Source organism: Pseudomonas sp. SM4 (assembly GCF_051913165.1).
GTDB lineage: Bacteria > Pseudomonadota > Gammaproteobacteria > Pseudomonadales > Pseudomonadaceae > Aquipseudomonas.
Window position 1 is genome coordinate 600,479 of the sequence record NZ_JBODOE010000001.1, and the last position, 55,335, is coordinate 655,813.

Genomic DNA, 55,335 nt, shown 5'->3' on the forward strand with positions numbered 1-55,335 from the left:
GTTATGAGCCCGACGAGCTACCAGACTGCTCCATCCCGCGTCTGTGTGTCGGCATTCTACAGAGGAACGCCGGGGTGTCAACCCGCAATCTGGATAAAATCTGTTGAGGTTCAATCGGTTAGCGTTGTTTCTCGGGTGTTTTTCAGGCTGCAGAGCAGGCGGGGCAAGGCTTTCAGCTCTATTGAAGGTCGTTTGTCGATTGAGAAAATAAATTCAAAGCGTTTTTCCTACACGTGGAAAAGAACATTCATACCACTGGTGCTATATACAGGTGTCAGTGAGATACTGCCGATCCGGCTCGCCACGTTTCCTTTTCTGACATGACTCAGCGAAAAATCATCCACATCGACTGCGATTGTTTTTACGCCGCCATCGAGATGCGCGATGACCCGCGTCTGGCCGGCAAGCCGTTGGCGGTGGGTGGTTCGGCCGATCGGCGAGGGGTGATCGCCACCTGCAACTATGAAGCGCGGGCATACGGCGTGCGTTCGGCGATGGCGTCGGGGCATGCCTTGAAGCTGTGCCCGGACCTGACCATCGTCAAACCGCGCATGGACGCCTATCGCGAGGCGTCAAAAGAAATCCATACCATCTTCAGCGACTACACCGACCTGATCGAGCCGCTGTCGCTGGATGAGGCCTATCTGGATGTGTCGGACAGCGCGCATTTCGGCGGCAGTGCCACGCGGATTGCCCAAGACATCCGTCGGCGAGTCTCCAATCAATTGCACATCACCGTGTCTGCGGGTGTGGCGCCAAACAAGTTTCTGGCCAAAATCGCTAGCGACTGGAAAAAGCCCAATGGCTTGTTCGTGATTACCCCGGATCAGGTCGAAGACTTTGTCAGCGGCTTGCCGGTGAGCAAGTTGCACGGTGTCGGCAAAGTCACGGCTGACAAACTGGGCAAGCACGGCATCGTCGACTGTTCGCAGCTGCGCGAGTGGGAGAAATTGGCGCTGGTGCGTGAATTCGGCAGCTTCGGTGAGCGCTTGTGGAGTCTGGCGCGTGGGATTGATGATCGCTTGGTGCACAACGACAGTCGGCGTCAGTCGATCAGCGTGGAAAACACCTACGACGTCGATCTGCCGGACTTGCGCAGTTGCCTGGATAAGTTGCCGGAGTTGCTGGAAACCCTGAAAACCCGCATGGCGCGGATCGACAGCAGTTATCGGCCGGGCAAGCCGTTCGTCAAAGTGAAGTTTCATGACTTTACCCAGACGACGCTGGAGCAGGCCGGGGCAGGGCGGGATCTGGGCAGTTATCAGTTGATGCTGACGCAGGCGTTCAATCGCGGGGGGAAACCGGTGCGGTTGTTGGGGGTTGGGGTGCGGCTGGAGGATTTGCGCGGTGGATTTGAGCAGATGGAGTTGTTTGAACGGTAGATTTGCGGCGTATGGCAGATAGTCATCGCGGGCAAGCCCGCTCCCACAGTGTTCGATGGTGAAACACATATTGTGTGAACACCCATAAACCTTGTGGGAGCGGGCTTGCCCGCGATGCCTTTAGCTTTTAGTTCGGTCCCGGATCCGCAACCAGACGCCCGGCATCCTTGGTCAAAGACTTGAGAAACTCAGCTTGTAACTCAGGATCGTTACGCGTCAGTTCAATCAGGCTTTGTTCCAGTTCGCTGGCTTCTTCTTCCAGACCCAGTTCCGAAAGACGTTTGACCCGGTGTACCCACTGGCTCACTTCGTCGTCTTCCAGATCGTCATAAATCAGCCCGTGCGCTTCGAGCAACTTGCCACGCAGGTGGCTGCTGATCGCCAGGGATGAGTCGGAATGCACGTCATCCTTAGCGTCCTCGACACTGATCTGCAGTTTGCCGACGTAATTGAGGTCATGCTCAGCGAATGGGCTGTCGAGCAGGTTCACACGCAGCACGCCGTTGCGGTCGGTGGTCATGTCGAAGGTCTGTTTGCCAGCCTTGACCTGCACCGGCCGCTCGCTCCACGGCAGGCTCGAATACTCCGTGCGCTTGTCGCGCTGGACTTCATCGATACCGGCCAGGTTCTGTTGCGCACGACCGTTGGACTGCACGTTCATGAACGGGTTGAGCCCGGCAAAACCGTAACTCAGCCAATCCTTGGTCACGCTGTCCGGCAGGTTGCCGAGTGCAAACACGTTGACCACGTTGGCGCCGACGCCACCGACTACCGCCACCACGCCCAGCGGAATCTCGTAGACCTCGCGCCAAGGCTGGTAAGGCGTGTAGCGATCGTAGCGACGCGTCACTTCGAACTCGGTGACTTCAAAAGTCTTCTGTTCGTTGATCTTCACGCGTCGCTGCGGCAGCTCAAGCTCCTTAGGCTCACCGACATCAATCTGCAGGCTGTGGTCGAGCAATTTACGCTCGACCCGCTCTTCGTGCTCGCTGCGCTGTGACATGTGATTGGCACAGCCGCTGACCAGCAGGGCGCCGCACAGGGCGGTGCCACCGAGGCCTAAGGTGTTTCGCTTGAACATGACGTCTCTATCTGGTTTCAGCGGCGGATACGGGCCTGCAGGAAGGACAGTACGTCGGCGACCGGCAATGCTTGCGCTTCGCCCTCGGTACGACTCTTGTATTCCAGGTTGCCTTCGGCGAGGCCGCGGTCGCTGACCACGATCCGGTGAGGAATGCCGATCAGTTCCATGTCCGCGAACTTGATGCCCGGGCTGGTTTTCTTGTCGCGATCATCCAGCAGCACTTCAAAGCCGGCCGCCGTCAGTTCGGCGTACAGCTTGTCGGTGGCTTCGCGCACCTGCTCGGTTTCATAACGCAGCGGTACCAGCGCGATCTGGAACGGCGCCAAGGTGTCGCTCCAGATGATGCCGTTGGAGTCGTTGTTCTGCTCGATGGCTGCAGCCACCACGCGGGAAACGCCGATGCCGTAGCAACCCATTTCCAGGGTCACTGGCTTGCCGTTCTCGCCCAGCACTTCGCACTTCATCGCCTTGCTGTACTTGTTGCCCAGCTGGAAGATGTGCCCGACTTCGATGCCGCGTTTGATTTCCAGCGTGCCTTTGCCGTCCGGGCTTGGGTCGCCGGCGACGACGTTACGCAGGTCAGCCACGGTCGGAACCGGCAGATCACGCTCCCAGTTCACGCCGAAGTAGTGCTTGTCGTCGATGTTCGCGCCGATACCGAAGTCGCTCATCAGCTCGACCGAACGATCGATGATGATTGGCAGTGGCAGGTTCAGCGGGCCGAGCGAACCGGCACCGGCGCCGATGGCGTCACGCAGTTCGGCGTCGGTGGCCATGACCAGCGGGTTGGCAACGCCTGGTTGCTGGGCAGCCTTGATTTCGTTGAGTTCGTGGTCGCCACGAATCACCAGCGCGATCAGCTTGCCTTCTTCTTCGGCGCGCACGATCAGGGTCTTGATGGTCTTTTCAATCGGCAGATTGAATTTTTCCACCAGGGCTGCGATGGTTTTGGTGTCTGGCGTATCGACCAGACGCAGCTCTTCAGTCGCAGCGGCGCGCGAGGTTTCGCGTGGCACGGCTTCGGCTTTTTCGATGTTCGCCGCGTAGTCGGAGCCGTTGCTGAAGACGATGTCGTCTTCACCGGACTCGGCCAGTACGTGGAATTCGTGGGAACCAGCGCCACCGATCGAACCGTTGTCGGCTTCAACCGGACGGAATTTCAGGCCCAGACGCGTGAACACGTTGCAGTAGGCTTCATGCATGCGGTCGTAGGTAGCTTGCAGCGACGCCTGATCCGCGTGGAAGGAGTACGCGTCCTTCATGATGAATTCGCGGCCGCGCATCAAACCGAAGCGTGGACGGATCTCGTCACGGAATTTGGTCTGGATCTGGTACAGGTTGATTGGCAGCTGTTTATAGCTGCTCAACTCGTTGCGCATCAGATCGGTGATCACTTCTTCGTGGGTCGGGCCCGCGCAAAAGTCACGACCGTGGCGGTCTTTGATGCGCAGCAATTCAGGGCCGTATTCTTCCCAGCGCCCCGATTCCTGCCACAGCTCGGCCGGTTGGGTGCTCGGCATCAACACTTCCAGAGAACCGGCAGCGTTCATTTCTTCACGAACGATGGCTTCAACCTTGCGCATCACCCGCAGGCCCATGGGCAGCCAGGTGTACAGGCCGGAGGCGAGCTTGCGGATCATGCCGGCGCGCAGCATCAGCTGATGGCTGATGACGACCGCATCGGAAGGCGTTTCTTTCTGTGTGGCGAGCAAAAATTGACTGGTGCGCATGGTTGGCCGTTGTCGGTTGCTATGACTGGAAATGACGGAGCAGTGTACCGGCGAGTTTTGCTGACGTACAGAAGTGTGGCCGGCGGTGGGGTCCAACGGCGGGATTCCTCCCGCCATTGGCGAAATGTCTTACGACTCTTCCGCGACCGGCGTTGGTACAGGCTCGGGCTTCGGTGTCGGGCCTTCGCGGCGGCTCTCTTGAAACCAGTGCAAGGCGATCAGCACCAGTGTCGGCACGCCCAATAGCGCGGTGATAAGGAAGAAGCTGTGGTAGCCGAATTTCTCGACCAGAACGCCGGAATAGCCGCCCATCAGGCGCGGCAGCAGGAGCATGATCGAGCTGAGCAGGGCGTATTGCGTAGCCGAGAACTTCAGGTTGGTCAGGCTCGACAAATAGGCCACGAACGCCGACGTCGCGAGGCCCGAGCTGAAGTTGTCGAGGGAGATAGTGACCACCAGCATCTGCAGGTCCGGGCCCATGTCGGCGAGCATTACGAACAGCAGGTTGGTGGCTGCCGAAGCGACACCACCGATAAACAGAATCGGCAGAATGCCGAAACGCACGATCAGCAGGCCGCCCATGCCGGCGCCGACGAGGGTCATGATCAGGCCAAAGATCTTGCTGACACTGGCGATCTGATCCTTGGTGAAACCCTGGTCGATGTAGAACACGTTGGCCATGACGCCCATCACCGTGTCCGACATCCGGTACGTGGCGATCAGGCCGAGCAGCAACAGTGCCTGCCAGCGATAACGCAGGATGAAGTCGTTGACGGGAGTCAACACCGGCGCCAGGCCACGGCGGCCCATGGTCGACAGGCACAGGCCAGTCAGCAGCGTATAAAGAATGGCGCGCAGGAAAGCACGGTCTTCCAGCAGCAGATCAAGCGGACTCATATTGCCGAACAACACACCGGCGAAATCAGTGTTGTAGAGTTGCGTGAACATCGCCGGCACGGACACCAGCAGGATGATCAGCACAAACACCGACATCAATTGATGCATGAAGGTGTAGCGCCCGGCCTGCAATTGCGTGCGCAGTGGCACTGGCGGCTCGCGCATGAACAGCGTGGTCAGCAGCGCCGGTATCATCAGTGCGCCGAACAGCGCATAAGTGCCGGCCCAGGCCGAGTGTTTATAGTTGAAGCCCGTGGAGCCAAAGCCTTCAGCGAAGAACAAGGCGCCGGCAGTCGCCAGCAAGGCTGCCACGCGATAGCCCGACATATAACTGGCGGCGAGGGCCGCCTGGCGGTTGTCTTCGGCGATTTCCAGGCGATAGGCATCCACCGCGATGTCTTGAGTGGCGGAGGCGAATGCGACGACAACGGCGATGGCGATCAACCACGACAGATGTTTCTGTGGGTCGCAGAAACCCATGCCGATCAGCCCGAGAATCACCAGCACTTGTGAGAGCACCAGCCACGAGCGGCGACGGCCAAGCTTGCCCAGCAACGGCAGGCGCCATTGGTCGAGCAGGGGTGACCAGACCCATTTGAACGCATAAGCCAGGCCGATCAGGCTGGCATAGCCGATCGTTTCACGGGCTACGCCGGCTTCACGCAGCCAGACAGAGAGCGTTGAAAACACCAGCATGTACGGCAGGCCGGCAGCGAAACCGAGCAACAACAGCACGAGCGTCGAAGGACTGGCATAAGCAGCTAGCGCGGCGCGCCAGGTTTTACGGGGCATGGGCTGAAGTCTGCCTCAAGATTGCGAAAACAAAGCGCGCACTCTAACCGCTGTGCTCTACCGGACGCCAGCCATGGCGCTGAATATCCACACGATTATTCCGGACGGTGATGCCTTCCGTGCGTAATCGCGCCCGTTGTTCATCACCCGACGGGCTGCCCACTGGCAGGCTGATCCGACCGCCGGCGGCCAGTACGCGGTGCCAGGGCAGTTTGGTATCGCCGGGCAACTGACTCAGCGTGCGGCCGACCCAGCGAGCGGCGCGCCCCAATCCGGCGAGTTCGGCCAGCTGACCATAGCTGACGACTTTGCCCTCGGGCACTTGTGCGAGGGTCGAGTAGAGCGCCGTGCGTCGGATTTGCGCATCGTTTTCAACGCTGTCGAGCGGGTCTTTCACGTGCGCGGTTCCTGAGCATGAACAGTTTGATGGCTTTCAGAGTAATCCGTGATCGGGTAGTTGAGAAATGAACTCATCGGAAATAGTCCGGTCAGTCCTTGTCAGGGTCTTATTCCTACGGATAATGCCGACCTTTTTTCGCAAACTTGAGCCTTCGATTCGCTTATGTTGTCCAGATCCCTGCTGTGCCTTGCTGTTTTCAGTGCGTCCACGCCCCTGCTTGCCGACACCGTCTGGTTGAAGAACGGTGACAAGCTGAGCGGCACCATTACTGTGTTCGACGGCGGCAAGCTGTTGATTCAGACCAAATACGCCGGGGCGGTCACGATTGACTGGAAAGAGGTGAAGACGCTCGACAGCGATCAGCACTTGCTGGTCAAGCAGGATGCCTACACCGGTGAGGTGTCGAAGTCGCTGACAGCGGCGGAAGATGGCAAGGTCACCCTGGCCAATGGTGAGGCGCCGAAGACCGTCGAACTGGCAAGCATTCAGCAGATTCTCAAACCGAAACCGGTGGTCGAGGATCTGGTCTGGAAGGGCAATGTCGATCTGGCGCTGGACTATCAGCGGGCCGAGAAGGACACCGATGATTACGATGTCGGTTTCAAGACCACGGCGCGGCACGGTCGCTGGCGGCATATCGCCGAGGGTGAGTACAACCGCGAAGTGCAGGATGATGTAACGACCACCGACAACTGGCGCGCTGAATATTCCCTGGACCGCTTCCTCACGGATCAATGGTTCTGGCAGGGCCGTCTGAACTACAAGCGTGATCACATCGAAGAACTGGCTCGCCAGCGTGTGGTCGGTACCGGTCCGGGCTACCAGTTCTGGGACGATGAGCTGGGCGCGTTCTCTCTGGGCTCTCTGCTTAACCGCACGGATTACGAATATCGCGATGGCAGCAAGGATAACTTCTATTCCGTCGCCATGAAGTGGGACTACAACCGCTACCTGATCGGCAAGAAGGTCGAGTTCTTCACCAATGGTGAAGTCGGCAAGCCGCTTTCGGGCGTGGCTGATTACGCGCTGGATGCCGAGATGGGCTTGCGCTACAAGGTCACGGAGTGGGCTTCGCTCAATCTCAAGGCTGAGCGTGACATCATCAGTGGCACCAATGATGCTGACTTGAGCAAGACCCGCTACACCGCAGGGTTTGGCGTGGCCTGGTAAGGCATAAAGCAAAAGATCGCAGCCTTTGGCAGCTCCTGCATTTAACCCTGTAGGAGCTGCCGAAGGCTGCGATCTTTTTTTGGCTGCGCAAAACAGACGCCCACAAAAAAGCCCCGCTTTTAAGGGCGGGGCTCTTTTCTAAAGAAGCTACAAGTTAGATAACTTGTACTTCCTCAGCTTGCATGCCTTTCTGACCGCGGGTAGCGATGAAAGAAACCTGTTGGCCTTCTTTCAGGCTTTTGAAGCCGTCGGATTGGATAGCTTTGAAGTGAACGAACAGGTCGTCACCGGATTGTGGAGTGATGAAGCCGAAGCCTTTTTCATCGTTGAACCACTTAACGGTACCGGTTTGGCGATTAGACATGGTGTAACTCCTTGAACAAAGATAACTGCGACTCAGGAAGAACCCTGGCCGAGACTGAGTGCAAAGAGCAGGAAAAATTCTTGTAGATGGTTGGATCGAAATTCAACATATCGTGTAGAGATTCTCAGTGACACAAGCAGCACAGTGGCGCCACCTTAACCCTTTTTCCGGAACGTGCCAATGCTTCTTGCGAAGGTTTCTTCGATTTAGGGATCGGCGGTGTGACGGTTCGTCGCCAGACCGCGTAAATCATGGGGGATCGCCGAGAATTGCAGTGCGCACTTTGAACGAGGCGGCGCGCCCGGTAAGATGCCGGACAGAATTTTTCCACCTCGCTATTCAGGACACCCCGCCATGAGCATCAAATCGGACAAGTGGATTCGCCGCATGGCGCAGGAACAGGGCATGATCGAGCCGTTCGTCGAGCGCCAGGTGCGCGGCAGCGACGACAGCCGGGTGATCTCCTACGGTGTGTCGAGCTACGGCTACGACGTGCGTTGCACCAATCACTTCAAGGTGTTCACCAACATCAACTCGTCGATCGTCGACCCGAAAAACTTCGACCCGGGCAGCTTCGTCGACGTCCACAGCGATGTCTGCATCATTCCGCCGAACTCCTTCGCCCTGGCCAGCACCGTCGAATACTTCCGCATTCCGCGCAATGTATTGACCATCTGCCTGGGTAAAAGCACCTACGCGCGTTGCGGCATCATCGTCAACGTGACCCCGCTTGAGCCTGAGTGGGAAGGTCACGTGACCCTTGAGTTCTCCAACACCACCAATCTGCCGGCAAAAATCTACGCCAACGAAGGCGTGGCGCAGATGCTCTTCCTCGAATCCGATGAAGAATGTGAAGTTTCCTACAAGGATCGCGGCGGCAAGTACCAGGGCCAGCGTGGCGTGACTCTGCCGCGTACCTGATTGGGTCCATCCGGCGGATGTCGGGAATTCTTTGGCGGGCAGACACTCTATGGGGTGTACTGCCCGTTTTTGCTTGAGGCAAAACGGGCCTTCGCCGAGGAGTGCTTTATGAAGATCGATCCGCATATCAGTGCCGAGCTGGCAAGGCTTGAGCCCAATCAGATTGGCGTTTTGGCCTGGTCCTTGTTGGCACAACCAGCCTTGAGCATGGCCGGTGGAATTCCCGGTCAGCCTGACCCCGACACCCCCAACGAACAGCCAACCGAGCCGGGTGAACCAACCCTGCCGGACGAACCGCCACCGGCCCCGGTCGCTTGATCACCGCGTAGCTTGTACTTTTGTAGGAGCAAAGCTTGATCGCGAAAATGTCCGCTCATCCACCACGGATGAGTCAGATAGATCGCTTCGCGAGCAAGCTTTGCTCCTACAAGGGCCAAATTGCGTCGTCGCCGATGACGAAGATCCTGCAATTGCTGTCTTTTTCTACCGGATAACCGCCGGTAAACGCGCCGAACGCCGGCAGCAGACTGATGCGTTCGCCTAACCTGAAACACGCCAGCCGCAGACTCTGCCGGCCTTTGCCGTGCAGCCGATAGACCGGATGTACGTGACCGGCCAGTACATGCCGTTCAGCATGCGGATCCGGTTCATGTTGCAGCGCAAACGGCCCTAGCAGCATCGGCTCGGGCACCACGCGGATATTCAACGACGCCGGGGGATCGCCGGCGCGTTTGTCATGATTGCCGCGAATCAGTGTCATCGGCAGATCAACGTTGCGTGAGCGCCACTGCGCCAAGGCGCTCAAGGTGCCCGAGGCATGCGAACCGGGGCCGTGAAGGAAGTCGCCGAGAAATATCAATTGCCGACAGGGCAGCTTCGCCAGCAGTTGATCAATCACCGCGATATTGCTCGCCGTCGTCCCTCGTGGAACCGGTTGGCCGAGGCTGCGATATGCCGCGGCCTTGCCGAAATGCACATCGGCGATCAGCAGCGCCTGTTGCGCCGGCCAGTACAGGGCTTTTTCCGGCAACAGCCAGAGCTCTTCTCCCGCCAGGCGCACAGGGTAGGGCGCGCTCATCGCAAGCCACCCTTGTCAGCGCTTTTCTCCAGATCACCGACCATGCGCCTGATCCGGTCAGCGAGCTTTTCCGAGCTCATGCTTTCGCGCATACGTTCCACCAACAGCGGAAACCCCAACGGCGTAGGACGCTTGATCATATGCACGTCCAGTTTCATCGCGTTGATCCGTTCCAATGTCTGTTCCAGGCGACGAATATCCAGTTCCTCACGCAGGACTTCTTCCCCGGCCTGCGCCAGCAACAGGTTATCGGCGTCATATTGTTTGAACACTTGAAAAAACAATCCGCTGGAAGCCTGCACCTGTCGGGTGCTTTTCGGTGCGCCGGGATAGCCGGCGAACACCAGCCCGGCAATTCGCGCGATTTCGCGAAAGCGTCGCAGGGCCAGTTCGCCGGCGTTCAGGCTGGCCAGAACGTCCACCAATAAATCATCAGCATTGAACAGCTCGGCATTCAAATGCTCGGCCCAGTCGATTGGCGTGGCGCTGAGCAATTCCACACCGTAATCGTTCACCGCGATGGAAAACGTCACGGGCTGGCGCTGACTGACGCGCCACGCCAGCAGGCTCGCCAGCCCCAAATGCACCTGACGTCCGGCAAAGGGATAGAGGAAAAAATGCCAGCCTTCGCGGGACTTCAGAACCTCGGCCAACAGGTTTTCGATCGTCGGCAAACCCGACCAGCGCACCTGTGTTTCCAGCAATGGGCGCAAGGCCTGCATTTCCGGGCCAGCAAACTCACCTTGCGCGGCGGCACTGAAACGCCTGACCACGGCTTCGGCCAATTCGTTGGAAAGTGGCATTCGCCCACCATTCCAGCGCGGTACGGCGGCTTTTTTCGCGGTGCTGCGTTTGACGTAAGCTGTCATGTTTTCGACGCGCACCAACTCCAGCAAACGCCCTGCGAACAGAAATCCATCACCAGGTTTGAGCCGGGCAATAAAGCCTTCCTCAACACTGCCCAACTGCTTGCCGCCGCCACCCTTGCTCCAGAATTTCAGGTTGATGCTGGCGTCGCTGACGATGGTGCCGACACTCATGCGGTGGCGCCGTGCCAGGCGCGCATCCGGCACACGCCAGACACCATGCTCGTCCGGCTCGACCCGGCGATAATCCGGATAGGCTGTCAGAGACATCCCGCCATGGCGTACGAAAGCCAGCGCCCAGGCCCAATCCTCAGGCGTCAGGTCGCGATAAGCCCAGGCACCGCGGACTTCTTCGTACAACTCATCAGGCAGAAAACCGCCACCGAGAGCCATGCTGACCAGATGCTGCACCAGCACATCCAGCGGTTTGTGCGGTGACCGGCGCGGTTCGATGCGCCGTTGCTCGACGGCGTCGCGGGCGGCGGCGGCTTCGATCAGTTCAAGACTGTGCGTCGGCACCAGCGTCACCCGCGAAGTGCGCCCCGGTGCGTGCCCTGAGCGCCCGGCGCGCTGCATCAGGCGTGCGACACCTTTGGCCGAGCCGATTTGCAGCACCCGTTCGACCGGTAGAAAGTCCACACCCAGATCCAGACTTGACGTGCAGACCACGGCTTTCAAAAGACCCTCCTTCAAGGCTTTTTCGACCCAGTCGCGGGTGTCACGGGACAGTGAACTGTGATGCAGTGCGATGAGCCCGGCCCAATCTGGCCGGGCCTCCAGCAAGGCCTGATACCAGATTTCCGACTGCGCCCGGGTATTGGTGAACACCAGTGTGCTGGCGCAGGCATCTAGCTCGGCAACCACCTGCGGCAGCATTTTCAGACCGATGTGCCCGGCCCAGGGAAAACGTTCGGTGGACGGTGGGACAAGAGTGTCGACCTGCAAGGCCTTTTCGCTTTGACCCTGCACGCTGATGCCGCCGCCCTGTGGGATGAGCACCTGCTCGGCGTGGGATTGGTTACCGAGGGTTGCAGAAACGCCCCAGACGATCAGATCGGATTGCCAGTGACGCAGGCGGGCGAGGGCCAATTGCAGTTGCACACCACGTTTGTTGCCGAGCAGTTCGTGCCATTCATCAACGACGATCATGCGTAGCGACGAGAGCGCGATTTGCGCGTCGGCGCGGGCCAGCAGCAAAGTCAGGCTTTCCGGCGTAGTGATCAGCGTGGTCGGTAGGCGCCGGCTCTGGCGGGCGCGTTCGCTGCTGCTGGTGTCGCCGGTGCGCAGGCCGATGCTCCACGGAATCTGCAGATCGTTGACCGGCGTTTGCAAGGCCCGCGCGGTGTCGGCGGCGAGGGCGCGCATGGGCGTGATCCACAGCACGGTCAGCGGTTCGGCCGGTGATTTGCGTTTGCGCGAGGTTTCGACAATGGCAGCGGGCTTGGCGAAGCGATTGAGCGCAGCGAACCACACTGCATAGGTTTTACCGGCGCCGGTGCTGGCATGCAGCAGCCCGGATTCGCCACGTTTGACGGCCGCCCATACCTGTTTCTGAAAGGCGAACGGCTTCCAGTCGCGGGCGCTGAACCAGGTTTTTGCGTGGTCGGTAGATTTCGCCATGCCGGCTGCGCGCGCTCTGGAGGTGTTCTTCCAGTGACCACGCCAGTTAGCGAAAGGTTTAATCAGGATGCCAGTGTAGGAGCTGCCGAAGGCTGCGATCTTTTGATTTTGGTCTTTATAAAACAAGATCAAAAGATCGCAGCCTGCGGCAGCTCCTACATGAGCGAGAAGTTACTTCAGGTTACCGCTGAGGAATTGCTTGAGGCGCTCGCTTTTCGGGTTGCCGAGCACGTCTTCGGGGGAGCCTTCTTCTTCCACCAGGCCTTGGTGCAGGAACAGCACCTGGCTGGAAACCTTGCGGGCGAAGCTCATCTCGTGGGTCACCATGATCATGGTTCGGCCTTCTTCAGCCAGACCTTGAATCACTTTCAACACTTCCCCGACCAACTCCGGATCGAGCGCTGAAGTCGGTTCGTCAAACAGCATGACTTCCGGTTCCATGGCCAACGCCCGGGCAATCGCCACGCGCTGTTGCTGACCGCCCGACAAAAACGCCGGGTACTGATCCGCCACCCGCGCCGGCAAACCGACCTTGTCCAGATAACGCCGGGCGCGGTCGTCGGCTTCCTGTTTGCTGCAACCCAGCACCCGGCGCGGGGCCATGGTGATGTTTTCCAGCACGGTCATGTGGCTCCACAGGTTGAAGTGCTGGAAGACCATCGCCAGGCGTGTGCGCAGGCGTTGCAGTTCATCAGCGTCGGCGACGTGCATGCCGTGGCGGTCGGTGATCATGCGGATCTTCTGGCCATCGAGGCTCATCGCGCCGTCGTTGGGTTGTTCGAGAAAGTTGATGCAGCGCAAAAAGGTGCTTTTGCCCGAGCCGCTGGCGCCGATCAGGCTGATCACGTCGCCGGTTTTGGCCTTGAGCGAAACGCCTTTGAGCACCTGATGATCGCCATAGCTTTTGTGCAGGCCTTCAACGGTCAGTTTGTACATGGGACAGACATCCTCAAGGCGAAAGTAGGTAACCGCTGCGATAGGCTTCAGCGCCCGCGACGTGGGCGATGACCATGCCGGCAGTGGCCATGCGCCGCAGCGAGCGGGCGTATAGCAGGCCGGCGGCGGTGCAATGAATGGGGGTGATCCGATCGTTGATCGGGTCGATGATTTCAGCAATCTGTTGCCCGGCTTCCAGGTGCTGGCCGGCCACCGCCGTGTACACCAGCAGCCCGCCGACCGGCGTGATCACCGGCTCCACACCCGCCAGTGGCGTGGCGGGATACGGCAGCGGCGGCTGCGGTTTGGTTTCACCAACGATCGCATCGGACTGAATCAAGTAGTCGATCAACGCCTGGCAGTCGCGGCTGGCCAGCGGATGGGTGACGTCACCCTGACCGCGCAACTCGACGGTCACGGAAAAACTGCCCAGCGGAATCTCGAAGTGTTCGCCGAAACGTTCCTTCAGTTGCCACCACAACAGGGTGAAGCACTCGTCGAACGACTGGCCGCCGGAATCGGTGGCCAACAGGCTTGCCTGGGATTCGATGTAGCGCGCCAGCGGTTCGACCTGCGGCCACGCTTCGGGGGTGGTGTAGAGGTGAACCACCGATTCGAAGTCGCAATGCAAGTCGAGCACCATGTCCGCATCGCAAGCCAGCCGTTGCAGGGTCAGGCGCTGCGATTGCAGTTGCGTGGTGGCGGTCTGGCGGGCGAGGGCGTCGCGCAGATGGCTGCGGATCAGTTCGAGGTTGTGCTGCGGATCGTCGTTCAGCTTGCCCTCGATGGCGTTGCCGATCTCTTCACTGAGGTCGACAAACCAGCGGTTGAAGTTCTGCCCGCTCTCCAGTTCGTAGCGGCCCAGCGGCACGTCCATCAGCACTTGTTCGAGGCCGACCGGGTTGGCCACTGGCACCAGCACGATCTGGCTGCGCAGGCGGCCGGCGGCTTCCAGCTCGGCCAGACGTTGCTTGAGGTGCCAGGCGACGAGCATGCCCGGCAGTTCGTCGGCATGCAGCGAGGACTGAATGTAAACCTTGCCCTTGGCCTGCTCCGGGCCGAAGTGGAAGCTGTGGATCTGTCGTGCGGTCCCCGGCAGCGGGGCCAGCAAGTCGTGGATCAGGTGGCGCATTGGCATCTCTTTTTTCTGGGGCCGGTCCTAGTGAGTCGGGCCGAGGAAGGCCAGCCATCGGCGTTCGGCAAGGCGGAACAGGCCGACCAGCGCAAAGGTAATGGTCAGGTAGATCAGCGCGGCGATGCCGAACGACTGAAAGGTCAGAAAGGTCGCCGAGTTGGCGTCCCGCGCGACTTTCAGGATGTCGGGGATGGTCGCGGTGAAAGCCACCGTGGTCGAGTGCAGCATAAGGATCACTTCGTTGCTGTAGTAAGGCAACGAACGGCGCAGGGCTGACGGCATGATCACGTAGGCATACAGCTTCCAGCCGGTCAGCCCGTAAGCCTTGGCCGCTTCGACTTCGCCGTGGTTCATGCTGCGGATCGCCCCGGCGAAAATCTCCGTGGTGTAGGCGCAGGTGTTGAGGGCGAAAGCGAGGATCGTGCAGTTCATCGCATCGCGAAAGAAACTGTCGAGCAAAGGCTGCGCACGCACGGCCGCCAGGCTGTAGATCCCGGTGTAGCAAATCAGCAACTGGATATACAGCGGCGTGCCGCGGAACAGGTAGGTGTAGAACTGCACCGGCCAGCGAATGTAGAAGTGCGGCGAGACGCGGGCGATCGACAGCGGAATCGACACAAGGAAACCAATAACGATTGAGGCCGTGAGCAGCCACATCGTCATCGCCAGCCCGGTGATGTTCTGGCCGTCGGTATAGAGGAAGGCGCGCCAGTATTCCTGCAGAAGTTCGATCATCGTACGGCCTCCCGGGAACCGGCGGCATAACGGCGTTCGAGCCAGCGCAGGATGAAGTTCGACGCACTGGTGATCAGCAGGTAAATCAACGCGGCAAGGACCAGAAAGTAAAACAGTTGATAGGTGCTTTTACCGGCGTCCTGCGCGGCTTTGACCAGATCGGCAAGGCCGATGATCGACACCAGCGCGGTGGCCTTGAGCATCACCATCCAGTTGTTACCGATACCCGGCAGGGCGAAGCGCATCATTTGCGGGAACACCACGTAGCGAAAGCGCTGGCCGCGTTTTAGGCCGTATGCGGTGGCAGCTTCAACCTGACCGCGCGGCACCGCGAGAATCGCGCCACGGAAAGTCTCGGTGAAATACGCGCCATAAATGAAGCCCAGGGTCAGCACCCCGGCGCTGAACGGGTTGATCTCGATGTATTCCCATTCCATGTAGTCGGTCAGCGATGTCAGCCAGGTTTGCAGGCTGTAGAAAATCAGCAGCATCAGCACCAGATCCGGCACCCCGCGAATCAGCGTGGTGTAGAGCTGAGCAGGCAGGCGCACCAGTTTGATCTTTGACAGTTTGGCACTGGCGCCGAGCAGGCCGAGCAACACGGCCACCAGCAGCGACAACGCCGATAATTTGATGGTCATCCAGGTGCCTTCCAGCAGCAAAGGACCAAAGCCCTTGAGGCTGAAGGCGGAGAGCCCCAGATTTTGCAGGAGGGTTTCGAACATAAATCAGCAACCTGAGCGGATGGAAAAGGCGCCCATCGAGGATGGGCGCCGGGGCATTATTTGCCGCTGTACAGATTCAGATCGCCAAAGTGTTTCTTTTGAATCTCGGCGTATTTGCCGTCATCGTGTAACGCTTTGATACCTTTATCTAAAAGCGCCTTCAGCTCAGTGTTACCTTTCTTAATACCGACAGCGGTCTTGGCCGGCAGCAATTCGTTGTCGACTGGCTTGCTGACGTCATAGTCGGCGCCCTGTGGCGACTTCAAGAAGCCCAGTTCGGCTTGCAGCATGTCCTGGATACCGGCGTCGAGACGGCCGGACGTCAGGTCGGAATACACCTGATCCTGGTTCTGATAGGCCTGGGTTTTCACGCCGGCCTTGTCCAGCACGGCTTTGGCGTAGGCTTCTTGAATGGTGCCTTGCTCGTAGCCAACGGTTTTACCCTTCAGCGACGCAACGTCTGCGGTGATACCCGAACCTTTTTTCGACACATAAGCGGTCGGGCCGGAGAACAGTTCGCTGGAGAAGTCGATGACTTTCTCGCGGGCCGGAGTCACGGTCATCGACGAGATCACACCGTCGAATTTGTTGGCTTTGAGGCCCGGAATCATGCCGTCGAAGTCACTTTCGACCCACTTGCACTTGACCTTCAGTTCGGCGCAAATCGCGTTGCCCAGGTCGATGTCGAAGCCTACCAGGCTGCCGTCGGCCGCTTTCGACTCAAACGGTGCATACGAAGGGTCAACGCCAAAGCGCAGCTCTTTGTATTCCTTGGCCAGCGCGGAGCCAGCGGCCATGCACAACGCCAGTGCAGAAAGGGTCAGCAATGCTTTTTTCATTATTCAATCCCTAAGAACCAATATGAGCGCTTGTGGCGCAGAATTATTGTTACTGGAACGCGTACGACCTATAGAAAGTAGCAATTTCCGAACCATAGTCCCGAACAAGTGTTTTAAAAGGTTGGGCGGGGGGCGGCGAGGGGGATGGAATGCCCGGAAATGGGCATTGCGATTTCGTTGCACCCTTTCGGATCAAACCCCAGGTTTTGCGGAATGTGATTTCCCTGTGGTGCAGTGATTCATCTGTGGTGCAGGGATTTATCTGTGGCGAGGGGATTTAGCGAAACGTCGCACCGCCCCGTTGGGCAGCGAAGCGGCCCCCTGCAATTTCACTGGAAGACCGCAGACTCAGGTTTTGCGACTGCTTCGCAGCCGAACGGGGATAAATCCCCTCGCCACAGGGTTTTGCGTTGTCACCGGGCAATGGATCAGGCCAGCAGGTCTTGCAGGGTGGCGAGGCTGTCCGCTTCATCCACAGTTTTATCCTGGCGCCAGCGCAACATCCGCGGGAACCGCACGGCAATTCCGCTCTTGTGCCGCCGCGACAGGGCGATGCCTTCGAAGCCCAGTTCAAACACCAAACTCGGTTTCACGCTACTCACCGGCCCAAATTTCTCCACCGTGGTCTTGCGCACAATGCTGTCGACCTGACGCATCTCCGCATCCGTCAGTCCCGAATACGCCTTGGCGAACGGCACCAGCGCCCGCTGACTCGACTCTGGCGGCCCATCCCACACGGCAAAGGTGTAATCGCTGTACAAACTGGCGCGCCGACCATGCCCGCGTTGCGCGTAAATCAACACCGCATCGACGCTGAACGGATCAACCTTCCACTTCCACCAGACGCCCATGTCCTTGGTACGGCCAACGCCGTACAGCGAATCGCGCGCTTTGAGCATCATCCCTTCGACGCCCAAACGCCGGGAGGCCTCGCGCTGGCGGTCAAGGTCGAACCAGTCGTTGCCGGTCAGCACGGGCGAGGGCAGTAACACCGGACTGTTACAGCGCGCGATGACCTCTTCCAATTGTGCTCGGCGTTTGGCCTGTGGCTGATTGCGCCAGTCCTCGCCCTGCCATTCCAGCAAATCGTAGGCGAGCACCACCACCGGCACCTCTTCGAGGATTTTCTTGTCGAGGGTTTTGCGGCCGATGCGCTGTTGCAGCAGGGCGAACGGCTGCACCGCTGGCGGCTCTGTCGATTGCGGATCGAAGGCATCTTCGGTGGTCGGGTGAGTGCTTTTCCACACAACGATTTCGCCGTCGATCACCGTGCCATCCGGCAAGCCGTGCACCAGCACATCCAGTTCGGGAAAACGCTCGGTGACCAGTTCCTCGCCGCGTGACCATACCCACAATTTGCCGTCGCGCTTGACCACTTGCGCGCGGATGCCATCCCATTTCCATTCAATCTGCCAATGACTGGCCGGCCCGATTAGCGCTTCAAACTCTTCAACCGGTTGCGACAACGCGTGGGCGAGGAAAAACGGGTAGGGCTGACCGCCGCGCTGGGCATGTTCATCAGCGGATTCAGGGGCGATCAGTTTCAGGTAGCTGGCGGCATTCGGGCGGTTCGACAGATCGGTGTAACCCACCAGCCGTTGTGCCACGCGTTTGCTGTCCAGGCCGGCCATCGACGCCAGCGCGCGGGTGACGAGCAATTTCGACACGCCGACACGAAAGCTGCCGGTGATCAGTTTGATGCACAGCATCAGGCTCGACCGATCCAGTTGTGTCCACAGATCAGGCAACTGGCGCGAGAGGAACTCCGGGGTTTCACCGCGCAATGGCAGCAGTTTGTCTTCAATCCATTCGGCGAGGCCGGCGTCGGAGCTGTGCAGGTTTTCCGGAAGCACCAGCGAAATGGTTTCCGCCAGATCGCCGACGGACTGATAACTCTCTTCGAACAGCCAAGGTTCGAGGCCGGACATGTCCACGGCAATCTCGCGCAGAATGCGCACCGGCACCAATTGCCGAGGCCGTCCACCGGACAAAAAGTACACCGCCCACGCCGCGTCCTGCGGCGCTGCCTGGGCGAAGTAAGCCTGCATCGCTGCCAGTTTGGCGTTGCTTGAAGTGGTGGCGTCGAGCTCGGCGTACAACTCGGCGAAGGCTTTCATGTGGGAGTCTCGGCGACGGTGGGTTCGGCGGCGATGTTGTCTTCCTCGTCATCGCCGTATTCAGTGTTGAAGCCTTGGGCATCGAGGCCTTGCTCGCGCAGATGGCGCACCAGCACGCCGATCGAGCCGTGCGTGACCATCACCCGTTCGGCGCCGGTCTGGTTGATCGCCCATAACAGGCCGGGCCAGTCGGCGTGATCGGAGAGCACGAAACCGCGATCGACGCCGCGCCGCCGGCGGGTGCCGCGCAAACGCATCCAGCCACTGGCGAAGGCATCGCTGAAGTCGCCAAAGCGGCGCATCCAGCTACTGCCGCCGGCCGAGGGTGGGGCGATGACCAAAGCCTGACGCATGAGCGGATCATTTTTGCTGACGTCACCGGCGTAAATCGTCGGCGGCAGATACACGCCTGCTTCGCGGTACACCCGGTTCAGCGGCTCGACCGCACCATGGCTGAGAATCGGCCCGAGGCTTTCGTCTATGCCGTGGAGAATCCGCTGGGCCTTGCCGAACGAATAGCAGAACAGCACGCTGGCCTTGCCGGCGGCGATGTTGGCTGCCCACCACTGATTGATCTCGGCGAAGATTTGCGCCTGCGGCTGCCAGCGATAGATCGGCAGGCCGAAGGTCGATTCAGTGATGAAGGTGTGGCAGCGCACCGGTTCGAATGGCGCACAGGTGCCATCCGGCTCGACCTTGTAATCACCGGACGCGACCCAGACTTCGCCGCCGTATTCGAGACGCACCTGTGCGGAGCCGAGCACGTGGCCGGCGGGGTGAAAACTCAGGGTGACGCCATGGTGGGTGAGGCGTTGGCCGTAAGCGAGGGTTTGCAGATTGATGTCCTGGCCCAGACGCGCGCGCAAAATCCCTTCGCTGGCGCTGCTGGAAAGGTAATGCTGATTGCCCGTGCGGGCATGATCGCCGTGGGCATGGGTGATCACCGAGCGCTCGACGGGGCGCCAGGGGTCGATGTAGAAATCACCCGCAGGGCAATAAAGACCTTCGGGACGCGCGATAACAAGGTCCATGTCGTTACCAGAATGGGGGGCTTGTTAGCTATGAGGCTGGCGCTGGGCTGGAAGTTCTATCGACTTTTTCGCGGGGGTAAAAAGCAAAAGATCGCAGCCTTCGGCAGCTCCTACATTGATCGGTGTAGGAGCTGCCGCAGGCTGCGATCTTTTGATCTTGCCGTTACTTGCCCGGGGTAAGAGTCAAACGAGTTTTGCCATACACCCGGTCAAAGTTCTGCGGCTGCATCGGCAAACCGATGTATTGCCCCTTCAGCCACGCATCAATCCCGTTCAGGTAATTCGGGCTGACCGGATTCCCCGATTGCCCTGTACCGTTCTGGCCCATCAGCGGTTCAGTCTGACCGAAGTCGACGATGAAACGCATCGAAGGTGCGCGGTTGGTGGTGAAATCCTGGCCCCAGGCAAACGCTGCGGTGTTCAACGTAGTGTGATCGCCACCCGCCGCCAGTGGGCCACGCACGTTCTGGCCATTGCTGTTTTTCCAGGTATAGCTGTGCAATTTGCCCCACTGCCAAGCCTTGTGATCGCCGCCCAGTTGACTGTCGCCCGCGCTGATCGCGGCGGCCATGCTGCGGGCGAGAATCAGCGCTTTGTCTTCTTTCTGCGGCGTGCGAATGTCGTCCCAGAACGGGCTGTCTTCGCGCCCCAGCAGGTGATCGGCCTGTGCCGCGTAGGACAAATCACCGTTGGCGATAAACGCTTTCCACGCCGGGCTCGATTCCGGACCCAGTTCGTCGAGGAAGATCTGCTTCATGCTTTCCTGCAGGAACAGCTCATAAATCGCCGCGTCCGCCGAGGTCGGGCTGAGCTTGCCGTCGAACGCCATCAACCGCGTGAAAGCCTCGCGCGCCTTGCTGCGATCCGCTTCCGGCAGGGCATCTATCGCCTGTTTCAGCGGTTGCTTCATGCCCGGAGCTTCGAAGACTTTCTTCAGCTTGGCAGCAAACGTGGTGGTCTGGTCGTACTGCATGGCGATCACGCTGCGGCTGTCATGCTTGCCGCTGCCGGCCAGTTCAGCCAGGCGTTCGCCACGCTCCGGTGCGGCCCAGGAATTGGACAGCTGCATGCCGTAACCGTGAGGAATCACGCGCTGGTTGGCGGTGCCGAGCCAGCCTTGCGCCGGGTCCTGATCGTAGGGGTGCAGCATCGGGTCGGCGTAACCGTCCCAGTCGTAGCGACCTTCCCAGCCCGGCGAGGGCAGCAAGCCTTCGCCTTCACGGCGATTGGGGTAGCGGCCGGTGACTTGCCAGCCAATGTTGCTCGCGTCGGCGAACACCAGATTCAGCGCGATGGCGCGGATTTCACGGCTGGCGTCCGATGCACGTTCAACGGTTTGAGCGCGGGTCAGATCAAAAAAGGCGTCCAGCGACTTGTCGTCGGTGAAGCTCGGCGTCTGCAACGCTACGCCGAAACCATTGCCTTGCGCGGCAGCCTGGGCGCTGTTGAGCAGCGCACCGTGGCGGGTTTCGTACACCGCTTCGCGAACCGGTCGCTGGCCTTTGACGAAGTAGGTTTCGTTGCGCACGCCCAGCGGCTGCCATTTGCCGTTGACCTCATAGGCCAGGCTGCTGCCCTGACGACGGATTTTTTCCAGAAACAGGTCCTGGTTGTCGCCGAGCACGCTGGTCATGCTCCACGCCACTTTGCCGTTGAAACCACCCAGTACCAGCGGCAAACCGGCAACGGTCACACCCGCCGCCTGATATTTCGGTGCGCGGATCTGCACGAAGCTCCACAGCGAAGGCGCAGCCAGCGGCCCGTGGGCATCGCTGGCCAGAATGCTCTTGCCGCTGCGGCTGCGTTGCGGGGCGATCGCCCAGTTGTTCGAAGACGTCGTGCCCAACAGGTTCAGCGCCGACAGTTGCTGGCTGGCGCTGCTCAACTCGGTCAGGCCGGGAATCTGCCCGTTGAGCTTGAGGCCTTGCAGCTTGTCGGCTTCGGCCAGCGGCAGGTTTTCATCGGGAGCGGACGGCGTCAGCCAGGCGAGTTTGTCGGTGGTCACGGTTTGCGCGAGCACTAGCGCGGAAATTTCTTCCGGCAGGTTGGCCGACTGGCTGAAATTCAGCAGGGCGAAAATCAGCGCCGAGTCTTCGGGTTTCCAGTATTCGGGCTTGTAGCCGCTGGAGGCGAGGTCACCCGGCAGTTTGTCGGCGTAGCGGAACAGGTAGGCATTGACGCCCCGCGCATAGACTTCGAAGAAGCGCTTGAGGCGTGGCGATGAGGCTTTATACAGCTCGGCGGCGCTTTTCTTCAGGTTGACCGCGCGCATGTAGCGGTCAGCATCGAGCATCGACGCGCCGGACATTTCCGCCAGACGGCCCTGAGCCAGCAGGCGCAAGGTAACCATCTGGTTGATGCGATCGCTGGCGTGGACGTAGCCGAGGCTGAACAGCGCGTCGTGGAAGGTATTACTTTCGATCAACGGCATGCCCATGGCATTGCGTCGCACCGACACGTTCTGCGCCAGGCCCTTGAGCGGTTGCACGCCGGAGGTCGGCGGGAGGGTGTCCTGAGCGTTCCAGGTCTGGCAACCGGACAGGCCCAAAACACCGGCCACTGCTGCGGCAACGCCGAACCGGGGAAGAAAATGTGTGAGGGCTGGCGAGGCCATGGCAAAGCTCCTGCGGGGGGTAGCGTCAGTAAAGGCGCTACGTTAGTGAGCAGGAGGATGCCGCGCAAGCGGGGGCGGGGGTTATTTCAGGATTTGTCTGATAAACCGTTCACCTGAGGACAACACAACACCTGTGGCGAGGGGATATATCCCCGTTGGGCTGCGAAGCGGCCCTGATTCCTGCAACCAGGATGAGTCTGGCACACCGTGATTGCAGTTTTTGGGGCTGCTGCGCAGCCCAACGGGGATAAATCCCCTCGCCACAAAGGTCTTCCCTGACATCAATCAGGATTTCGGCGGATTGATTTTCTGCACCAGCGCATACGCCTTCACCGTCGCCGGGCGATCCTTGATGTGGTTGAACCAGCGCTGCACATGCGGGAAGTCTTCCAGATTCTGGCTCTGCCATTTGTGCGAGACGATCCACGGGTAAATCGCCATGTCGGCAATGCTGTATTCACTGCCCGCCACAAATTCGTTTTCGGCCAGTTGCTTGTTCAATACGCCGTATAAACGTGCGGTCTCGTCGATGTAGCGCTTGATCGCGTAAGGGATTTTCTCCGGGGCGAACTGGCTGAAGTGATGATTTTGCCCGGCCATCGGCCCCAATCCGCCCATCTGCCAGAACAGCCACTGCAACGCCGTTTGCCGACCGCGCAGATCCTTGGGCAGAAACTTCCCGGTCTTCTCCGCCAGATACAAAAGAATCGCCCCGGATTCGAACAACGACAACGGCTCACCGCCATCGGCCGGTTCATGGTCGACGATGGCCGGGATGCGGTTGTTCGGGGCGATCTTCAGAAAGTGCGGCTGGAACTGCTCACCCTGGCTGATGTTGATCGGGTGCACGTTGTACGGCAGGCCGGCCTCTTCGAGGAACAGCGAGATCTTGTGGCCGTTGGGGGTGGTCCAGTAATACAGGTCGATCATGGAAAGCTCCAAATCAGAAAATGGCTTACGTGCGGACAGCAAACGCCAGCGTCAGGTGATCCCGTGTGCGTTCGATAGCTTGCCTGTTATCAGGAGGTGATGCTGAACTGCGCAGAATTCAATGACCCCGCGTGAGAAAAATCGCCATGGAGCTTCAGGCCAATGCAGCACTGATCATCATCGACCAGCAAAAAGGCATCCTGCAGCCGCGTCTGGGGCGACGCAATAATCCTCTGGCTGAGGAACGGATTCTTGATCTGCTGGGGTTTTGGCGGCGAAGTTCAAGGCCGGTGATTCATGTGCAGCACCTGTCGCGCGAGCCTGATTCGGTGTTTTGGCCCGGGCAGGAAGGCGTTGAGTTTCAGCGGCGGTTTTTGCCGCAGGACGGCGAATGGCTGATTCAGAAACAGGTGCCGGATGCGTTTTGTGCCAGCGGCTTGGAGGTGCAGTTGCGTGAGGCGGAGGTCGGGCAACTGATCATCGTGGGTGTGGCGACCCATAACTCGGTTGAGTCAACGGCACGTACCGCAGGCAATTTGGGGTTCGATACGTTTGTGGCTGAGGATGCGTGTTTTACCTTCGACAAGGCCGATTATTTCGGCACGCTGCGCACGGCTGAAGAGGTGCACGCGATGTCGCTGGGGAATTTGCACGGGGAGTATGCGACGGTGGTCAGTACTGCCCTGATTTTGGCAGCCGACTGATAAACCTGTGGGAGCTGGCTTGTCGGAACGCCGCATCGCAGCGATGGCGGAGTAACAGGCGACATCAATGTTGAATGTGCCGGCCTCATCGCTGGCAAGCCAGCTCCCACAGGGCCTGCAGATGTCCACAAAAAATGTGTTCAGTGCAGATCAACGGTGGCAGCGAGCCTGCTCGCGAAGGCGTCAGGTCAGGCGAAGAAGGTCTTCGCCTTGAGCATCAAGCGCCGTGGCACTTTTTGAATTTCTTGCCGTTGCCGCATGGGCAAGGGTCGTTGCGGCCGACGTCTTTCAGGGCGTTGCGCACCGGTTCCTGGTGGGCGTGGCCGCAGTTCGGGCCGTGGACGTGGCCGTGGTCATGATCGTGATGATGGTCATGATCATGATCGTGGTTGCAGTCAGGGCCATGGACATGAGGTTGCTGGGTCATCGGTGTTGCTCCGGAATAAAATCGGCGGGGATTATCACGCCATTGCGCTCGAGGTGCACGTAGTGAGCGATGAATAAACCGGTTTCCATTTCACCCTGCAAGCGATAGGGAATCTGCTGGGTCGGACTTTTCAGCATTTTCACCACGTCTTTTACCTTCGGCCACAGGTTGGTGCGGATCGGTACTTTGAAATAGGCACTGCGCTTGGGTCCCACCGTGAACCAGTGTTCATGCTCGCCCTCGGCCAGCAGCATGTCGGCCAGATGAATGCGGTATTCGAGGCCGCGCACGGTCAGGTCGCTGTCGTTGGGGTTGTCGATGCGAAAGTGCAGGATGAATTTTTGTTCGAGCAGTTTGGCGCGCACCACTTCGACTTTCACCAGATGCACGGCGGGGTCGACGCTGTCGTCGCTGAACCACGAGGCACAGCCGCCGAGGTTCAGGATCAGCATCAGAATGAAGCATTGGCAGGTGCGCCGACGACCGAGCATGGTTTGACTCCCTTTGGTGCCAGTCTAGACGCTAAAAGATCGCAGCCTTCGGCAGCTCCTACAGGGTACGCAATCTCATGCAGGAGCTGCCGCAGGCTGCGATCTTTTAATCTTAAGCTCCGAAGTACCCCGCGCAGCACTTCTTGAACTTCTGCCCACTCGCGCACGGGCAGCTGTCATTGCGCCCCAGCTTCATCTGCACCGTCGGGTCGATGAAGTACCAGCGTCCGGTGTTCTGCACAAACGAGGAACGCTCGCGATGGCTGTGTTCGCCCTGACTGTCATGCCAGCGTGCGGTGAAGGTGACAAAGGCGTGTTCCGGCTGGCCGCCGAAGACTTCCGAATGCTCCACCTCAAGGCCCAGCCAGGTGCTCTGCGCGCTCCAGTTGCTGATCGACTGGCGATCCAGGCCCGCTTGCTGGGCGGGCAGGGTGGTCGCCACCAGATAGTCGATCAGGCCCAGCACGTAGGCGCTGTAGCGCGAACGCATCAGCGCCTCGGCGCACGGGGCCGGGAGGCCTGCGTGATAATGGCCGCAGCAGGCCTCCAGCAGATTGCCGCTGCCGCACGGGCAAATGGCTGTACTCATTGCATTACCACCAGTATTTGCCGAAGTTTTCCGGATTGGCCCAGAACCGTGAGTTGAGCCAGTCGGGGACTTGTTTGTATTCAAGCAGATCGTAGGTGAACAGCGTCAACACTTGATCGTCGCGCTGGAAGCGCTCGCTGGCTTGCAGGGCCAGTGAATAAAAGTCGGTTTCCTGCCAGCCACAGGCTGCCAGATCCGCCAGCACGGCGATGCGGCTGGCGTTCAAATTGCGAATCCCGCCCAACAGGTTCAGGCCATCGCGCTTGGGCAGATGTTCCAGGCAATCGACCACCAGCGCCAGGTCGAAACGCTGGGCGGCTACCTCTGCAGGCAACGCACCCGGCGCAGCATGGGCGACGACGGTGTCCGGATGTGCCTCTTTAAAAGCACTCAACGCCGGAAACTCGCTGGCGCCGATCAACAGCAAGCGTGCCGGGGCATAACGATCCAGTAAAGCAGCCAACGCCTGCTGTGGCGTGCGCGAAGAAATGGCGACGTTCATCGAAGCTCCTCAATCAGATCGCCAAGACTAGCGCGCTCCATCACCGGAGCCTAGCGCCCTGTCTCGCGGGTTTTCGGCAAAAGCGCCAAAGTCCTGTGAACACGGTCGCAAACAGCAGTGGCCTATTGCTGGCGGAGATTAAAACTCCGGTCTTTACTCCCTGAATCGGTTCTAAGCCGATCCCTCAGGAGAAAACTAGATGAGCATAGTTCGGACAGCATTACCCTTGGTTCTGCTAACCAGTGTGTTGACTGGTTGTGCAGGTTTGCAGAAAACCGACTGGCCGACCTGTGCGGCGGTCGGCGGTGTCGTCGGTGCCGGTCTCGGCGCGACGGAAAGCTCGGCGTGGGCGGGTTACGGCGCGCTGATCGTCGGTGGTACTGCGGCAGCCTATTGCTGGGTGCACGGTGATGGCGACGAAGACGGCGATGGTGTGCCGGACAGTCGCGACAAGTGCCCGGGCACGCCGAAAGGTGTGCAAGTCGATGCTGACGGCTGCCCTCCACCTGCCCCTGCGCCAGTGGTTGAAGAAGCTGTAGTGGTCAAGGAAGAAACCATCGTCATTCGTGATGTGCACTTCCAGTTCGACAAAGCCACGCTGACCGGTCCTGACAAACAAGTGCTCGACAAGGTCGCCACGCGCCTGAAACAGGAGTCCTCCACCGCACAACTGACCGTGACCGGTCACACCGACAGTGTCGGCAGCGATGCCTACAACAAGAAACTGTCGGATCGTCGTGCGCACTCGGTGGTTGAGTACCTGATCCAGCAGGGCGTACCGCGTGCCAGCTTCGTGTCGGTGTCCGGTCTGGGTGAAAGCCAGCCTGTGGCCGATAACAAATCGGCTGATGGTCGCGCGCAAAACCGTCGTACCGAAATCAAAATCGTCCGCTAGACCTCTCGCATCCGCGGCTTGTGCAGTCGCGGATGCGGGTCTTTACTCCTGTGTAACCGGTATGGGCCGGTGACACAGGAGCTTTCACAATGAGTGTTTTCTCAAGGTCCGTCTTGCCGGTACTACTGCTAGGCAGCTTGCTCACCGGTTGCGCCACCCACAGCGATGGCACTGCCCCCCTCAATCAACGTACGTGGCCGATCTGCAGCCTTATCGGCGGGCTGGTCGGTGGCGGTCTCGGCGCCATTGAAAGTGGCGGCTGGGCCGGTGGCGGCGCAGCGCTGGGGATTCTGACCGGCGGACTGATCTGTTATGCCCAGGACGGCGATGAGGATGACGACGGCGTATTCGACCGCCGCGACCGTTGCCCGGACACTCCGCAAAATACCCCGGTCGATCACCGCGGTTGCCCGCTGCCGCAATATCCAGTCACCGAAAAAGTACCAGAACCAGCGCCGCAGACTGAGGTGATTACCCTCAGCGATGCCGGCAACGTGCTGTTCGATTTCGACAAGTCCGACCTGACTCCGGCGGCGAAAGCCCAGCTCGATACGCTGATGGACAAGCTGCGCAATGCTGACGTGGTGAGCATCAAGGTCATCGGGCATACCGACAGCAAAGGCTCGGATGCGTATAACCAGGCCTTGTCGGAACGGCGCGCGAGCAGTGTTGCGGCGTATCTGCTGAGCCAGGGCCTGGCACCGAACAAACTCACCAGTGAAGGTCGCGGGGAAAGCGAACCGGTGGCCGACAACGCTACCGACGAGGGACGCGCGCAAAACCGTCGCGTGGAGTTGCACATCAATCGTTAGGACGCGTCTGAAGGGCGCAGGCTAGAGCTGCCGGGCGACGATCATCGTCGTTCCGGCAGCCATTTGGCGGTGCAACGAAGTTTTTTCATTTTCCCCTCTGGCTTATCCCCCGCAGAAGCCGTTACTGTGCGCCCAAAGAATAATTCGCAACACGGGGGAGCGTATGAAACTGTTCTGGGGGCTGGGGCGTTTGTTGACCCTGCTGTTCTGCTGCGTGGTGCTGGCCAATCAACTGGTGCCGTTCGTACATCCGCTGCACCTGCTGGTCAATCTGGCCGGTGGTCTGCTGTTGCTGATTCATGTACTCGAAGTGCTGCTGTGCAATCGCAGCCTCAAAGGCCGTCCGCACCCTTGGCGTGACCGTGGCCGCATTCTGTTGTTCGGCGTATTCCACCTGCAAACCATCCCGGCCCCGGCCGCTCCGGAGGCTTCTTCCCATGCGTAAACTTTGCCTGCTCGCTGCATTCATCAGTCCTTTGGCCTGCGCCCAGGTGGTCAGTGTCGAAACCAATTCGCTGATGCGTTTGCCCAACACCGCCAGCACCTTGCAGCTTGAAAAACTGGAAGTCGCCGATTACGGCACGCTGTTGATTCCTGCCAACGTGACCGAGTTAAGCGTCGGTGAACTGCGCCTTGGTCATGAAGCGCGCATTGCGATCGTTCCGGGTGAACAGGCGCTGGACCTGAAGGTCGCGCGCGCCGAACTGAGCGAAGGCAGCAAAATTACCGCGCGCGGCGCACCGGGCACCTATGAAAAAGCCGCCCGTGCCGGGCGTAATCTGAATCTGCAATTCAAGTCATTGAACGCGCCGCAGCTGTCGGTTGATGCCCGTGGCGGCACCGGTGCACCGGGTTTTGTCGGTCTGGATGGCGGCAATGGTGAAGATCCGGGCTGCACCTATGGCTCGGCTGGTCATGGTTTTGATGGCAGTAACGGCAGCGACGGTCAGCCCGGTGCCCCGGGTGCGCTAGTGCGGCTGGAAGTGCCACGCGAGTTTCCGGCCGATTTGATCAAGGTCAACGTGGCTGGCGGTGCCGGTGGCCCGGCGGGTGTTGGCGGTAAGGCAGGGAAGGGCGGCAAGTCCAAGGGCTGCCTGGTGTATCGCGCCGATGGCGGCAAGAATGGCAAGGCCGGGGCGGATGGTCAGCCTGGGCCAGTGGGGGCGGCGGGTGCGGTGACCGTGCAGCGTTTGTAAGCGCTTTTACTGATTGTTCCCACGCTCTGCGTGGGAACACAGCCCGTGACGCTCCGCGTTACTGGACGCGGAGCGTCCCTTGCGGCGTTCCCACGCAGAGCGTGGGAACGATCATCTTCAGAACATTGGTCTTGCGGCGGCAATCGCCACCAGCACCAACCCCACAATCAAATTAATCCCCACCACCCGGCGAATCCGCCCCAGCACCGCCGCACCCGCCGGCCAGTCCTTCGCGTCCACCGCCGTGCGCAACTCCGGCAGCATCAGCCCCTGAATCCGGATAAACAGCGCCGTCATCACCACGTACAACCCGATCATCACCTGCACATATTTCGGCGCGGTCTCAAACCCGACCTGCTGCAAATGCAACATGCCCACGCCGCTGATCGGCAACAGGATCACCGCGACCCATACCCAGCGGAAAAAACCTTGAAACACTTCCACCCACAACGTCAGGCGGGCAGGGCCGTCGAGAGCCTTCACGGCCGCGGGGCGCAAGACCATCCAGGCGAAAAACATGCCGCCGACCCACACCAGGGCGGACAGGACATGCAGGGGGTAGACGAGGCTAAAAAGTGTCATTGGGTTACTCCGTTCTGCGCGGGATCGATTCGCGGGGTATGATAGCCGCCGAACCGAACCACTGAAAATTTATCCAGCGTTTTTGCGCCCGACACTCAATGATCAGCACTGAACTCAAAACCACGATCCAGGGCGCCTACTCGCGTTTTCTAGAGGCCAAGAGCCTCAAGCCGCGTTACGGCCAGCGCCTGATGATCGCTGAAATCGCCAAAGTCCTCGGGGATATCGACACCGACGACGAAGGCCGGCGCAGTGGCGACCCCGCAATTGTTGCGGTGGAAGCCGGCACCGGTACCGGCAAGACCGTGGCCTACAGCATGGCGGCGATCCCCACGGCCAAAGCCGCCGGCAAGCGTCTGGTCATCGCCACGGCGACCGTCGCGCTGCAAGAGCAGATCGTCTATAAGGATTTGCCCGACCTGATGCGCAACAGCGGGCTGAATTTCACATTTGCTCTGGCCAAGGGCCGTGGCCGCTACATGTGCCTGTCCAAGCTCGACATGCTCTTGCAGGAAGGTCACGCGCAAACCGCCACCGCCCAGCTGTTCGAAGAAGAAGGCTTCAAGATCGAGGTCGATGAGGCCAGTCAGAAGCTGTTCACCAGCATGATCGAAAAGCTCGCCGGCAATAAGTGGGACGGCGACCGCGACAGTTGGCCGAACGCGCTGGAAGACGCCGATTGGGCGCGTCTGACCACCGATCACAGCCAGTGCACCAACCGTCATTGCCCGAACTTCGGCCAGTGCGCTTTCTACAAGGCCCGCGAAGGCATGGGCAAGGTCGACGTGATCGTCACCAACCACGACATGGTCCTCGCTGACCTGGCCTTGGGCGGCGGGGCGGTGCTTCCCGATCCGCGCGACACCATTTACGTGTTCGACGAAGGCCACCACCTGCCAGACAAGGCGATCGGCCACTTCGCCCACTACACGCGCCTGCGTTCCACCGCTGACTGGCTGGAAACCACCGCGAAGAACCTTACCAAACTGCTCGCCCAGCATCCGCTGCCGGGCGATCTCGGCAAGTTGATCGAGCAGGTGCCGGAGCTGGCGCGGGAGATCAAGGCCCAGCAACAGTTCATGTTCAGCGCCTGCGAGCAGGTTGCCGATTTCAAACCCGGCGAAGACGTCGAGGGCCGTGAGCGGCCGCGTCATCGTTTCGTCGCCGGGGTGATTCCCGAGCACATGCGCGAAATGGGCATCGAGCTGAAGAAGGGCTTTTCGCGCCTCAACGATCTGTTCACCCGTCTGACCGACTTGCTCAAGGAAGGCATGGACGGCGAGGTCAACATCGGTATCGCCAGCAATCAGGCCGAAGAGTGGTATCCGTTGTTCGGCAGCCTGTTGTCCCGCGCCTCCGGCAACTGGGAACTGTGGACCGCGTTCACCGCCGAAGACCCGGAAGACAGCCCGCCGATGGCGCGTTGGCTGACCCTGGCCGAAAGCGGCTCGCTGTTCGACATCGAGGTCAACGCCAGCCCGATCCTCGCTGCCGAAACCCTGCGCCGCAGTCTGTGGAACGTGGCCTATGGTTGCCTGGTGACCTCGGCAACGCTGACGGCGCTGGGCACTTTCGACCGCTTCCGCATGCGCGCCGGTCTGCCGAAAAAAGCCGTCACCGCCGTGGTGCCGAGCCCGTTCCATCACGCCGATGCCGGCGTGTTGCGCGTGCCGGACCTGAAGGCCGATCCGCGTGATGCCCCCGCGCACACCGCTGCGATCATTCGTGATCTGCCGGATCTGGTCGAAGGCTCGCGCGGCACGCTGGTGCTGTTTTCTTCGCGCAAACAGATGCAGGACGTGTTCGACGGCCTCGACCGCGACTGGCGCAAGCAAGTGTTCATTCAAGGCAACCTGTCGAAACAGGAAACCCTGAACAAGCACAAGGCGCGGGTCGATGGCGGTGATTCCAGCGTGCTGTTCGGTCTCGCCAGTTTTGCCGAAGGTGTCGACTTGCCGGGTGCGTACTGCGAGCACGTGGTGATCGCCAAGATCCCGTTCTCGGTGCCGGACGACCCGGTCGAAGCGGCGTTGTCGGAATGGATCGAAGCCCGTGGCGGCAATCCGTTCATGGAAATCTCCGTGCCCGATGCCTCGCTGAAGCTGGTTCAGGCCTGCGGGCGTCTGCTGCGCACCGAAGAAGACCGCGGCACCATCACCTTGCTCGATCGGCGCCTGGTCACCCAGCGCTATGGCAAGGCGATCCTCAATGCGTTGCCGCCCTTCCGTCGTGAAATATCCTGAGACATCAGTGGGCAGTTTTGCCCACTGCGTTGTCTATCTCTCTGCCATCGCTTTTCCATTGGCCTCAGTTGGTCGTTAGGGAGAACTCCGTTCTTATGATTCGCCGTTCGTTGCCTGCCGTTTTCGCCTTGATCTTCGCTGCGCCGTTGCTCGCAGCGCCAGCCGGTCAGCAGACCCTGTTCAACTTTGTGCGTCCGGCCGACGTGGTAAAGATCGCCACAGAAAACGCCGATTTGCCGCAAGCCAATGCCGAACAGACGGCTGAAGGCGAAGTGCTGCGCCGGGTAACCTTCAATCCGGTGGCCCGCCCGACTTTACGCCTGACCCCGCAAACCGGTGCCTGGGATTGGTCGCAGTCGGGGATGATGACCCTGCGCTTGCAGAGCGCGATGAACTGGGCTGTCACCGTTTACGTGCAAATCCAGAGCAATGACGGCCGCACGCTGGTCAGCCGCGTCGATCTGCCGGCAGGTCCTGCGCAGACGTTGCTGGTGCCACTGGTGGCGACTGCACCGTTGAGCCAGGGCATGAAGGCCGGCCCGCCGATGCCGATGACCGTCGATGGCCAGCGGATTTTGCTGGCCAGCAGCAGCGGTGAGATTGATCGCAGCCAGGTGGTCTCGGTGAGCTTGTCGATGGATCAGCCGAAAGTCGCCCAGAGCTTGCTGCTCGAGCGTTTCGGTGTGCAGGACGGCGACTCGGTGACCCAGGCTGTTTATGGCAATCTGGTCGACGCCTACGGGCAATCGACCCGCAGCAAATGGCCGGAAAAAGTCGCCAATGACGAACAGCTGAAATCCGCCGCCGCCAAGGAACAGCAACAGCTGAAAACCTGGCTGGCCGAACGCGAGAAGTCCTCGCTGGACAAGTTCGGTGGCTGGAACAAAGGCCCGGCATTCAAGGCCAGTGGCTTCTTCCGCACGGAAAAGCGTGATGGTCGCTGGTATCTGGTGACGCCGGAAGGGCACCCGTTCTACTCCCTTGGCGTCAACACCGTCAGCCCGGACGTCAATCAGACCTACGTGGCCGGTCGCGAGTACATGTTCGAATCGCTGCCAAAAGCTGACGAGCCCTTGGCCAGACATTTTGGCGAAGGCGATAACCGTGGCGGCAACGGCGCCGATCAGGGCCGTGGCTACGGTAATGGGCGTTGGTATGACTTCTACGGCGCCAACTTGCAGCGTGTGTACGGCGAACCGTGCAAAGCGGACAGCGAAAGCAAATCCGGCGTTGCTGAAGCGGCGAAAGCTGAAGCGGCTGAAACCGCCGCCGCCAAGGCATCAGAAGCTGCCGCTGTACCGGCCGAGCCGAAGTCTGGCGTCGCCGAAGCCGCCAAGACTGAAACCGTGCAAGTGGCCAGCGAAAAGACTTCCGCGCCGTGTAAAGCAACAATTGATGAGTCGCAGTGGGCCAACCACACGCTTGATCGCCTGCAAGCCTGGGGCTTCAACACGGTCGGCAACTGGAGCGCGCCTGAGCTGGGCGATGCCGAGCGGGTGCCGTACACCTTGCCGCTGTCGATCGTTGGTGACTACACCAGCATCAGCACCGGCAGCGACTGGTGGGGCGGCATGCCCGATCCGTTCGACCCGCGTTTCGCCATGGCCACCGAGCGCGCCGTGGCCATTGCTGCCCGCGATCACCGTGACGATCCGTGGCTGATCGGCTATTACGCCGACAACGAATTGGCTTGGGCCGGTCCCGGCGCTGACCCGAAATCGCGTTACGCGTTGGCCTACGGCACGCTGAAAATGACCACCGACGTGCCGGCCAAGCGTGCCTTCCTCAAGCAACTGCGCGACAAGTACCGCAATCAGGCCGGGTTATCGAAGGCTTGGGGCATTGACCTGCCGGCGTGGGAATTGATGGAAGACCCAGGCTTCGAACCACCATTGCCGAACCCGGAACACCCGGAAATCGAAGCCGACTTCAAATATTTCCAGAAGGTCTTCGCTGACACGTACTTCAAGACCATTTCCGACTCGCTGAAATGGCACGCGCCAAACCAGATGCTTTTGGGCGGCCGATTCGCCATCAGCACTCCGGAAGCCGTGGCGTCCTGCGCGCAGTACTGCGATGTGCTGAGTTTCAACATGTACACGCTCAAGCCACAGGATGGTTATGACTTTGCCGCGCTGGGTGCCTTGGACAAACCGGTGTTGATTACCGAGTTCAACTTCGGCTCCGCTGATCGCGGCCCGTTCTGGGGCGGCGTGACGCAACTGAGCAAAGAAGAAGATCGTGGCCCGGCCTACGCCAATTTCCTCAAGCAGGCCTTGAGCGAGCCTTCGATTGTCGGCGTGCACTGGTTCCAGTATCTGGATCAACCGGTGACCGGGCGTCTGCTCGATGGCGAGAATGGTCATTTCGGCTTGGTCGGGGTGACGGATCTGCCGTATCAGGGCTTTGTCGAGACCGTGCGTAAAAGCAATTTGCAGGCGGTTGATCAGTTAGCTCAGCAAGTGCAGAAAGCCCCTGTGCACGAAGCCGAAGGCGGCCGCAAAGGTGAGGCCGGCAAGGGCGCGGGGGCAGGGCATGCGGGTGGGCATTCGGGGAATGGTCATTAAGGTTTGAAACGCTAAAAGATCGCAGCCTTCGGCAGCTCCTACAAAGGAACGCAATCCCATGTAGGAGCTGCCGCAGGCTGCGATCTTTTGATTTGGCTTTTTAACCGTCTGGCCCGCAGCTGTTCCCAAATCCCTCAAGGGCTGGAACAATGCGGGCCACTTTGTAGAGCGTTTTCGCGGGGGAGTTGCGGGTGCAGATTCAGGGACATTACGAGCTTCAATTTGAAGCGGTGCGCGAGGCTTTCGCAGCACTGTTCGACGATCCCCAGGAACGCGGCGCAGCCTTGTGCATTCAGATCGGTGGAGAAACCGTCCTCGACCTCTGGTCCGGTACCGCCGACAAGGACGGCGCCGAGGCCTGGCACAGCGACACCATCGCCAACCTGTTCTCCTGCACCAAAACCTTTACCGCTGTCACCGCGCTGCAACTGGTCGCCGAAGGCAAGTTGCAACTCGATGTTCCGGTCTCTCGCTATTGGCCGGAATTCGCCGCTGCCGGCAAGGAATCCGTGACCCTGCGCCAATTGCTCTGCCACCAGGCCGGCTTGCCGGCGCTGCGTGAATTGCTCGCCCCCGAAGCCCTTTACGACTGGCAAACCATGGTCGACGCCCTCGCGGCCGAAGCCCCGTGGTGGACGCCTGGCACCGGTCACGGTTACGCCGCGATCACTTACGGCTGGCTGGTCGGCGAATTGCTGCGCCGCGCCGATGGTCGTGGCCCGGGTGAGTCCATCGTTGCCCGCGTGGCGAAACCGTTGGGCCTGGATTTCCACGTTGGCCTGGCCGACGAAGAATTCCATCGCGTGGCGCACATCGCGCGCGGCAAAGGCAATGCCGGCGATGCTGCCGCTCAGCGCCTGCTGCAAGTGACGATGCGCGAACCCAGCGCGATGACCACCCGTGCTTTCACCAATCCGCCGTCGGTGCTCACCAGCACCAACAAACCGGAATGGCGACGCATGCAGCAACCGGCGGCCAACGGCCACGGTAACGCGCGTAGCCTCGCCGGTTTCTACGCCGGTTTGCTCGACGGCAGCCTGCTCGAAAGCGACATGCTCGAAGAGCTGACCCGCGAACACAGCCTCGGTGAAGACAAAACATTGCTGACCCGCACCCGTTTTGGTTTGGGCTGCATGCTCGATCAACCGAACGTGGCCAACGCCACTTACGGCCTCGGCCCACGGGCGTTTGGTCATCCGGGCGCCGGCGGTTCCATCGGTTTTGCTGACCCTGAGCATGATGTCGCCTTCGGATTCGTGACAAACACCCTTGGGCCGTACGTTTTGATGGACCCGCGCGCGCAGAAGCTTGCGCGGGTACTTGCCACTTGTCTGTAAAGCGTCAATAGAGGCTCCAGGGTCGGAACCTCGACTGGTTTTTCGATTCAAATCGACTGTTTATCCGGGCGAAAGTGCTCTGATTTTTCATTACTTCATTTTGTGGATTTTCAATGTCATCTAAAAAGACCCTCGCCCTGGCCCTGTGTGTAGCGATCACCGGTTGCGCACAGACCCCGAAAAACGATGCGGACGGCGGCAGTTGGTGGCCGTTCGGTTCTTCCGACACTGTAGCCGCTAAAGAGCCGGCTCCTGCACCTTTGAAGCCAGCTGCCACTGCCCCGGTCGCCAAAACCGAAAGCAGCAGCCCTTGGTACTGGCCGTTCGGTTCCGATGATGAAGCGGCCAAGGCTGACATGAAGGCTGAAGTCGCACCGGAAGCCAAGAAACCGGTTGCCGTGGCCAAGGCTGACGCCGACACCGGTAGCAAGTGGTGGTGGCCGTTCGGTGGCAAGGATCAGCCGACCACCAAAGCCGTGCCGATGCCGGACCCGAAAGTGACCCAGGCGTGGCTGGATGACTACGAGCCGCGTCTGCGTGAAGCGGTCAAGGACAGCAACCTGCAACTCGAACGCCGTGAAAACGTGCTGGTCGTGACCGCTCCGGTGGAAGGCTCGTTCAACCCGGATCGTCCGGCGATGCTGCTGCCGGTCACCCTCGGCCCGTTCACCCGTGTGGCGAAAATCCTTGAAGCCGACCCGAAAACTGCCGTTCTGGTATTGGGCCACAGTGACTCCAGCGGTGCCGCTCCGGCCAACATCAAATTGAGCCAGGAACGTGCCCAGGCCATTGCGGCGATTTTCCGCCTCAGCGGTTTGCAGCGTGATCGCCTGATGCTGCGTGGCATGGGTTCCGAAGCGCCGCGTGCGGCCAACGACAGCGTTGAAGGCCGTGCCCTGAACCGTCGCGTCGAACTGTTGGTAACCCCGCAAAACACCATGGTCGCGCTGCTGAGCAAGTACAACATGCCAGCGCCGAAGCCAGTGACCATGGTCGCCGCGCAAGACGTCAAGCCAGTGGCCAAACCGGTGACCCCGGCCCCCGCTGCGAAAAAAGCGGCTGTGCCTGCCGTGAAAAAGGCTCCGGCCAAGAAAGCCGCTGCCAAGGCTCCCGCCAAAAAAGCCCCGGCGAAGGCTCCAGCGAAGAAAACCACGCCAGCCAAAGCCGCCGCGACCGACAAGAAAGTCGCCGCTACCGATACCACCAAGAAGTGATCCGCTAACGAAAAGGAATGCGCCATGACCCAGGCTCTGGCAGATATGCGTCGTGATTACACCCGGGACGGTTTGACCGAGGCGCAAGCCCCGGCCGAGCCATTTGCGCTGTTCCACCAGTGGTTCGCCGACGCGGTGAAAACCGAACAGGCGCCGGTGGAAGCCAACGCCATGACCCTGGCCACGGTGGATGCGGACGGCCGTCCGCATTGCCGCATTCTGCTGCTCAAAGGCCTGGACGAGCAGGGTTTCACCTTCTTCACCAACTACGAGAGTGCCAAGGGCCAACACCTGGCCGCCAACCCTTTTGCTGCCATGACCTTCTTCTGGCCGACCCTCGAGCGCCAGGTGCGCATCGAAGGCCGGGTGGTGAAGGTCACGCCCGAGGAGTCCGATGCCTATTACCAGGTGCGTCCGTTGGGCAGCCGTCTCGGCGCCTGGGCTTCACCGCAGAGCCGGGTGATCAACGGGCGCGGTGAACTGGCGGATTTGCTCAAGGCGACCGAACAGCGCTTTTCCGATACTCAGCCCGACTGCCCGCAACATTGGGGCGGTTATCGCTTGCTGCCTGAGCGCATCGAATTCTGGCAGGGCCGTCCGAGCCGTCTGCACGATCGCCTCAACTACCGTGTGCAGGGCGCTGACTGGATTCTTGAACGTCTGGCACCCTGAGCAGTCTACCGAGCGGGATAGCCTGCCGCAGCGGCCTCAAGCCACTGCGGCAGATCCCGGCGCTTGATCTTCTGCGCCTGAGCGTTCGCCAACTGCTCGAGCATGAAGGCCCATTTGCCCTCATCCTTGCCGGCCAGCGACAGCGCCAGGTCGCGATCCATCCAGCGTTTGATCCGCACGTACAACCACCCATGGAAGTACAAACCGGCGGCAGTGGTGACGACGATGATCAAGTAATCCATGAAAATCCTTGGTGTCGGTGGCGCAGAATCTGGAATTTGGCGCTACTGTAGGGGCTTCTATAGGGAAAAGTGCAGGCGTCTGTACCTCGCCTGAATGAAAGCCAATTTGTCCGGGCTGCGTCGTGACAGGCGTCAAGCCACGGAGTTTAATGAATATATGTTCCTTTGGAGTTGATGCTATGCGTAAGTCTGTTCTGCTGGTTGCTTCCTTTTCCACGATGGCGATGTTGCTTACCGGCTGCCAATCGAGCCTGACCGGTGACTCCTACTCCCGTGACGAAGCGCGTCGCGTGCAGACGATTCGCATGGGCACCATCGAATCCCTGCGACCGGTCAAAATCGAAGGCACCAAAACCCCGATCGGTGGCATCGCCGGTGCAGCAGTGGGTGGCGTCGGCGGCAGCGCCATCGGTGGCGGCAAGGGCAGCATTGTTGCTGCGGTCATCGGTGCAGTGGCGGGTGGTTTGATCGGTTCGGCCACAGAAGAAGGCCTGACCCGCACGCAAGGTGTGGAAATCACCGTGCGTGAAGACGACGGCAGCATGCGTGCCTATGTGCAGCAGGTTCAGGAGAACGAAGTGTTCCGCGTTGGCGAGCGCGTGCGCATCTCCACCGTTGGCGGGACCAGCCGCGTTTCGCACTAAGCGGGATGCAGGGTAAAGAAAACCCCGATCAGGTGACTGGTCGGGGTTTTTCTTTATTGCTTCCAATTCGTTAGTTCAGTAGTCAGCACAGGTGCCCATGAAAAACTCCAAACCCTTAGGGAGGCTAACTTTGAGAAGAGTTTGCAGCGCTGTGACTTGATCTGTAGTCAATAATAGCTCTCCGGGTTCCAATTCATTCAGGGGCTTAGACTCAACGAGCTGTGCAACTTTTTCGTTCATCTCGCTATCTTTGATATACAACTCGAATTGCAAAGAGTCATCTTGAGCATCATCAGGGTAAAAGCCGGTTATCGAAAGGTAGCGCATGTCTCAATCCTTAATTTCTAGAAGTTCTTCTGTCCGGCTCTGCAGGCCCGGTCTGTTCACCCGTCAGGTGATTGAACTCGCCTAAATGAGTCGTTCCCAACTTGTCGTATTTTTCCACAGCGTTACTTTTGTAATCCCATTCATAGATTCGACCTTTGCGGTCTACCCACCGTGCTCGCTGCTTTCCACCACCTTTCACCGAAGATTTCGACTTTACTCTAACTGCGTCAGGGAAGGCCGGTAGTGTCTCTGGGTGGCCGTAGTAGACATGGTCGCGAGCCCGGCTTAAAACGATGTAAATTGGCCGAATCCCCGAATGCGCTGGAAAAACCAAAATGAAGTCCCGGTACTCAGGCGGATAAACCGGATTGACCAGAATCCCGTCCGCAGCCTTCGTCGGCGGATAAACCCAGATATGCGGTGCTTGCGGTGCAGCCTCCAGCGCAGGAATGCCGAGGATGTCCGAGCCATCCACAGCAGGTGTCCAGATCAGTTCTACGCCTTCACCAAGATCGGCAATAAACTCGCTGCCCCGCGCGCTGAATTGCACGACATCAACCATTTCCCAATCGCGATGTTTGCCGGTGTAGAAGCCGTAGCCCTTCAAGCTTCCATCAGCCTGTTGCTCGACTCTCAACCGGACACGAGTTCGCGCCTGTTGAAGGCCGCGCAATTGCTCCTCGGTATACAGCGCGCTGTCACCAAGGCTCGATGGCATGAACAGCGCCACCAGACCCACCAATGGCGTAATTACTGCGGTGGATACAATTGCGGGCAGAGCTTTGAAAGCCGAACCTGCCAGCGCAAAACTGCCAAATCCTGGAGGGATGGCCGTTGCACCGATTTTCTTGAGATGAACTGCACCGCTTTCATCGGCTTCGCGGGCACCGAGCAGGATGAGATCGCCGTAATCCTTCAGGCTGTCGGTCGGCACCATCCCCGAGGGACTCGAGTAGTCGATGATTGCATCCGGCAAGTTGCAGGACTTGGCGAATACGCAGCCGGCACGCTCGGGGTTGGCTTTTTTGACCGCCGCCTCACAGCTACGCTCGAAAGCCTCCTGCCGCGCCAACATAGCGTCGTAAGCATTTTGTCTGGCGTCGCGCGCGGCCAATTCGCTGGCTTTCATGAAGCGGTGGGTGACGTGATGCCCGTCGCCTTGCGGTGGGTTGGGAACCCGGGGAATGTCCTTGTTGCCAGCCACTGATCGTCCTTTCGCTCATCCATCGACAGCCCTTTGCAAAGGGCTGGGCAACGTTAACGAAGCAGGAAAGTTGTGGCTGTAGGACGCGTCTCTAAAGACGTGGGGATTGTTCGACGCAAGACTGCTGGCGCTTTGCTGAAGAGCAAGACTATAAAAGAGTCAGAAGATTGGGGAGAGATTCGCGTCCATCACTTACAGCAACTTATCGAGTACGAACTCTTTGAACCATGGCGGCTGGGTGTCTGATTTAATTTCAATCAGTTCGCCATCAGTGATCTCCGCTATTTGCGTCAGGCCTTCACTGCCTTCATCCGAGTTGTCGAAAATATAGGCCCGGTTCGAGGTCAAGATAGCTTCAGACAAGAGCTCAAGAGATCTCCAGTACCGCGCTTGTATTTTTTCAGGAGGAACGCTGTGCCCGCCTTGGGATACTCGATAGGCAACCCTGGCAATATTGATCTGAGGATCGGCTGTCGCGACGTAGTAAACGTAAACCCGGTAACCGGACTGATGGGCCTCGGCGAGCAGGCTGACTTTGTCAGAGGAGGACATGACTGTTTCAAAGGTAAAACTGATGCGTTCTTTGATCAGTGATCTACGTATAAAGTCGGAAAGGGCGGATGCAACGTATGAGTCGATTTCAGTATTGGAAAAGCTGAGGCGTTCGCCATCAATCGTAAGGGCATCGAGCTTTGCTAGTGAATGTGGGGATTTCTTTAGTAGGGCATGTTCACGGAAGAAGTCGAAAATGTCTTCCTTGTGAGCCTCGATGCGATAGGAGGTGAAATCAAAGTAGCCCGTATCTTTGATTGCTCGCTCGATGTCATCAGGATTTATGTAGTTGCCCAGCAAATGCGCGGGAACCAGTCGATTGAAGGTGCTTTTACCTGAGCCGTTCGGGCCCGCGAATATTCGTATCCTCGGTGTGCTCAAGAAGTGGCCTGTTTTGAGGATTTGTTGATGTGCAGGCGAGTGCCGCTTTTCAGATTTCCATAGGTGCCGATTGAGCGCAAAGCAATAGATGTCTTCTCGGTCACTTCAAACAGCTGACCATCTTTGGCAACGAGAACCGCAGCGCCGTTGGCGAGCGCCATTTTATAAGCGTTGCTGAATGCCTTCAGAGCAATGTCCGGAATACGCGATTCCTGTACGGAAATCTGATCGTCCGTCATTGGGCGTTTTTCTGCTTTACGTGACATGGATGACTCCAGAAGCGGTGCTGAGAAGGTGCGGCTGTCAACGAAAGATATAGCACACTTGCAAGGTTCAGAGCCAAGCCCCTCTGGATAGAAGGGCTCTGCCTTTTGTAGAAATATGCGTATCAGGCGTTTTGCAGAGCATTGCGGCGACTCGCCGCCGCCGTCACCGCATAACCAATCAACGCCGCCAGAATCGAGCCGGTCAGAATGCCCATCCGATCCATCCCGGCGTAGTCGCTCACGCCCGGTTCAAAGGCCAGCGAACCGACGAACAGGCTCATGGTGAAGCCGATCCCGCAGAGAATTGCCACGCCCATGACCTGACCCCAGTTGGCGCCTTGGGGCAGGGCGGCGATGCCGACCTTGACCGCCAGCCAGGTCAGGCCGAACACGCCGACGGTCTTGCCCAGCAGCAGGCCCACCGCGATGCCCATCGGCACGTGGTGAGTGAAGCTTTCCACGGTCACGCCGCTCAACGACAGGCCGGCGTTGGCGAAGGCGAACAGCGGCAGGATGCCGTAGGCCACCCACGGGTGCAGCGCATGTTCGAGGGTCAGCAGCGGCGAAGGCTCGGCGTTTTTCGTACGCAGCGGGATGCAGAAGGCCAGGGTCACGCCCGCCAGCGTCGCATGCACGCCGCTCTTGAGAACGCAGACCCAGAGGATCAATCCAATGATCATGTACGGCCCGAGCTTGACCACCCCGAGCCGGTTCATCGCCACCAGCGCCGCGATGCACGCCGCCGCCAGGCCCAGCGACAGGGTTGAGAGTTCGCCGGAGTAGAAGATCGCGATGATCACGATGGCGCCGAGGTCATCGATGATCGCCAGGGTCATCAGGAACAGCTTCAGTGACACCGGGACACGCTTGCCGAGCAACGCCAGTACGCCTAGGGCGAAGGCGATGTCGGTGGCGGTCGGGATCGCCCAGCCGCTCAGCGCCGCCGGGTTGTCACGGTTGAGAAACCAGTAGATCAGCGCCGGCACCAGCATGCCGCCGATCGCCGCCGCGCCGGGCAGGACGATCTGCGAGGGCTTGGACAGCTGACCGTCGAGCACCTCGCGCTTCACTTCCAGGCCGATGAGCAGGAAGAACATCGCCATCAGACCGTCGTTGATCCACAGCAGCAGGGGTTTGGCGATTTTCAACGCACCGATCTGCGCCACCACGGGGGTGTCGAGCAGGCCGGTGTACAGCCACGACAGCGGCGAGTTGTTGATAATCAGGGCCAGGATGGCTGCGGCGATCAATAACAGACCGCTGGCAGCTTCCAACTGAAAGAAACGCGTGAAAGTGCTACGCAGAGGCAAGGTCGCTCTCCATCGAATCGTCAAAAAGGTGGGACACCCTAACCCGTACTGTTAGTTGTTAAAACAAAAGTTATATTCTTTTTTGTTATATGGCGTTACAACGCGGCTGAGCCCCGGCCACGCTGAGCCTAGCAGTTGCCCGACACATTGAGACGCAGCTGTATCTGTGCGTGAAGGAGGATTTTTCCTAAGCTGGTGAGCAAGCCTTTCGAACAGATAGACCACCTGCCCGATTCAACGAGAACCATCACCATGAGCGACAACCGACAGTGGGCCCGCGAAGCCATCCGCATCATCGAAGCGGATTTTCAGCGCAGCGCCGACACCCATCTGATTCCATTGCCGCTGCCAGGTTTTGCCGGCATCGAGTTGTATTTCAAGGATGAGTCCAGCCATCCGACCGGCAGCCTCAAACATCGGCTGGCACGTTCGCTGTTTCTCTATGCGTTGTGTAACGGCTGGCTTAAACCCGGCGCGCCGGTGATCGAAGCGTCCAGCGGCTCGACGGCAATTTCCGAAGCCTATTTCGCGCGGATGCTCGGTTTGCCGTTCATTGCGGTGATGCCGGCAACCACCTCGAAAGAGAAGATCGCGCAGATTGCGTTCTACGGTGGCCAGAGTCATCTGGTGCAAGATCCGACGCAGATCTACGCCGAATCCGAACGTCTGGCGCGTGAGCATGGTGGCCATTTCATCGACCAGTTCACCTACGCCGAACGTGCCACCGACTGGCGCGCGAACAACAACATCGCCGAGTCGATCTTTCAGCAGATGCGTTACGAGCAGCACCCGGAACCGAGCTGGTTGATTTCCAGCCCCGGCACCGGCGGCACCACCGCGACCCTCGGCCGTTACGTGCGCTATCGCCAGCATTGCACCCGCGTGTTGTGCGCCGACGCCGAGCGCTCGGTGTTCTTCGATTACTACCAGAGCGGTGACGCGAGTTTGCGCCTGGATTGCGGTTCACGCATTGAGGGCATTGGCCGGCCACGGGTGGAGGCGTCGTTCCTGCCCAAGGTAATTGATGCGATGGTCAAGGTGCCGGATGCCTTGTCGCTGGCGGCCATGCATTATCTGGCGCAGCGTCTGGGGCGGCACGTCGGCGGGTCGAGCGGGACTAATCTGATCGGCGCGTTGATGGCGGCGCAGCAGATGAAAGCGGCGGGGGAGTCGGGGTCGATCGTGGCGATTCTGTGCGATGGCGGCGAGCGGTATGCCGACACGTATTACGATCAGGATTGGCTGCAAGCGCAGGGCTATGAGCTGAGTGGGTTGATCGAAGCCGTGACAGCGAGTGCCGAGCGCGGTGAACCGCTGCCGACCTCAGTCCTGCGCGCCAATATCTGACACACCGAAATCAACTGTAGGAGTGAGCCTGCTCGCGATGGCGGAATAACATTCAACATTGATGTTGAATGGACTACCGCTATCGCGAGCAGGCTCACTCCTACACGTTTTTGTGTCAGTCAGTCAGACCTAGGATATCGCGCGCCACGGCTTCGGCAATGCGAATCCCGTCAACACCCGCCGACAGAATCCCGCCCGCATAACCGGCGCCTTCACCGGCGGGGAACAAGCCCTTGACGTTCATGCTCTGCAGCGTCTCGTTACGCGTAATGCGCAGCGGCGACGAGGTGCGCGTCTCGATCCCGGTCAGCACCGCATCGTGCAGCGAATACCCGCGAATCTGCTTCTCGAATGCCGGCAACGCCTCGCGGATGGCCTCAATGGCAAAGTCCGGCAACGCCAGGGCGAGGTCGCCCAGCGCGACGCCCGGTTTGTACGACGGCTCGACTTCGCCCAGTTCGGTCGAAGGAATGTCATTGATGAAGTCGCCGACCAGTTGCGCCGGCGCCTTGTAATCGCTGCCACCCAGAATGAACGCGTGGGATTCCAGACGTTCCTGCAACTCGATCCCTGCCAGCGGGCCGCCCGGATAATCGACTTCCGGGGTAATACCGACAACGATGCCGGAGTTGGCGTTGCGCTCGTTACGCGAGTACTGACTCATGCCGTTGGTGACCACGCGGTTCGGCTCGGAGGTCGCCGCGACCACGGTGCCGCCCGGGCACATGCAGAAGCTGTAGACCGAACGGCCGTTCTTGGCGTGGTGCACCAGTTTGTAGTCGGCGGCACCGAGTTTCGGGTGGCCGGCGTATTTGCCCAGACGCGCACGGTCGATCAGCGATTGCGGGTGTTCGATGCGGAAACCCACCGAGAACGGCTTGGCTTCCATGAACACGCCACGGCTGTGGAGCATGCGGAAAGTGTCGCGGGCGCTGTGGCCGAGGGCCAGAACCACGTGTTTCGAATGCAGGGTTTCGCCGCTGGCCAGCTCGACGCCGACCAGTTGGCCGTCTTCGATCAGCACGTCGGTGACGCGTTCCTGGAAGCGCACTTCGCCGCCCAGTTCGCGGATCTGCTCGCGCATGTTTTCAACCATGCCGGTCAGGCGGAACGTACCGATGTGCGGTTTGCTGACGTAGAGGATTTCTTCCGGCGCGCCGGCCTTGACGAACTCGTGCAGGACTTTGCGGCCAAGGAACTTCGGATCCTTGATCTGGCTGTACAGCTTGCCGTCGGAGAACGTGCCCGCGCCGCCTTCGCCGAACTGCACGTTGGATTCTGGGTTGAGTACGCTTTTACGCCACAGGCCCCAGGTGTCTTTGGTGCGCTGGCGGACTTCGGTGCCGCGTTCGAGGACGATCGGCTTGAAACCCATTTGTGCCAGCAACAGGCCGGCGAAGATCCCGCACGGGCCGAAACCGACAACGATCGGGCGCTGGCTCAGCTCGCTTGGCGCCTGGCCAACAAATTTGTAGCTGACATCCGGCGCCACGTTGACGTTACGGTCGTCGGCGAACTTGCCCAACACCGTGGCCTCGTCGCGCACTTCGAGGTCGATGGTGTAGATGAAGCACAGTTCGGAGGACTTTTTGCGCGCATCGTAGCTGCGCTTGAACAAGGTGAAATCGAGCAGATCATCGCTGGCGATGCCCAGGCGCTGCACGATGGCAGGGCGCAGGTCTTCTTCGGGATGGTCGATTGGCAGCTTGAGTTCAGTGATTCGTAACATGGCGAGGATCCGGGTTCGCGGGGCGCACAACTGCGCCAGGGCGTTTGAAGGCCGCGATTATAAGCCGCAAAGGCCGGATCCGGTGAGGCTAAAACGCTCAGTCGTTGCGCGATCCGCCGAAATACCCGCAACCGCGCTGCACTTGGCCGTCGATGCGCAACTCGGCGCTCATGTGCTGCACGCTGCCGGTGTTGCTGTCGACGCAGCGCTGCGGCGCGACCCACAATTCGATGCGCTGGTTGTTGGCTTCACTGCTGAGGTTGAAGCGGCCGTCGCCCAGTTGCTCTTCAACATAAGGCACGGCGAGTGGCGGCTGGCCTTCACGGTCGATGACCATGCCTTTGCCGCTGACCTTGACGTTCCACTCCGGGCCATGGCCGGTCGCGCGCAGGATCAGCAGTTTGAAATTCGGATCATCGCAGGCCGTACCGGAGCGCTCGACGCGGTACAGCTGCGTCAGATCGAGGCGATCACCGGCGACTTTGCCGCGAACATCGGCAAACAGTTTGCCCTGCTCATCGGCGAGGGTCGCGGCCTCTTGCAGGACGCTGGTGCCGCCGATGTCATTGACCACCAGTTGGCGCTGATCCTGACACGGCTGAAACACCAGTTTGCCGTCAGCGGCGGTCAGTTGCCCCTGCATCCGTGTCTGCCCGACGTGCGAGGCACTTTCACGCTGGCCATCGAACAATTGGCAGGCGGCAAACAATGGCAGCAAGGCAACCAGGACTAACGAACGGGCAACACGCATCTTCGACTCTCCAGACAAGTGCCGCCACGTTACTGAGGGTGGGCGGTGATCACAAGGCTTGCGTGGCCGATGCCTGCCTACGCTTGAGTTGAGCACCGGGCCACAGCATAGTGGCGCACCTGTCCAGCAGCGGGCTCATCAGACATGCAGCAAAACTCTTCGGTGTTTCCTCAACGACTGCATGCGCTGGACGCATTGCGCGGCCTCGCGGCGCTGGCCGTGGTGTTCTGGCACTGGCAACACTTCTTTTTCCTCGGCGCAGTGCCCGGTCCGTTACTGCGCGAGGAACAACCGTTTTACAGTGTTTTTTCGCTGTTCTACCGCCATGGCGGCGATGCCGTTTCGCTGTTTTTCAGTCTTTCCGGATTTGTGTTTTTCTGGTTGTTTGCGCGTGCCCTCGCGCAGCGCGAATTGAGCGCCAAACAGTTTTTCATTGATCGGTTCAGCCGGATTTACCCATTGCATCTGGTGACATTTGTTGTCGTCGCAGTGCTGCAAAAGATCTACAGCGCCTACACCGGTAACGCATTTGTTTATCCTTTCAACGATGCGTATCACGCGTTGTTGAATGTGCTTCTGGCGCCCGCGTGGGGGTTCGAGCACGGTTGGTCGTTCAATGGGCCGGTCTGGTCTGTCTCGGTGGAAGTGCTGTTGTACGGCGCATTTTTTCTGTTGTGGCGTTATGCGCCTGCGCCGCTAGTCATCAGCGTCGGTCTGGTGGTCAGCGCCGCGTGGATATTTCCCGCGCATTACAAAATCGCCCTGGGTGTGATCGGATTTTTCGGCGGTGGCTTGGCCTACTGCGGGGTGGCCGCGTTGTTGCGGCGGTTTGCCGAGCGCTGGGTGGGAGTGAGTCTGACGCTCGTCTGCGCGGCAGGCTGGTGGTTGTTCGACGATGCAACCCAATCGGCACTGATCAAATTTGCCGTACTGTTTCCGCTGTCCGTCGCCTGCGTGGCGGCCTGTCACTCATGGCTGGAACCGTTGGCCAGGCGTCTGTCCTGGCTTGGCGACATCAGTTACGCCACCTATTTACTGCATTTCCCGCTGCAAATTTCTGCGGCGTTGCTGGCCGACAAATTCTTCCATGGGCGCGAGGTGTTTTATCAACCGTGGAGTTTTTTGCTGTTTTTCACGGTGTTGATCGGCGCCAGCCTGCTTTGCCATCGTCTGTTCGAGCGACCGCTGCAGCGCTGGCTTCGACAGCGCGCCGGTGGGTACGCCAAGCAACTTGAACCCGCTCGCTGACCCACCTCGTTGCAGTAGACGGCTCAGTTCACATGAAACGTCTGACCGGTTTGCAGGCCTTCGACACTTTTCGCGTAGGCCAACGCCACATCTGCCGCAGCAACTGGCTTATAGCCACGGAAGTACGGCGCATATTTGCCCATCGCTTCCAGCAACACGGTCGGACTGACCGAATTCACCCGCAGGCCGCGCGGTAACTCAATGGCGGCCGCCCGCACAAAACTGTCCAGCGCACCGTTGACCAGCGCCGCCGACGCACCGCTGCGGATCGGATCATGACTGAGCACGCCCGTGGTGAAGGTGAACGAAGCGCCATCATTGGCGAATTCGCGGCCGATCAACAGCAGGTTGACCTGGCCCATCAGCTTGTCCTTGAGGCCGAGGGCGAAGCTGTCTCCAGTCATCTCGCCGAGCGGCGCGAAGGTCACGTTACCGGCAGCGCAGATCAGCGCGTCGAATTTGCCGGTCTGTTCGAACAATTGGCGGATCGATGCGCTGTCGCTGATATCGACATTGAGATCACCGCTGTTGCGACCGATGCGAATGATTTCGTGACGTTGCGAGAGCTCTTTGTCCACGGCTGAACCAATGGTGCCGCCAGCGCCTATCAATAGAATTTTCATCGAGCTGTACCTCAAGTGATTGAACGAGGACTCAGTCTAGAGTGGTTTTTTCTGCGGATAAGCGCACTAATAGGCAACCTTTGGTTTTCAAATGGAAACAATCCATGAGCGAAATGGATGATCTGGCGGCGTTTGCCGTGTTGATCGAGGCCGGCAGTTTTACCTTGGCGGCGCAGCAGTTGGGCTGCAGCAAGGGGCAGTTGTCCAAACGCATCAGCCAACTTGAAGCGCGCTTTTCTGTGGTGCTGCTGCAGCGCACCACGCGTCGCTTGAGCCTGACGGCGGCAGGTGCGGCGTTGCTGCCGCAAGCGCAGGCGCTGGTCGTGCAGGTCGAAAAAGCGCGTCAGGCGTTGGCGCGGCTGAAAGACGATATGGCCGGGCCCGTGCGAATGACGGTTCCTGTTTCGCTGGGGGAAACCTTCTTCGATGGCTTGCTGCTGGAGTTCTCGCAGGAATATCCCGAGGTGCAGATCGAACTGGAGCTGAACAACAGCTATCGGGATTTGTCCCGCGACGGTTTTGATCTGGCGATTCGCAGCGAGGTGGCCAACGACGAGAGACTGGTCGCCAAGCCGCTGCTGGCCTGGCAGGAAATGACCTGTGCCAGCCCGGCGTATCTGCAGCGATTCGGCGAACCGACGACCCCGCAGGCGCTGGCCGAGCACCGTTGTTTGCTCAACAGCCACTACAGCGGCCGTGAGGAATGGCTGTATCACCAGCAGCACGAATTGCTGCGAGTACGGGTGTCGGGGCCGTTCGCCAGCAATCACTACAACCTGCTGAAGAAAGCTGCGCTCACTGGTGCAGGCATCGCCCGATTGCCTTCGTACTTGCTCCAGGCGGAATTGGCTGACGGCCGATTGCGCCTGCTGCTGCGCGACTATCAGACCCGACGGATGCCGATGTATCTGGTGCATCCGTATCAGGGCGGTTTGCCGAAACGCACGCAGGTATTGGCGGACTATCTGATCGGCTGGTTCAAGCGCAGCGGCGAGGCGCTTGATCGCCTCCAGCACTGACCCATCCCCCTGTAGGAGCTGCCGAAGGCTGCGATCTTTTGATCTGGCTTCGAAAAAAACAGAATCAAAAGATCGCAGCCTTCGGCAGCTCCTACATGAGTGTCAGTGGTTGTAGTGTTTGGCGATCAGGTGGTCGAGCGAGAGTTTTCCCGGCCCGGTCGCCATCAGGTACAGCAACACTGCCGCCCAGGTGCCATGAGTCGGGTAGGCATCGGGATACACAAACAGCTGAATGGTCAGGGTCATGCCCAACAATGCCAGCGCCGAAAACCGTGTGGCGAAGCCGATCAGGATCAGCACCGGAAAGAAGTGCTCGGCAAACGCCGCCAGGTGCGCGGCAATCTCCGGTGACAGTAGAGGCACGTGGTATTCGCTCTTGAACAAGGGGATGGTCGAGTCGGCCAGGCGTGGCCAACCGAGCTCAAAGGTGCCGTCGATCAAGTCGATGGCCAAGCCTTCGACTTTGGTTTGTCCGGACTTCCAGAACACGGCGGCAATCGAAAAGCGTGCAACGAAAGCGATCAGGCTGTGGGGGATTTTTTCCAGCAGCGCGATGGCGTGGACGATCAGGTGATTCATGGCAATTCCTTGGCGTTCAGTTGAGTGATGGCGTTCCGCGCGATCAGCAGACCCAGTACTTCTGTGAGGTCGAATGGCGGGCTGTTCTCTGCCGCCGTCAGCACGGGCATGCCGTCGAGCAGATGGCGGATGAACCCATGGGCGGCGGGTTGAACGGCAAACACTTCGACGTCGAGGTTATTGCGCAGTACCAGCGCACTTTGGCCGTGATTGAGGTCGATGCCCGCGAGCGATGCCCCGCGCTGATGCGCCGCCCAAATGGCAACCACGGGATAGGCCGAACCGAGCACGTGCAGGGACGGATGAAGCCCCACACGCAGCTCGCCGAGAATCTCCGGTTTGGCCAGTGCAGCGGTGATTTCCGCCGGCCGGACAGGCAACGCGTCGGCGGCGTGGTAGGCGAGGGTGCGCAACTGTTCGAGGCGCGCCACATCGGCCAGATACGGCACGCTGGCGGCGGGTTCGAAGGCTGCAATGAAGTCCGCAAACGGTTCGCCATAGCGGCTCATCAGCGGATTTCGGGGCGGGTTTGCCTGTACGAAAAGTGCCGCCATGGCACGGAAAAATTCCTCGCCAACCAACTGCGCGACCACCGGGTAACCGTCAGCCAGCGCGTTGATCAGTGAGCCCAGCACGTTATTGCGATACACCGCGAAACGGCTGGCCGGATCGGCGCCGTTGGCACTGCACAGCCCCTCGGGGCAGGGCAGTTGTCGGTCAAGCAGGGCGGCGGCGAATGCCATTTGACTGCTCATGGCTGTCCCCCGACCTGCCGCAACAACGCGTCGGCCCGTTGCGTCTCGGCAAGCAAAACGTTGAAAGCGGGCACGTTATTGTCGCGCTCGATCAGTGTTGCCACCGGGCCAATGCGCTCCAGCACTTGCTGGTACAACTGCCAGACTGCCTGATCAATCGGTGCGCCATGATCGTCGATCAACAAGCGGTCACCGAGGCTGTCGCAATCTTCAGCAAACCCTGCCAGATGAATTTCGCCGACCGCGTGCAACGGCAATGCATCGAGGTAGGCCTGCGGATCGCGCTGATGATTGATGCACGCCACGTAAACATTGTTGATGTCGAGCAACAGACCGCAGCCACTGCGGCGGATCACCTCGGCGATGAACTCTGGTTCATCGATTGTCGAGCGCTGGAACGCCAGATACGTCGCTGGATTTTCCAGCAGCATCGGTCGTTTCAGGGCGTTCTGCACCTGGTCGACATGCGCGCAGACGCGTTTCAGCGTCGGCGTGTCGTAAGCCAGTGGCAGCAGGTCATTGAGAAACACCGGGCCATGGCTGGACCACGCCAGGTGTTCGGAGAAGGATTGTGGTTGATAGCGTCGAATCAGCTCGGCCAATCGTTTGAGGTGCTGTTGATCCAGCGGCCCTTCAGCGCCGATGGACAAACCGACACCGTGCAGCGACAGCGGATACTGCTGACGAATCAAACCGAGAAAATGATGAAACGGGCCGCCGGCCACCATGTAGTTTTCGGCGTGGACTTCGAAGAAACCGATGTCCGGTTGAGTGTCGAGCACTTCAAGAAAGTGCCCGGTCTTGAGCCCCAGCCCGGCACGGGGCGGGAGCTCGGCAAGGGCTGCCTGAGTGCCGGGGAGGGGAGTGTCTTCTGTTGTAAACATGATCGTCACTCAGGCAGGACTTGGATCAGGACTTGGCTTTGAAGGCTTCCATCTGACCGAAACCGGTCGGCGAGGTCTTGCTTACGGTGGTGGCGCAGGTGCCTTTCGGGACGAGTTTCCAGGCGTTGGCCTGGTAGTCCATTTTCGCCGTGCCGGCACACGTGGTGCCTGCACCGGCGGCGCAATCGTTGTGACCTTTCATGGCGACGCCGAAGCATTTTTCCATGTCGTCGGCGGCGTGGGCGGTGGAGACGGCAGCCATGCTCAGGGCAGAACCGAGGGCCAGAACCAGGGCGGTGGCGGACAGGGTGCGGGTGGTAGCAGTCATGATGTTTCTCCAGTCTTGATCAGGGTTTTTACAAACGCTTTTGCGCTTGCTTACCCCTCTAGAGAACGCTCATGACGATGCGTTACACCCCACGCAAAATCTTTTTCACTACCCCTGTAGGAGCTGCCGCAGGCTCGGGCCGCGATCGGACGATCTTTTGACGTTGGTTGTAAAAAACAAGATCAAAAGATCGCAGCCTTCGGCAGCTCCTACAGGGGGATCGTGTTTGCAGACGTGTTCTATAGTCATTTCGAAGGCCCATCGTATCGGGCCGATTTACCAGGACGGTATCTCATGAAAAAGGATTGCTCGGACTCCGCTGTGCTATCGCGCAGAATTTCATCTTTGGCGCTCACCCTCACGCTGCCCCTATTGCTGAACACGGCGATCGCCCAGCCGCAGCCTGATCCGCTGGACACACTCAAGCGGATCAATTCCAACTACAACACCCTCAAGGATTCCTGCCAGGAACCCGATACCGGCGCGGCGCGTGGTCTCTACTATTGCAGCGGCGTGACGCTGCGCATGGTCAATGACGGGCCTTTCAATCCGTGGGATTACAGCCCTTACGCGATCAAGATAGGTGCGACGTCCTACTCGTGGATTCGCAAGGATCTGAGCACACGAATCCTCATCCACCCGGCCGGGTTCATTCTGCGCACGCCCACCGATGCGGCGGCGCTGAACCTTCCGGTCAAGGAGCAGGGCTTCACCTGTATTTACGCTTTCGATGGCGGCACGGGGCCGGAGCGCAAGTGGTATGGCTGCGGTTTCTTCGACAGTCGCGAGCCGCCGCGCGCGGCGCAGGGGGTGATGAACAATCGCAATGCCGCGCTGGCCTATGGCACTTGTGCCGAAGCCGGGGTCAGCACCGCCGAGCAGTGGACGCAGAAATACACCGGGTTGATGAAGGGGCCGATTCAATACGGCCAATGTTCGTGGAACGCGGAAAAACCCAGCGACTGGAAAGCGATGATCCGCGTGCACGAGTCGCGGCCAAACACCACCAACAAGGACCCTTTTGCCTTCAGTGCCCAGGTCAACGAGTTCATGTTGAAAAACGCCACGGCGACCAACGATGGCAGTGAAAACATGAAGTACATCGATGCCTTCATCTACAACGTCAACAGCACGCAGAACTTTGCCACTCGCGGTGATCAGGCGCCACCGAAACCCGAGAACGGCCTGAACAGCGCACGCAACTTCCAGAAAAAACTTCAGGCGCGAGGCTACAGCGTGCCAATCCTGCGGCTGGATTTCACCAAGCCTGCCGAACAGCGTTTCAGCTACGTTGCGGCCGATCAGGCGATAGATCTTGGCGCGGCGAGCGGCACCCAGCCGCCACCGCTTGCAGCGCAGTACATTGCTTCGGCCGACTGGATCAAACGTTATGACCCCGGCACCCGCAAGGATGAATGGAGCCTGAGCATTGTGCCCACGGCGGCGGGGCGGGCCTTGCCTAAAGAACAGATTGACGCGATCTACCAGCAACTGTTTGCCCTCAAAGGCGCTGACAGCAATTGGCTCGACAACGAAAAGTCGGTGGGCAGCATGCGTCAGCAATTGAGCTGCGTGCTGGTCAATTACCGCAACAAGACGCCGTGGAACCTCGAGCCTTTCCGGCCGGCGTTGTCGGACAGCGAAACCCGGGCGGCGGGTTGCAACCCGGTGCCGCGTTGAAGGTGTGTGTTGGCTAATCAAGGAGATGCAAGCCATGCAAAAACGTTTGAACAGGATCGCTCCATTGCTCATGTTCCCGCTGCTGATTCAGGCGACGTGGGCGCATGCCGAGTCGTGCGACGAGACACTGAAAAAGGTCGAAACCTTGTATAACAAAACCGTCGACAGTTGCGGGCAGGACCCCGCGTCGGACTGTTCCGGACTACTGGTTCGCGGCACGCACCGCGCCGACCCGGCGAAGGGGCAGAAATGGGATGTGTGGAATCCCAGTCCGAAAGCCGTGGAAATCGGTACGTTTGCCGCCTCGTATATGCGCGCCGATGGCATCAGCTATGAAGATCCGGGCATGAGCACGCAGAACGGCTATCTGATTACGCCCAGAGACCTGGTGCGCGACCCCGAGACGCCGGTGCATGTCTACTGTGCGTTTCCCAACGATGCCTGGACCGATTTTCGCAATGATCGGGGCTGTGGCGACAACAAAAATACCGCCCCGACAGAAGCGGTTTGCCAGGCGATGAAACCACCGATCACCAGCCCGAATGCCTGGGTCGCGCACTTCACCCAGTACAACAATAATCGGCAGCAGGATCAGTTGCAGTGCGGTTTCAACATGCGCAATCCGATGAGCAGCAAGGAGCGGGTGGATGCGTTCCGCAACTTCCTGGGCGCGCGCAAAGTCATCAACAGCCGTGAGTTTCAAACGCAGACGGAGCTGCGTCTGGGCAATCCGAAAACCGATGAACTGCCGATTCTGGCGTTTTTCTACAGTGACCAACGCGGCTTGAATGATGCCATGGCCAATCAGCGCGACTACAAGGCCAAGACCGGCAAGGATCGCAATATCATCAAGATCGACTTCCCGAAAACTCCGGTGGCCAAGGCCAGCTTCTCGTGCATCCAGACCGCGACGCCAGCGGCGCCACAGTTCTGTGAGAAGTACATCGAATCGAGCACTTGGGTACAACGGCCGGATCCGAAACTGGGGCCGAACACCTGGTCGCTGTCAGTGGTGCCGACCGCCTGCGGCCGCGCGATCAAGGATGACCAGACTGACCGGATGTTTGCCGAGCTCTACAACAAGCACAAAGACGATTCGCAATGGCGCCAGTACAGCGTCAACGGCGGGTCACTGCGTCGGCAGATGGTCTGCCATCTGGCGGCAACCTACGAGGGCAAGCCAGTGCGCAACAAGCCTGAGTGGAACCTTGAACCGGCGCGTCCGTATGTCGATCAGGCCACCGCTGTAGCCCAACACTGCAACCCGTACTAACACCAATATCCTGTAGGAGCTGCCGCAGGCTCGGGCCGCGATCGGACGATCTTTTGATCTTGTTTTTTAAGAACCAACGTCAAAAGATCGCAGCCTTCGGCAGCTCCTACAGGGGGGGATGTGTGGGGTAAAAAAAACGGCCCGAAGGCCGTTTTTTTTGTTGGGCGTACGCATCAACCGCCGAGGTACGCCTCGCGTACTTTCGGGTCGGTCAGCAGTGCTTCACCGGTGCCTTGCATGACCACACGACCGTTCTCCAGAACGTAGGCGCGGTCAGCGATTTTCAGCGCCTGGTTGGCATTCTGCTCGACCAGGAACACCGTCACACCGTCCTTGCGCAGCATTTCGATGATGTCGAAAATCTGCTGGATGATGATCGGTGCCAGGCCCAGCGACGGTTCGTCGAGCAGCAGCAGTTTCGGCTTGCTCATCAGCGCACGGCCGATGGCGAGCATTTGCTGTTCGCCGCCGGACATGGTGCCGCCGCGCTGGTTGAAGCGTTCTTTCAGGCGTGGGAACAGGCCGAGAACCTTGTCCATCTGTTCCTGATAGTCGCCCTTGTCGGTGAAGAAACCGCCCATGGACAGGTTTTCCTC

General features: G+C 59.6%; 55 protein-coding genes (1 of these 55 running past the window's edge). 20 read left to right on the forward strand and 35 right to left on the reverse strand.

Going from position 1 to position 55,335, the window contains the following annotated elements:
• The first annotated feature begins 320 nt into the window (after positions 1-320).
• A complete protein-coding gene (gene dinB / locus ACQ4MY_RS02745; protein WP_008083880.1) occupies positions 321-1,382 on the forward strand; it encodes a DNA polymerase IV in 1,062 nt (353 codons plus the stop codon).
• A gap of 127 nt (positions 1,383-1,509) precedes the next feature.
• On the opposite strand, the gene ACQ4MY_RS02750 is transcribed toward dinB, so the two are convergent.
• The 4 genes from ACQ4MY_RS02750 to ACQ4MY_RS02765 all read right to left on the reverse strand — a co-directional run bounded on the left by ACQ4MY_RS02750 (position 1,510) and on the right by ACQ4MY_RS02765 (position 6,282).
• The gene (locus ACQ4MY_RS02750; RefSeq protein WP_440093570.1) at positions 1,510-2,463 is read right to left on the reverse strand and encodes a hypothetical protein; all 954 of its coding nucleotides are present in this window, start codon (positions 2,461-2,463) and stop codon (positions 1,510-1,512) included.
• A gap of 17 nt (positions 2,464-2,480) precedes the next feature.
• A complete protein-coding gene (locus tag ACQ4MY_RS02755; protein WP_440093571.1) occupies positions 2,481-4,196 on the reverse strand; it encodes a proline--tRNA ligase in 1,716 nt (571 codons plus the stop codon).
• Between the two features lie 129 nt (positions 4,197-4,325).
• Positions 4,326-5,885 carry an AmpG family muropeptide MFS transporter gene (locus ACQ4MY_RS02760; RefSeq protein WP_440093573.1) on the reverse strand — a complete coding sequence of 520 codons (1,560 nt, stop codon included), beginning with the start codon at positions 5,883-5,885 and terminating at the stop codon, positions 4,326-4,328.
• A gap of 43 nt (positions 5,886-5,928) precedes the next feature.
• A complete protein-coding gene (locus tag ACQ4MY_RS02765) occupies positions 5,929-6,282 on the reverse strand; it encodes an MGMT family protein (protein WP_440093575.1) in 354 nt (117 codons plus the stop codon).
• Positions 6,283-6,447: 165 nt separating this feature from the next.
• Between ACQ4MY_RS02765 and ACQ4MY_RS02770 the strand changes: the two genes are divergently transcribed.
• Complete coding sequence (locus tag ACQ4MY_RS02770) at positions 6,448-7,455, forward strand: DUF481 domain-containing protein (RefSeq protein ID WP_008083887.1); 1,008 nt, start codon at positions 6,448-6,450, stop codon at positions 7,453-7,455.
• A gap of 154 nt (positions 7,456-7,609) precedes the next feature.
• On the opposite strand, the gene ACQ4MY_RS02775 is transcribed toward ACQ4MY_RS02770, so the two are convergent.
• Positions 7,610-7,819, reverse strand: coding sequence for a cold-shock protein (locus ACQ4MY_RS02775; protein ID WP_002554837.1), 210 nt, complete (start codon positions 7,817-7,819; stop codon positions 7,610-7,612).
• A gap of 354 nt (positions 7,820-8,173) precedes the next feature.
• Between ACQ4MY_RS02775 and dcd the strand changes: the two genes are divergently transcribed.
• Positions 8,174-8,740, forward strand: coding sequence for a dCTP deaminase (dcd, locus tag ACQ4MY_RS02780; protein WP_008083888.1), 567 nt, complete (start codon positions 8,174-8,176; stop codon positions 8,738-8,740).
• 108 nt (positions 8,741-8,848) lie between these two features.
• Positions 8,849-9,058, forward strand: a complete 210-nt coding sequence (locus ACQ4MY_RS02785) for a hypothetical protein (protein WP_008083889.1) — start codon at positions 8,849-8,851, stop codon at positions 9,056-9,058.
• Positions 9,059-9,164: 106 nt separating this feature from the next.
• Here the strand turns inward: ACQ4MY_RS02785 and pdeM are convergent, their stop codons facing one another.
• The 11 genes from pdeM to ACQ4MY_RS02840 form a co-directional block, all read right to left on the reverse strand.
• Positions 9,165-9,818 carry a ligase-associated DNA damage response endonuclease PdeM gene (gene pdeM, locus ACQ4MY_RS02790; RefSeq protein WP_440093578.1) on the reverse strand — a complete coding sequence of 218 codons (654 nt, stop codon included), beginning with the start codon at positions 9,816-9,818 and terminating at the stop codon, positions 9,165-9,167.
• Entirely contained in the window at positions 9,815-12,304 is a 2,490-nt protein-coding gene (locus ACQ4MY_RS02795) for a ligase-associated DNA damage response DEXH box helicase (RefSeq protein ID WP_440093579.1), read from the reverse strand. Before ACQ4MY_RS02795 ends, pdeM begins: the two co-directional genes overlap by 4 nt.
• A gap of 171 nt (positions 12,305-12,475) precedes the next feature.
• A complete protein-coding gene (locus tag ACQ4MY_RS02800; RefSeq protein ID WP_440093581.1) occupies positions 12,476-13,240 on the reverse strand; it encodes an ABC transporter ATP-binding protein in 765 nt (254 codons plus the stop codon).
• A gap of 13 nt (positions 13,241-13,253) precedes the next feature.
• Positions 13,254-14,372, reverse strand: coding sequence for a succinylglutamate desuccinylase/aspartoacylase family protein (locus ACQ4MY_RS02805; RefSeq protein ID WP_440093583.1), 1,119 nt, complete (start codon positions 14,370-14,372; stop codon positions 13,254-13,256).
• A gap of 27 nt (positions 14,373-14,399) precedes the next feature.
• Positions 14,400-15,110 (reverse strand): ABC transporter permease, encoded by a 711-nt coding sequence (locus ACQ4MY_RS02810; protein WP_008083897.1) that lies wholly within the window; start codon positions 15,108-15,110, stop codon positions 14,400-14,402.
• Entirely contained in the window at positions 15,107-15,835 is a 729-nt protein-coding gene (locus ACQ4MY_RS02815; RefSeq protein ID WP_008083898.1) for an ABC transporter permease, read from the reverse strand. Before ACQ4MY_RS02815 ends, ACQ4MY_RS02810 begins: the two co-directional genes overlap by 4 nt.
• 56 nt (positions 15,836-15,891) lie before the next feature.
• Positions 15,892-16,674 carry a transporter substrate-binding domain-containing protein gene (locus ACQ4MY_RS02820; RefSeq protein WP_008083900.1) on the reverse strand — a complete coding sequence of 261 codons (783 nt, stop codon included), beginning with the start codon at positions 16,672-16,674 and terminating at the stop codon, positions 15,892-15,894.
• Between the two features lie 428 nt (positions 16,675-17,102).
• Positions 17,103-18,791, reverse strand: coding sequence for an ATP-dependent DNA ligase (locus tag ACQ4MY_RS02825; RefSeq protein ID WP_440093585.1), 1,689 nt, complete (start codon positions 18,789-18,791; stop codon positions 17,103-17,105).
• Positions 18,788-19,822, reverse strand: coding sequence for a ligase-associated DNA damage response exonuclease (locus ACQ4MY_RS02830; protein WP_008083904.1), 1,035 nt, complete (start codon positions 19,820-19,822; stop codon positions 18,788-18,790). Before ACQ4MY_RS02830 ends, ACQ4MY_RS02825 begins: the two co-directional genes overlap by 4 nt.
• Before the next feature lie 163 nt (positions 19,823-19,985).
• Positions 19,986-22,436, reverse strand: a complete 2,451-nt coding sequence (locus tag ACQ4MY_RS02835; RefSeq protein WP_440093586.1) for a penicillin acylase family protein — start codon at positions 22,434-22,436, stop codon at positions 19,986-19,988.
• Positions 22,437-22,721: 285 nt separating this feature from the next.
• A complete protein-coding gene (locus ACQ4MY_RS02840; RefSeq protein WP_440093588.1) occupies positions 22,722-23,366 on the reverse strand; it encodes a glutathione binding-like protein in 645 nt (214 codons plus the stop codon).
• A 146-nt stretch (positions 23,367-23,512) separates the two neighbouring features.
• On the opposite strand from ACQ4MY_RS02840, the gene ACQ4MY_RS02845 reads away from it, so the two are divergent.
• On the forward strand, positions 23,513-24,070 hold the full coding sequence (locus ACQ4MY_RS02845) for a cysteine hydrolase family protein (protein WP_440093655.1): 558 nt from the start codon (positions 23,513-23,515) through the stop codon (positions 24,068-24,070).
• Positions 24,071-24,287: 217 nt separating this feature from the next.
• Here the strand turns inward: ACQ4MY_RS02845 and ACQ4MY_RS02850 are convergent, their stop codons facing one another.
• The 4 genes from ACQ4MY_RS02850 to ACQ4MY_RS02865 form a co-directional block, all read right to left on the reverse strand.
• Positions 24,288-24,497: an SEC-C metal-binding domain-containing protein gene (locus tag ACQ4MY_RS02850; RefSeq protein ID WP_008083915.1), complete on the reverse strand. Its 210-nt coding sequence runs from the start codon at positions 24,495-24,497 to the stop codon at positions 24,288-24,290.
• Entirely contained in the window at positions 24,494-24,988 is a 495-nt protein-coding gene (locus ACQ4MY_RS02855; protein WP_440093590.1) for an LEA type 2 family protein, read from the reverse strand. Before ACQ4MY_RS02855 ends, ACQ4MY_RS02850 begins: the two co-directional genes overlap by 4 nt.
• Positions 24,989-25,100: 112 nt before the next feature.
• Positions 25,101-25,577: a YchJ family protein gene (locus ACQ4MY_RS02860; protein ID WP_045123197.1), complete on the reverse strand. Its 477-nt coding sequence runs from the start codon at positions 25,575-25,577 to the stop codon at positions 25,101-25,103.
• A gap of 4 nt (positions 25,578-25,581) precedes the next feature.
• Positions 25,582-26,079, reverse strand: coding sequence for a DUF6231 family protein (locus ACQ4MY_RS02865; protein WP_440093591.1), 498 nt, complete (start codon positions 26,077-26,079; stop codon positions 25,582-25,584).
• A 199-nt stretch (positions 26,080-26,278) separates the two neighbouring features.
• On the opposite strand from ACQ4MY_RS02865, the gene ACQ4MY_RS02870 reads away from it, so the two are divergent.
• From ACQ4MY_RS02870 to ACQ4MY_RS02885, 4 genes are all read left to right on the forward strand, one after another.
• The gene (locus ACQ4MY_RS02870; protein ID WP_008083923.1) at positions 26,279-26,974 is read left to right on the forward strand and encodes an OmpA family protein; all 696 of its coding nucleotides are present in this window, start codon (positions 26,279-26,281) and stop codon (positions 26,972-26,974) included.
• Positions 26,975-27,063: 89 nt separating this feature from the next.
• The gene (locus ACQ4MY_RS02875) at positions 27,064-27,786 is read left to right on the forward strand and encodes an OmpA family protein (RefSeq protein WP_440093593.1); all 723 of its coding nucleotides are present in this window, start codon (positions 27,064-27,066) and stop codon (positions 27,784-27,786) included.
• Positions 27,787-27,949: 163 nt separating this feature from the next.
• Entirely contained in the window at positions 27,950-28,231 is a 282-nt protein-coding gene (locus ACQ4MY_RS02880) for a DUF1145 domain-containing protein (protein ID WP_440093595.1), read from the forward strand.
• Positions 28,224-28,982: a collagen-like protein gene (locus tag ACQ4MY_RS02885; RefSeq protein WP_440093597.1), complete on the forward strand. Its 759-nt coding sequence runs from the start codon at positions 28,224-28,226 to the stop codon at positions 28,980-28,982. Before ACQ4MY_RS02880 ends, ACQ4MY_RS02885 begins: the two co-directional genes overlap by 8 nt.
• Before the next feature lie 117 nt (positions 28,983-29,099).
• On the opposite strand, the gene ACQ4MY_RS02890 is transcribed toward ACQ4MY_RS02885, so the two are convergent.
• Positions 29,100-29,564, reverse strand: a complete 465-nt coding sequence (locus tag ACQ4MY_RS02890) for a CopD family protein (RefSeq protein ID WP_440093599.1) — start codon at positions 29,562-29,564, stop codon at positions 29,100-29,102.
• 98 nt (positions 29,565-29,662) lie between these two features.
• Between ACQ4MY_RS02890 and dinG the strand changes: the two genes are divergently transcribed.
• From dinG to pdxH, 5 genes are all read left to right on the forward strand, one after another.
• Positions 29,663-31,807 (forward strand): ATP-dependent DNA helicase DinG, encoded by a 2,145-nt coding sequence (gene dinG, locus ACQ4MY_RS02895; RefSeq protein WP_008085357.1) that lies wholly within the window; start codon positions 29,663-29,665, stop codon positions 31,805-31,807.
• Positions 31,808-31,902: 95 nt separating this feature from the next.
• Positions 31,903-34,374 carry a beta-agarase gene (locus ACQ4MY_RS02900; protein ID WP_440093601.1) on the forward strand — a complete coding sequence of 824 codons (2,472 nt, stop codon included), beginning with the start codon at positions 31,903-31,905 and terminating at the stop codon, positions 34,372-34,374.
• A gap of 191 nt (positions 34,375-34,565) precedes the next feature.
• A complete protein-coding gene (locus ACQ4MY_RS02905; protein WP_440093602.1) occupies positions 34,566-35,711 on the forward strand; it encodes a serine hydrolase domain-containing protein in 1,146 nt (381 codons plus the stop codon).
• A 113-nt stretch (positions 35,712-35,824) separates the two neighbouring features.
• Positions 35,825-36,925: an OmpA family protein gene (locus ACQ4MY_RS02910; RefSeq protein ID WP_440093604.1), complete on the forward strand. Its 1,101-nt coding sequence runs from the start codon at positions 35,825-35,827 to the stop codon at positions 36,923-36,925.
• 24 nt (positions 36,926-36,949) lie between these two features.
• Positions 36,950-37,597 carry a pyridoxamine 5'-phosphate oxidase gene (pdxH, locus tag ACQ4MY_RS02915; RefSeq protein ID WP_440093606.1) on the forward strand — a complete coding sequence of 216 codons (648 nt, stop codon included), beginning with the start codon at positions 36,950-36,952 and terminating at the stop codon, positions 37,595-37,597.
• Between the two features lie 5 nt (positions 37,598-37,602).
• Here the strand turns inward: pdxH and ACQ4MY_RS02920 are convergent, their stop codons facing one another.
• Positions 37,603-37,839, reverse strand: coding sequence for a hypothetical protein (locus ACQ4MY_RS02920; RefSeq protein ID WP_440093607.1), 237 nt, complete (start codon positions 37,837-37,839; stop codon positions 37,603-37,605).
• A gap of 179 nt (positions 37,840-38,018) precedes the next feature.
• On the opposite strand from ACQ4MY_RS02920, the gene ACQ4MY_RS02925 reads away from it, so the two are divergent.
• On the forward strand, positions 38,019-38,483 hold the full coding sequence (locus ACQ4MY_RS02925) for a glycine zipper 2TM domain-containing protein (protein WP_008086349.1): 465 nt from the start codon (positions 38,019-38,021) through the stop codon (positions 38,481-38,483).
• 75 nt (positions 38,484-38,558) lie between these two features.
• On the opposite strand, the gene ACQ4MY_RS02930 is transcribed toward ACQ4MY_RS02925, so the two are convergent.
• The 5 genes from ACQ4MY_RS02930 to nhaA form a co-directional block, all read right to left on the reverse strand.
• Positions 38,559-38,810 carry a pyocin S6 family toxin immunity protein gene (locus tag ACQ4MY_RS02930; protein WP_440093609.1) on the reverse strand — a complete coding sequence of 84 codons (252 nt, stop codon included), beginning with the start codon at positions 38,808-38,810 and terminating at the stop codon, positions 38,559-38,561.
• A gap of 10 nt (positions 38,811-38,820) precedes the next feature.
• The gene (locus ACQ4MY_RS02935) at positions 38,821-40,014 is read right to left on the reverse strand and encodes an S-type pyocin domain-containing protein (RefSeq protein ID WP_440093611.1); all 1,194 of its coding nucleotides are present in this window, start codon (positions 40,012-40,014) and stop codon (positions 38,821-38,823) included.
• 192 nt (positions 40,015-40,206) lie between these two features.
• Positions 40,207-40,947, reverse strand: coding sequence for a zeta toxin family protein (locus tag ACQ4MY_RS02940; protein ID WP_008086342.1), 741 nt, complete (start codon positions 40,945-40,947; stop codon positions 40,207-40,209).
• Positions 40,944-41,213 (reverse strand): hypothetical protein, encoded by a 270-nt coding sequence (locus ACQ4MY_RS02945; RefSeq protein WP_158832028.1) that lies wholly within the window; start codon positions 41,211-41,213, stop codon positions 40,944-40,946. Before ACQ4MY_RS02945 ends, ACQ4MY_RS02940 begins: the two co-directional genes overlap by 4 nt.
• 122 nt (positions 41,214-41,335) lie before the next feature.
• Positions 41,336-42,523 (reverse strand): Na+/H+ antiporter NhaA, encoded by a 1,188-nt coding sequence (gene nhaA, locus ACQ4MY_RS02950; RefSeq protein ID WP_008086339.1) that lies wholly within the window; start codon positions 42,521-42,523, stop codon positions 41,336-41,338.
• Between the two features lie 252 nt (positions 42,524-42,775).
• Here nhaA and ACQ4MY_RS02955 point away from each other — a divergent pair, with 252 nt between their 5' ends.
• A complete protein-coding gene (locus ACQ4MY_RS02955) occupies positions 42,776-43,870 on the forward strand; it encodes a PLP-dependent cysteine synthase family protein (protein WP_440093612.1) in 1,095 nt (364 codons plus the stop codon).
• A 115-nt stretch (positions 43,871-43,985) separates the two neighbouring features.
• Here ACQ4MY_RS02955 and ACQ4MY_RS02960 read toward each other — a convergent pair whose 3' ends face one another.
• Together ACQ4MY_RS02960 and ACQ4MY_RS02965 are read right to left on the reverse strand one after the other, a co-directional pair.
• Positions 43,986-45,599: an NAD(P)/FAD-dependent oxidoreductase gene (locus ACQ4MY_RS02960; RefSeq protein WP_440093613.1), complete on the reverse strand. Its 1,614-nt coding sequence runs from the start codon at positions 45,597-45,599 to the stop codon at positions 43,986-43,988.
• 97 nt (positions 45,600-45,696) lie between these two features.
• Positions 45,697-46,350: a COG3650 family protein gene (locus tag ACQ4MY_RS02965; protein ID WP_008086332.1), complete on the reverse strand. Its 654-nt coding sequence runs from the start codon at positions 46,348-46,350 to the stop codon at positions 45,697-45,699.
• Positions 46,351-46,494: 144 nt separating this feature from the next.
• Here ACQ4MY_RS02965 and ACQ4MY_RS02970 point away from each other — a divergent pair, with 144 nt between their 5' ends.
• The gene (locus ACQ4MY_RS02970) at positions 46,495-47,598 is read left to right on the forward strand and encodes an acyltransferase family protein (RefSeq protein ID WP_440093615.1); all 1,104 of its coding nucleotides are present in this window, start codon (positions 46,495-46,497) and stop codon (positions 47,596-47,598) included.
• Between the two features lie 23 nt (positions 47,599-47,621).
• Here the strand turns inward: ACQ4MY_RS02970 and ACQ4MY_RS02975 are convergent, their stop codons facing one another.
• The gene (locus tag ACQ4MY_RS02975) at positions 47,622-48,221 is read right to left on the reverse strand and encodes a short chain dehydrogenase (RefSeq protein ID WP_008086329.1); all 600 of its coding nucleotides are present in this window, start codon (positions 48,219-48,221) and stop codon (positions 47,622-47,624) included.
• Between the two features lie 104 nt (positions 48,222-48,325).
• Between ACQ4MY_RS02975 and ACQ4MY_RS02980 the strand changes: the two genes are divergently transcribed.
• Entirely contained in the window at positions 48,326-49,240 is a 915-nt protein-coding gene (locus ACQ4MY_RS02980; RefSeq protein ID WP_008086327.1) for a LysR family transcriptional regulator, read from the forward strand.
• Between the two features lie 102 nt (positions 49,241-49,342).
• Here ACQ4MY_RS02980 and ACQ4MY_RS02985 read toward each other — a convergent pair whose 3' ends face one another.
• Genes ACQ4MY_RS02985 through ACQ4MY_RS03000 form a run of 4 tightly spaced genes read right to left on the reverse strand, consistent with a single transcriptional unit; the run spans position 49,343 to position 51,786 of the window.
• Positions 49,343-49,819, reverse strand: a complete 477-nt coding sequence (locus ACQ4MY_RS02985) for a DoxX family protein (protein WP_008086326.1) — start codon at positions 49,817-49,819, stop codon at positions 49,343-49,345.
• Complete coding sequence (locus tag ACQ4MY_RS02990) at positions 49,816-50,574, reverse strand: HvfC/BufC N-terminal domain-containing protein (RefSeq protein WP_440093617.1); 759 nt, start codon at positions 50,572-50,574, stop codon at positions 49,816-49,818. Before ACQ4MY_RS02990 ends, ACQ4MY_RS02985 begins: the two co-directional genes overlap by 4 nt.
• The gene (bufB, locus tag ACQ4MY_RS02995; protein ID WP_440093619.1) at positions 50,571-51,458 is read right to left on the reverse strand and encodes an MNIO family bufferin maturase; all 888 of its coding nucleotides are present in this window, start codon (positions 51,456-51,458) and stop codon (positions 50,571-50,573) included. Before bufB ends, ACQ4MY_RS02990 begins: the two co-directional genes overlap by 4 nt.
• Positions 51,459-51,483: 25 nt before the next feature.
• On the reverse strand, positions 51,484-51,786 hold the full coding sequence (locus ACQ4MY_RS03000; protein WP_440093621.1) for a BufA1 family periplasmic bufferin-type metallophore: 303 nt from the start codon (positions 51,784-51,786) through the stop codon (positions 51,484-51,486).
• 345 nt (positions 51,787-52,131) lie between these two features.
• Between ACQ4MY_RS03000 and ACQ4MY_RS03005 the strand changes: the two genes are divergently transcribed.
• Both ACQ4MY_RS03005 and ACQ4MY_RS03010 read left to right on the forward strand, forming a co-directional pair.
• Entirely contained in the window at positions 52,132-53,466 is a 1,335-nt protein-coding gene (locus ACQ4MY_RS03005) for a DUF2599 domain-containing protein (RefSeq protein ID WP_440093622.1), read from the forward strand.
• Positions 53,467-53,500: 34 nt separating this feature from the next.
• A complete protein-coding gene (locus ACQ4MY_RS03010) occupies positions 53,501-54,739 on the forward strand; it encodes a DUF2599 domain-containing protein (RefSeq protein ID WP_440093624.1) in 1,239 nt (412 codons plus the stop codon).
• Between the two features lie 173 nt (positions 54,740-54,912).
• Here ACQ4MY_RS03010 and ACQ4MY_RS03015 read toward each other — a convergent pair whose 3' ends face one another.
• A protein-coding gene (locus ACQ4MY_RS03015) for an ABC transporter ATP-binding protein (RefSeq protein ID WP_008082262.1) crosses the window boundary here: on the reverse strand, positions 54,913-55,335 show its 3' portion. It continues 279 nt past the right edge of the window; the window shows 423 of its 702 coding nt (coding positions 280-702); its start codon lies beyond the right edge, outside the window; the stop codon is at positions 54,913-54,915.

Excerpts from the sequence above, each read along its gene's own strand:
- dinB (WP_008083880.1), top strand. The coding sequence starts at position 321 with ATGACTCAGCGAAAAATCATCCACATCGACTGCGATTGTTTTTACGCC.
- ACQ4MY_RS02750 (WP_440093570.1), bottom strand. The coding sequence starts at position 2,463 with ATGTTCAAGCGAAACACCTTAGGCCTCGGTGGCACCGCCCTGTGCGGC.
- ACQ4MY_RS02755 (WP_440093571.1), bottom strand. The coding sequence starts at position 4,196 with ATGCGCACCAGTCAATTTTTGCTCGCCACACAGAAAGAAACGCCTTCC.
- ACQ4MY_RS02760 (WP_440093573.1), bottom strand. The coding sequence starts at position 5,885 with ATGCCCCGTAAAACCTGGCGCGCCGCGCTAGCTGCTTATGCCAGTCCT.
- ACQ4MY_RS02770 (WP_008083887.1), top strand. The coding sequence starts at position 6,448 with ATGTTGTCCAGATCCCTGCTGTGCCTTGCTGTTTTCAGTGCGTCCACG.
- ACQ4MY_RS02775 (WP_002554837.1), bottom strand. The coding sequence starts at position 7,819 with ATGTCTAATCGCCAAACCGGTACCGTTAAGTGGTTCAACGATGAAAAA.
- dcd (WP_008083888.1), top strand. The coding sequence starts at position 8,174 with ATGAGCATCAAATCGGACAAGTGGATTCGCCGCATGGCGCAGGAACAG.
- ACQ4MY_RS02785 (WP_008083889.1), top strand. The coding sequence starts at position 8,849 with ATGAAGATCGATCCGCATATCAGTGCCGAGCTGGCAAGGCTTGAGCCC.
- pdeM (WP_440093578.1), bottom strand. The coding sequence starts at position 9,818 with ATGAGCGCGCCCTACCCTGTGCGCCTGGCGGGAGAAGAGCTCTGGCTG.
- ACQ4MY_RS02795 (WP_440093579.1), bottom strand. The coding sequence starts at position 12,304 with ATGGCGAAATCTACCGACCACGCAAAAACCTGGTTCAGCGCCCGCGAC.
- ACQ4MY_RS02800 (WP_440093581.1), bottom strand. The coding sequence starts at position 13,240 with ATGTACAAACTGACCGTTGAAGGCCTGCACAAAAGCTATGGCGATCAT.
- ACQ4MY_RS02805 (WP_440093583.1), bottom strand. The coding sequence starts at position 14,372 with ATGCGCCACCTGATCCACGACTTGCTGGCCCCGCTGCCGGGGACCGCA.
- ACQ4MY_RS02810 (WP_008083897.1), bottom strand. The coding sequence starts at position 15,110 with ATGATCGAACTTCTGCAGGAATACTGGCGCGCCTTCCTCTATACCGAC.
- ACQ4MY_RS02815 (WP_008083898.1), bottom strand. The coding sequence starts at position 15,835 with ATGTTCGAAACCCTCCTGCAAAATCTGGGGCTCTCCGCCTTCAGCCTC.
- ACQ4MY_RS02820 (WP_008083900.1), bottom strand. The coding sequence starts at position 16,674 with ATGAAAAAAGCATTGCTGACCCTTTCTGCACTGGCGTTGTGCATGGCC.
- ACQ4MY_RS02825 (WP_440093585.1), bottom strand. The coding sequence starts at position 18,791 with ATGAAAGCCTTCGCCGAGTTGTACGCCGAGCTCGACGCCACCACTTCA.
- ACQ4MY_RS02830 (WP_008083904.1), bottom strand. The coding sequence starts at position 19,822 with ATGGACCTTGTTATCGCGCGTCCCGAAGGTCTTTATTGCCCTGCGGGT.
- ACQ4MY_RS02835 (WP_440093586.1), bottom strand. The coding sequence starts at position 22,436 with ATGGCCTCGCCAGCCCTCACACATTTTCTTCCCCGGTTCGGCGTTGCC.
- ACQ4MY_RS02840 (WP_440093588.1), bottom strand. The coding sequence starts at position 23,366 with ATGATCGACCTGTATTACTGGACCACCCCCAACGGCCACAAGATCTCG.
- ACQ4MY_RS02845 (WP_440093655.1), top strand. The coding sequence starts at position 23,513 with ATGGAGCTTCAGGCCAATGCAGCACTGATCATCATCGACCAGCAAAAA.
- ACQ4MY_RS02850 (WP_008083915.1), bottom strand. The coding sequence starts at position 24,497 with ATGACCCAGCAACCTCATGTCCATGGCCCTGACTGCAACCACGATCAT.
- ACQ4MY_RS02855 (WP_440093590.1), bottom strand. The coding sequence starts at position 24,988 with ATGCTCGGTCGTCGGCGCACCTGCCAATGCTTCATTCTGATGCTGATC.
- ACQ4MY_RS02860 (WP_045123197.1), bottom strand. The coding sequence starts at position 25,577 with ATGAGTACAGCCATTTGCCCGTGCGGCAGCGGCAATCTGCTGGAGGCC.
- ACQ4MY_RS02865 (WP_440093591.1), bottom strand. The coding sequence starts at position 26,079 with ATGAACGTCGCCATTTCTTCGCGCACGCCACAGCAGGCGTTGGCTGCT.
- ACQ4MY_RS02870 (WP_008083923.1), top strand. The coding sequence starts at position 26,279 with ATGAGCATAGTTCGGACAGCATTACCCTTGGTTCTGCTAACCAGTGTG.
- ACQ4MY_RS02875 (WP_440093593.1), top strand. The coding sequence starts at position 27,064 with ATGAGTGTTTTCTCAAGGTCCGTCTTGCCGGTACTACTGCTAGGCAGC.
- ACQ4MY_RS02880 (WP_440093595.1), top strand. The coding sequence starts at position 27,950 with ATGAAACTGTTCTGGGGGCTGGGGCGTTTGTTGACCCTGCTGTTCTGC.
- ACQ4MY_RS02885 (WP_440093597.1), top strand. The coding sequence starts at position 28,224 with ATGCGTAAACTTTGCCTGCTCGCTGCATTCATCAGTCCTTTGGCCTGC.
- ACQ4MY_RS02890 (WP_440093599.1), bottom strand. The coding sequence starts at position 29,564 with ATGACACTTTTTAGCCTCGTCTACCCCCTGCATGTCCTGTCCGCCCTG.
- dinG (WP_008085357.1), top strand. The coding sequence starts at position 29,663 with ATGATCAGCACTGAACTCAAAACCACGATCCAGGGCGCCTACTCGCGT.
- ACQ4MY_RS02900 (WP_440093601.1), top strand. The coding sequence starts at position 31,903 with ATGATTCGCCGTTCGTTGCCTGCCGTTTTCGCCTTGATCTTCGCTGCG.
- ACQ4MY_RS02910 (WP_440093604.1), top strand. The coding sequence starts at position 35,825 with ATGTCATCTAAAAAGACCCTCGCCCTGGCCCTGTGTGTAGCGATCACC.
- pdxH (WP_440093606.1), top strand. The coding sequence starts at position 36,950 with ATGACCCAGGCTCTGGCAGATATGCGTCGTGATTACACCCGGGACGGT.
- ACQ4MY_RS02920 (WP_440093607.1), bottom strand. The coding sequence starts at position 37,839 with ATGGATTACTTGATCATCGTCGTCACCACTGCCGCCGGTTTGTACTTC.
- ACQ4MY_RS02925 (WP_008086349.1), top strand. The coding sequence starts at position 38,019 with ATGCGTAAGTCTGTTCTGCTGGTTGCTTCCTTTTCCACGATGGCGATG.
- ACQ4MY_RS02930 (WP_440093609.1), bottom strand. The coding sequence starts at position 38,810 with ATGCGCTACCTTTCGATAACCGGCTTTTACCCTGATGATGCTCAAGAT.
- ACQ4MY_RS02945 (WP_158832028.1), bottom strand. The coding sequence starts at position 41,213 with ATGTCACGTAAAGCAGAAAAACGCCCAATGACGGACGATCAGATTTCC.
- ACQ4MY_RS02955 (WP_440093612.1), top strand. The coding sequence starts at position 42,776 with ATGAGCGACAACCGACAGTGGGCCCGCGAAGCCATCCGCATCATCGAA.
- ACQ4MY_RS02960 (WP_440093613.1), bottom strand. The coding sequence starts at position 45,599 with ATGTTACGAATCACTGAACTCAAGCTGCCAATCGACCATCCCGAAGAA.
- ACQ4MY_RS02965 (WP_008086332.1), bottom strand. The coding sequence starts at position 46,350 with ATGCGTGTTGCCCGTTCGTTAGTCCTGGTTGCCTTGCTGCCATTGTTT.
- ACQ4MY_RS02970 (WP_440093615.1), top strand. The coding sequence starts at position 46,495 with ATGCAGCAAAACTCTTCGGTGTTTCCTCAACGACTGCATGCGCTGGAC.
- ACQ4MY_RS02975 (WP_008086329.1), bottom strand. The coding sequence starts at position 48,221 with ATGAAAATTCTATTGATAGGCGCTGGCGGCACCATTGGTTCAGCCGTG.
- ACQ4MY_RS02980 (WP_008086327.1), top strand. The coding sequence starts at position 48,326 with ATGAGCGAAATGGATGATCTGGCGGCGTTTGCCGTGTTGATCGAGGCC.
- ACQ4MY_RS02985 (WP_008086326.1), bottom strand. The coding sequence starts at position 49,819 with ATGAATCACCTGATCGTCCACGCCATCGCGCTGCTGGAAAAAATCCCC.
- ACQ4MY_RS02990 (WP_440093617.1), bottom strand. The coding sequence starts at position 50,574 with ATGAGCAGTCAAATGGCATTCGCCGCCGCCCTGCTTGACCGACAACTG.
- bufB (WP_440093619.1), bottom strand. The coding sequence starts at position 51,458 with ATGTTTACAACAGAAGACACTCCCCTCCCCGGCACTCAGGCAGCCCTT.
- ACQ4MY_RS03000 (WP_440093621.1), bottom strand. The coding sequence starts at position 51,786 with ATGACTGCTACCACCCGCACCCTGTCCGCCACCGCCCTGGTTCTGGCC.
- ACQ4MY_RS03010 (WP_440093624.1), top strand. The coding sequence starts at position 53,501 with ATGCAAAAACGTTTGAACAGGATCGCTCCATTGCTCATGTTCCCGCTG.